This window comes from Streptomyces sp. NPDC058289, from assembly GCF_042880975.1.
Taxonomy (GTDB): domain Bacteria; phylum Actinomycetota; class Actinomycetes; order Streptomycetales; family Streptomycetaceae; genus Streptomyces; species Streptomyces stoeckheimensis.
Genome location: NZ_JBHVYI010000027.1, coordinates 1 through 48,672, shown reverse-complemented (window position 1 = coordinate 48,672; position 48,672 = coordinate 1). Strand labels below are relative to the sequence as shown.

Annotated in this window: 44 protein-coding genes; 24 read left to right on the top strand and 20 right to left on the bottom strand. The window is 71.8% G+C overall.

Annotation, left to right across the window (positions count from 1 at the left end):
- Together ACFVX6_RS16420 and ACFVX6_RS16415 are read left to right on the top strand one after the other, a co-directional pair.
- Positions 1 to 191, top strand: a 191-nt coding sequence (locus ACFVX6_RS16420) for a hypothetical protein (RefSeq protein ID WP_389691939.1), incomplete at its 5' end; no start/stop codon positions are given.
- Complete coding sequence (locus ACFVX6_RS16415; protein ID WP_389691937.1) at positions 188 to 904, top strand: hypothetical protein; 717 nt, start codon at positions 188 to 190, stop codon at positions 902 to 904. The genes ACFVX6_RS16420 and ACFVX6_RS16415, both read left to right, overlap by 4 nt.
- 58 nt (positions 905 to 962) lie before the next feature.
- On the opposite strand, the gene nucS is transcribed toward ACFVX6_RS16415, so the two are convergent.
- Positions 963 to 1,634 (bottom strand): endonuclease NucS, encoded by a 672-nt coding sequence (gene nucS, locus ACFVX6_RS16410; protein WP_389691935.1) that lies wholly within the window; start codon positions 1,632 to 1,634, stop codon positions 963 to 965.
- Between the two features lie 220 nt (positions 1,635 to 1,854).
- On the opposite strand from nucS, the gene ACFVX6_RS16405 reads away from it, so the two are divergent.
- Positions 1,855 to 2,247 carry an SCO5389 family protein gene (locus ACFVX6_RS16405; RefSeq protein ID WP_243336246.1) on the top strand — a complete coding sequence of 131 codons (393 nt, stop codon included), beginning with the start codon at positions 1,855 to 1,857 and terminating at the stop codon, positions 2,245 to 2,247.
- Positions 2,248 to 2,408: 161 nt separating this feature from the next.
- Here the strand turns inward: ACFVX6_RS16405 and ACFVX6_RS16400 are convergent, their stop codons facing one another.
- Positions 2,409 to 3,440 carry an LLM class flavin-dependent oxidoreductase gene (locus tag ACFVX6_RS16400; protein WP_389691933.1) on the bottom strand — a complete coding sequence of 344 codons (1,032 nt, stop codon included), beginning with the start codon at positions 3,438 to 3,440 and terminating at the stop codon, positions 2,409 to 2,411.
- Between the two features lie 241 nt (positions 3,441 to 3,681).
- On the opposite strand from ACFVX6_RS16400, the gene ACFVX6_RS16395 reads away from it, so the two are divergent.
- Positions 3,682 to 4,023 carry an ATP/GTP-binding protein gene (locus ACFVX6_RS16395; RefSeq protein WP_250744750.1) on the top strand — a complete coding sequence of 114 codons (342 nt, stop codon included), beginning with the start codon at positions 3,682 to 3,684 and terminating at the stop codon, positions 4,021 to 4,023.
- 12 nt (positions 4,024 to 4,035) lie between these two features.
- Here the strand turns inward: ACFVX6_RS16395 and ACFVX6_RS16390 are convergent, their stop codons facing one another.
- From ACFVX6_RS16390 to mce, 7 genes are all read right to left on the bottom strand, one after another.
- A complete protein-coding gene (locus ACFVX6_RS16390) occupies positions 4,036 to 4,902 on the bottom strand; it encodes an ABC transporter permease (protein ID WP_389691931.1) in 867 nt (288 codons plus the stop codon).
- Positions 4,899 to 6,077, bottom strand: coding sequence for an ABC transporter ATP-binding protein (locus ACFVX6_RS16385; RefSeq protein WP_389691929.1), 1,179 nt, complete (start codon positions 6,075 to 6,077; stop codon positions 4,899 to 4,901). Before ACFVX6_RS16385 ends, ACFVX6_RS16390 begins: the two co-directional genes overlap by 4 nt.
- Before the next feature lie 155 nt (positions 6,078 to 6,232).
- Positions 6,233 to 7,012, bottom strand: a complete 780-nt coding sequence (locus ACFVX6_RS16380; RefSeq protein ID WP_389691991.1) for an ABC transporter permease subunit — start codon at positions 7,010 to 7,012, stop codon at positions 6,233 to 6,235.
- A 2-nt stretch (positions 7,013 to 7,014) separates the two neighbouring features.
- Complete coding sequence (locus ACFVX6_RS16375) at positions 7,015 to 8,037, bottom strand: ABC transporter ATP-binding protein (protein ID WP_389691927.1); 1,023 nt, start codon at positions 8,035 to 8,037, stop codon at positions 7,015 to 7,017.
- 140 nt (positions 8,038 to 8,177) lie between these two features.
- Positions 8,178 to 9,116 carry a cellulose-binding protein gene (locus ACFVX6_RS16370; RefSeq protein ID WP_243336252.1) on the bottom strand — a complete coding sequence of 313 codons (939 nt, stop codon included), beginning with the start codon at positions 9,114 to 9,116 and terminating at the stop codon, positions 8,178 to 8,180.
- Positions 9,117 to 9,318: 202 nt separating this feature from the next.
- Positions 9,319 to 13,908 carry a polarized growth protein Scy gene (gene scy, locus ACFVX6_RS16365; RefSeq protein ID WP_389691925.1) on the bottom strand — a complete coding sequence of 1,530 codons (4,590 nt, stop codon included), beginning with the start codon at positions 13,906 to 13,908 and terminating at the stop codon, positions 9,319 to 9,321.
- 181 nt (positions 13,909 to 14,089) lie between these two features.
- On the bottom strand, positions 14,090 to 14,518 hold the full coding sequence (gene mce / locus ACFVX6_RS16360) for a methylmalonyl-CoA epimerase (protein ID WP_274549601.1): 429 nt from the start codon (positions 14,516 to 14,518) through the stop codon (positions 14,090 to 14,092).
- 136 nt (positions 14,519 to 14,654) lie between these two features.
- Between mce and ACFVX6_RS16355 the strand changes: the two genes are divergently transcribed.
- The 3 genes from ACFVX6_RS16355 (at position 14,655) to ACFVX6_RS16345 (ending at position 17,077) form a co-directional block, all read left to right on the top strand.
- Complete coding sequence (locus ACFVX6_RS16355; protein WP_389691923.1) at positions 14,655 to 15,851, top strand: acetyl-CoA C-acetyltransferase; 1,197 nt, start codon at positions 14,655 to 14,657, stop codon at positions 15,849 to 15,851.
- Positions 15,852 to 15,957: 106 nt separating this feature from the next.
- A complete protein-coding gene (gene meaB, locus ACFVX6_RS16350; RefSeq protein WP_389691921.1) occupies positions 15,958 to 16,962 on the top strand; it encodes a methylmalonyl Co-A mutase-associated GTPase MeaB in 1,005 nt (334 codons plus the stop codon).
- Positions 16,963 to 17,002: 40 nt separating this feature from the next.
- Entirely contained in the window at positions 17,003 to 17,077 is a 75-nt protein-coding gene (locus ACFVX6_RS16345; protein WP_099895366.1) for a 50S ribosomal protein bL37, read from the top strand.
- A gap of 71 nt (positions 17,078 to 17,148) precedes the next feature.
- On the opposite strand, the gene ACFVX6_RS16340 is transcribed toward ACFVX6_RS16345, so the two are convergent.
- From ACFVX6_RS16340 to ACFVX6_RS16320, 5 genes are all read right to left on the bottom strand, one after another.
- Positions 17,149 to 17,733, bottom strand: coding sequence for a PepSY domain-containing protein (locus ACFVX6_RS16340; RefSeq protein WP_389691919.1), 585 nt, complete (start codon positions 17,731 to 17,733; stop codon positions 17,149 to 17,151).
- A 120-nt stretch (positions 17,734 to 17,853) separates the two neighbouring features.
- Positions 17,854 to 18,330, bottom strand: a complete 477-nt coding sequence (locus ACFVX6_RS16335) for a MarR family winged helix-turn-helix transcriptional regulator (protein ID WP_389691989.1) — start codon at positions 18,328 to 18,330, stop codon at positions 17,854 to 17,856.
- A 69-nt stretch (positions 18,331 to 18,399) separates the two neighbouring features.
- Positions 18,400 to 19,203: an AIM24 family protein gene (locus ACFVX6_RS16330; protein WP_389691987.1), complete on the bottom strand. Its 804-nt coding sequence runs from the start codon at positions 19,201 to 19,203 to the stop codon at positions 18,400 to 18,402.
- Between the two features lie 11 nt (positions 19,204 to 19,214).
- Positions 19,215 to 19,865 carry an AIM24 family protein gene (locus tag ACFVX6_RS16325; protein WP_250744760.1) on the bottom strand — a complete coding sequence of 217 codons (651 nt, stop codon included), beginning with the start codon at positions 19,863 to 19,865 and terminating at the stop codon, positions 19,215 to 19,217.
- Entirely contained in the window at positions 19,865 to 20,503 is a 639-nt protein-coding gene (locus tag ACFVX6_RS16320) for an AIM24 family protein (protein WP_389691917.1), read from the bottom strand. Before ACFVX6_RS16320 ends, ACFVX6_RS16325 begins: the two co-directional genes overlap by 1 nt.
- 172 nt (positions 20,504 to 20,675) lie before the next feature.
- Between ACFVX6_RS16320 and ACFVX6_RS16315 the strand changes: the two genes are divergently transcribed.
- From ACFVX6_RS16315 to ACFVX6_RS16295, 5 genes are all read left to right on the top strand, one after another.
- Entirely contained in the window at positions 20,676 to 21,020 is a 345-nt protein-coding gene (locus tag ACFVX6_RS16315) for a DUF3817 domain-containing protein (RefSeq protein WP_327254988.1), read from the top strand.
- Positions 21,017 to 21,313: an MTH1187 family thiamine-binding protein gene (locus ACFVX6_RS16310; RefSeq protein ID WP_250744763.1), complete on the top strand. Its 297-nt coding sequence runs from the start codon at positions 21,017 to 21,019 to the stop codon at positions 21,311 to 21,313. Before ACFVX6_RS16315 ends, ACFVX6_RS16310 begins: the two co-directional genes overlap by 4 nt.
- Positions 21,314 to 21,321: 8 nt before the next feature.
- Positions 21,322 to 21,936 carry a C39 family peptidase gene (locus ACFVX6_RS16305; protein ID WP_389691914.1) on the top strand — a complete coding sequence of 205 codons (615 nt, stop codon included), beginning with the start codon at positions 21,322 to 21,324 and terminating at the stop codon, positions 21,934 to 21,936.
- A 171-nt stretch (positions 21,937 to 22,107) separates the two neighbouring features.
- A complete protein-coding gene (locus ACFVX6_RS16300; protein ID WP_389691912.1) occupies positions 22,108 to 23,871 on the top strand; it encodes a glycosyltransferase family 2 protein in 1,764 nt (587 codons plus the stop codon).
- Positions 23,872 to 23,874: 3 nt separating this feature from the next.
- On the top strand, positions 23,875 to 25,896 hold the full coding sequence (locus ACFVX6_RS16295; protein ID WP_389691910.1) for a galactose oxidase-like domain-containing protein: 2,022 nt from the start codon (positions 23,875 to 23,877) through the stop codon (positions 25,894 to 25,896).
- Positions 25,897 to 25,952: 56 nt separating this feature from the next.
- Here ACFVX6_RS16295 and ACFVX6_RS16290 read toward each other — a convergent pair whose 3' ends face one another.
- Positions 25,953 to 26,978 carry a glycoside hydrolase family 6 protein gene (locus tag ACFVX6_RS16290; protein ID WP_389691908.1) on the bottom strand — a complete coding sequence of 342 codons (1,026 nt, stop codon included), beginning with the start codon at positions 26,976 to 26,978 and terminating at the stop codon, positions 25,953 to 25,955.
- 183 nt (positions 26,979 to 27,161) lie between these two features.
- Positions 27,162 to 28,181, bottom strand: a complete 1,020-nt coding sequence (locus tag ACFVX6_RS16285) for a DUF5937 family protein (RefSeq protein ID WP_389691906.1) — start codon at positions 28,179 to 28,181, stop codon at positions 27,162 to 27,164.
- Between the two features lie 385 nt (positions 28,182 to 28,566).
- Between ACFVX6_RS16285 and ACFVX6_RS16280 the strand changes: the two genes are divergently transcribed.
- The 6 genes from ACFVX6_RS16280 to ACFVX6_RS16255 all read left to right on the top strand — a co-directional run bounded on the left by ACFVX6_RS16280 (position 28,567) and on the right by ACFVX6_RS16255 (position 34,898).
- A complete protein-coding gene (locus ACFVX6_RS16280; RefSeq protein WP_389691904.1) occupies positions 28,567 to 30,432 on the top strand; it encodes an MFS transporter in 1,866 nt (621 codons plus the stop codon).
- A gap of 21 nt (positions 30,433 to 30,453) precedes the next feature.
- On the top strand, positions 30,454 to 30,963 hold the full coding sequence (locus ACFVX6_RS16275) for a MarR family winged helix-turn-helix transcriptional regulator (RefSeq protein WP_389691902.1): 510 nt from the start codon (positions 30,454 to 30,456) through the stop codon (positions 30,961 to 30,963).
- A gap of 10 nt (positions 30,964 to 30,973) precedes the next feature.
- Entirely contained in the window at positions 30,974 to 32,113 is a 1,140-nt protein-coding gene (locus ACFVX6_RS16270; protein WP_389691900.1) for an MBL fold metallo-hydrolase, read from the top strand.
- 69 nt (positions 32,114 to 32,182) lie between these two features.
- On the top strand, positions 32,183 to 32,512 hold the full coding sequence (locus ACFVX6_RS16265; protein ID WP_389691898.1) for a DUF3817 domain-containing protein: 330 nt from the start codon (positions 32,183 to 32,185) through the stop codon (positions 32,510 to 32,512).
- A 99-nt stretch (positions 32,513 to 32,611) separates the two neighbouring features.
- On the top strand, positions 32,612 to 34,312 hold the full coding sequence (locus ACFVX6_RS16260) for a methylmalonyl-CoA mutase (RefSeq protein WP_389691896.1): 1,701 nt from the start codon (positions 32,612 to 32,614) through the stop codon (positions 34,310 to 34,312).
- Between the two features lie 34 nt (positions 34,313 to 34,346).
- Positions 34,347 to 34,898: a hypothetical protein gene (locus ACFVX6_RS16255; protein WP_389691894.1), complete on the top strand. Its 552-nt coding sequence runs from the start codon at positions 34,347 to 34,349 to the stop codon at positions 34,896 to 34,898.
- On the opposite strand, the gene ACFVX6_RS16250 is transcribed toward ACFVX6_RS16255, so the two are convergent.
- Positions 34,840 to 35,502, bottom strand: coding sequence for a TetR/AcrR family transcriptional regulator (locus ACFVX6_RS16250; RefSeq protein ID WP_389691892.1), 663 nt, complete (start codon positions 35,500 to 35,502; stop codon positions 34,840 to 34,842). The genes ACFVX6_RS16255 and ACFVX6_RS16250 overlap by 59 nt on opposite strands.
- Before the next feature lie 294 nt (positions 35,503 to 35,796).
- Here ACFVX6_RS16250 and ACFVX6_RS16245 point away from each other — a divergent pair, with 294 nt between their 5' ends.
- The 4 genes from ACFVX6_RS16245 (at position 35,797) to ACFVX6_RS16230 (ending at position 39,982) form a co-directional block, all read left to right on the top strand.
- Positions 35,797 to 36,804, top strand: a complete 1,008-nt coding sequence (locus ACFVX6_RS16245) for a tetratricopeptide repeat protein (protein WP_389691890.1) — start codon at positions 35,797 to 35,799, stop codon at positions 36,802 to 36,804.
- A 594-nt stretch (positions 36,805 to 37,398) separates the two neighbouring features.
- Positions 37,399 to 38,028: a DUF6230 family protein gene (locus ACFVX6_RS16240; RefSeq protein WP_250744779.1), complete on the top strand. Its 630-nt coding sequence runs from the start codon at positions 37,399 to 37,401 to the stop codon at positions 38,026 to 38,028.
- 126 nt (positions 38,029 to 38,154) lie between these two features.
- A complete protein-coding gene (locus ACFVX6_RS16235) occupies positions 38,155 to 38,739 on the top strand; it encodes a DUF6114 domain-containing protein (RefSeq protein ID WP_389691888.1) in 585 nt (194 codons plus the stop codon).
- A complete protein-coding gene (locus tag ACFVX6_RS16230; protein WP_389691886.1) occupies positions 38,729 to 39,982 on the top strand; it encodes a hypothetical protein in 1,254 nt (417 codons plus the stop codon). Before ACFVX6_RS16235 ends, ACFVX6_RS16230 begins: the two co-directional genes overlap by 11 nt.
- 125 nt (positions 39,983 to 40,107) lie before the next feature.
- On the opposite strand, the gene pyk is transcribed toward ACFVX6_RS16230, so the two are convergent.
- The 3 genes from pyk to pta all read right to left on the bottom strand — a co-directional run bounded on the left by pyk (position 40,108) and on the right by pta (position 44,975).
- Entirely contained in the window at positions 40,108 to 41,538 is a 1,431-nt protein-coding gene (gene pyk, locus ACFVX6_RS16225) for a pyruvate kinase (RefSeq protein WP_389691884.1), read from the bottom strand.
- 63 nt (positions 41,539 to 41,601) lie between these two features.
- Positions 41,602 to 42,816, bottom strand: coding sequence for an acetate/propionate family kinase (locus ACFVX6_RS16220; protein ID WP_389691882.1), 1,215 nt, complete (start codon positions 42,814 to 42,816; stop codon positions 41,602 to 41,604).
- A gap of 77 nt (positions 42,817 to 42,893) precedes the next feature.
- The gene (gene pta, locus ACFVX6_RS16215) at positions 42,894 to 44,975 is read right to left on the bottom strand and encodes a phosphate acetyltransferase (RefSeq protein WP_389691880.1); all 2,082 of its coding nucleotides are present in this window, start codon (positions 44,973 to 44,975) and stop codon (positions 42,894 to 42,896) included.
- A gap of 311 nt (positions 44,976 to 45,286) precedes the next feature.
- Here pta and ACFVX6_RS16210 point away from each other — a divergent pair, with 311 nt between their 5' ends.
- Both ACFVX6_RS16210 and ACFVX6_RS16205 read left to right on the top strand, forming a co-directional pair.
- Positions 45,287 to 46,312 carry an ATP-dependent 6-phosphofructokinase gene (locus ACFVX6_RS16210; RefSeq protein WP_243336280.1) on the top strand — a complete coding sequence of 342 codons (1,026 nt, stop codon included), beginning with the start codon at positions 45,287 to 45,289 and terminating at the stop codon, positions 46,310 to 46,312.
- Positions 46,313 to 46,614: 302 nt separating this feature from the next.
- Positions 46,615 to 48,672 (top strand): hypothetical protein, encoded by a 2,058-nt coding sequence (locus ACFVX6_RS16205; RefSeq protein WP_389691878.1) that lies wholly within the window; start codon positions 46,615 to 46,617, stop codon positions 48,670 to 48,672.

Below are 48,672 nucleotides of genomic sequence, written 5' to 3'. Positions count from 1 at the left end.
CGCTGCTGGCGCTGCTGGCGCTGCTGGCGCTGCTGGCGCTGCTGGCGCTGCTGGCGCTGCTGGCGCTGCTGGCGCTGCTGGCGCTGCTGGCGCTGCTGGCGCTGCCGGGACGCCGTCGGCTCCCGGTGCTCCCGGTGCTCCCGGTGCGTCGGCCGCTCCCGGGGCTCCGGTGGCACCCGCTGCTCCCGTGACTCCGGCGACGCTGTCGAAGGCCCTCGCCGCCCTGCCGGGGGCGGGTCCCGGGGCCGCTCCCGTACCCGAGCGTGCGGCGACGCGGGCTCCGGACGCCTTCACGACGGTCGTGCCCGCGGTGGCGCCGCCGGGCTCCGTCGCGCCCGCGACCCTGGCCGAGGTGTTCGAGGACGCCTTCCCCCTCAGCCCCGAGCCGGCCCCGGCGCCCAAGGCGACGCCCGCGCCGAAGCCGAAGCCCGGTCGCAAGCCGCTGCTGCTGGCCGCGGCCGGAGCCGTGACCGTCGTGGTGCTGGGCACGGTGGTCGCCCTGGCGATGAGCACCGACGAGGAGCCGCCGGCGCAGGCGCCCGCGGTTTCCACGGCCCCGACCTCCGAGGAGACGCAGCCGCAGCCGAGTACTCCGGGTCCGAGCGGTAGCGATCCCTCGCCGGAGCCGGGAGCTTCGTCCCCTATCGCGCAGGCACCGGGTACGACCCCGTCGCCGAAGAAGACACCCTCGGCCAAGCCGTCGTCGACGCCGACTCCTCCGGCGTCGAGCCCGGCGAACCCGACGTCGCCGCCGGCGTCGAGCTCGCCCCCGCCCGTGAGCACCCCGCCGGCTTCCCCGAGCCCGTCCGTGTCCGTGTCGCCGAGTCCCACGCACACGGAGCCGACCGACGAGCCGAAGCCCCCCGTGGGGGAGACGGGCGAAACGGAGAACACGGCCCCCTGACGGCCCGTCCGCGCCGCCGGGGCGGACGGCAGCCGCCGCCGCCCCGCGCGGACAGGCCCTAGAACAGGCGGAGCTTGTCGTCCTCGATGCCGCGCATCGCGTTGTAGTCGAGGACGACGCAGTCCATGCCGCGGTCGTTCGCCAGGACGCGGGCCTGGGGCTTGATCTCCTGCGCCGCGAAGATGCCCTTGACGGGCGACAGGTGCGGGTCCCGGTTCAGGAGCTCCAGGTAGCGCGTGAGCTGTTCGACGCCGTCGATCTCGCCGCGGCGCTTGATCTCCACCGCCACCGTCGCGCCGGAGGAGTCCCGGCACAGGATGTCGACCGGTCCGATCGCGGTCATGTACTCGCGGCGGATCAGCGTGTAGCCCTCGCCGAGGGTCTCGATCCGGTCGGCCAGGAGCTCCTGCAGGTGGGCCTCGACCCCGTCCTTGATCAGGCCCGGGTCGGTGCCCAGCTCGTGCGAGGAGTCGTGGAGGACTTCCTCCATGGTGATGATGAGCTTCTCGCCCGCCTTGTTGACGACGGTCCAGACGCCGGCGTCGTCGCCGCTCCCCTCCTTGAGGGTGCAGGGCGGGGACATCCAGTTGAGCGGTTTGTACGCTCGGTCGTCCGCGTGGATCGAGACACTGCCGTCGGCCTTCACGAGGATCAGACGGGGTGCCGAGGGCAGATGGGCGGTGAGCCGGCCCGCGTAATCGACGGAGCAGCGGGCAATGACGAGACGCATGGTCGGCAACGCTACTCGACCGACGGGCCTGCACGCGATTCGCCCCCGAAAGCCCCGTTCGAGGATGGCGCGTTGTATGCGCATTCTCCTGGTGCGGTACCCACCGGGCGCCTACCGTGGTGAGCGGGAGGTTGCGACACGTGCACACTGCGTGGCGATCTCCCTCCCTGCCCGTAAGGCTCCGGCAACCCAATCGGCCGGAGTCGCGAGAGGAGAACCCATGTCGCTCGACGTCTCACCGGCCCTACTCGAACAGGCCGAGCGAGGCGAGGTCGACGAAGCCGCTTTCGTCGACTGCGTCCGGACCTCCCTGCCCTACGCATGGGAGATGATCAGCTCGCTGGTGGCCCAGCTCAAGGTGGACGGCGGACAGTTCGCCGACAACCAGACGCCGCCGCCCGACGAGCAGGCGCGTGGCCAGCTGCTGCGTGCCCTTGCGAGTGACGCGATACGGGGTGCGCTGCAACGCCACTTCGGAGTGCGCCTGGCATTCCAGAACTGCCACCGGGTTGCGGTGTTCCCGCTGGACTCCTCGGTGGACGACCGGCTGGCCAAGTTCACTTCGATCCGTGGTCAGCTGCTCAACCAGTCGCCCGAAATGCGCGACTGTTAGCAGGAAGACCGCACGCCGTAACGACCAACACGGCAAGCACAGCCAGTAGGACCGGCACGACCGCACCCGTACGACCGCACTCCGCACCGCCGTACGACCGTATCGCCGCACGACCGGTACCTCGCTGCCGCTCCGGTGCCAACGGAGCGGCAGCTCTGGTCTCAGCCGAGCCGGGGCAGCACCTCGGCGCCGAGGCGCCGGAGGTTCTCCTCGGTCGACGTGAGATCGCCCGATCCTTCCGTCAGCAGGGCGAACCGCGTGATGCCCGTACGCTCCGACGTGGCCGCGAGCCGGTCGGCCGCCAACTCCGGTGTGCCCACGGGGTGCAGATCGCACAGGAGCTCGGTGTACGCGACCGGGTCCCGCATCGCCCGCTGCCGTCCGTCCACCGTGACGTGCGCGTCCAGACCCTGCTTGAGCCAGCCCGGCATCGCCTTCAGCAGTGTTTCGCGGGCGTCCGCCGTCCGGTCCGCCAGCTGGCAGACCCCGGCCGACACGTGGCCCGCCTCGGGCGAGCGCCCCGCGGCGCGCGCCGTACGCCGCCACAGCTCGACCATGGCGGCCTTGTCCTCGTCCCCGCAGTGCATGCCCAACAGCATGGGCAGTCCGCGCTCCGCGGCCAGTCGTACCGAGCCTGGGGAGGTGCAGGCGACGATCAGTTCCGGCCCCGTCCCGTCCCCGTCGAGCGCCTCCGACGCACGGGGTACGACGGCCACTTCGCGGAAGCCGTCCCGGCCGCCTGCCATCGCCGCCGGTGCCCCCACGCGCGGCTCGGCCAGCCAGCGGCGCAGCAGGTCCAGGTCCTCCGGGAAGCGGTTCTCGTACGCGTCGAGCCCACCGCCGAAGACCTCCAGGTCCACCCAGGGACCGCCCCGGCCCACCCCCAGGGTGAACCGCCCCTCCGAGGTCAGGTGCAGCAGGGCCGCCTGCTCGCCCAGGGCCACCGGGTGGGTGTTCGGCAGCACGCTCACCGCGGTGCCCACGCGCAGCCGCCGGGTGCGGCCCAGCATCAGGGCCGCCAGGGTCACCGCGGACGGGCAGACCCCGTACGGGACGAAGTGGTGTTCGGCGAGCCAGACCGAGTCGAGCCCGGCCTCCTCGGCCACCTCGGCGGTCCGCACCGCCCGGTGCAGTGCCTCGCCCTGTCCCTGTCCCGGGAACTGGGCCGCCAGTACAAATGCTCCTACGCGCATCGCCTTTAGCCTCCTCGCGGCTGACGCGGCCTCCCCCAGGCGGACCGGTTGCTTCACCGGCAACAACGTCTGACACGTGCCAAAGGCACGGCCTGAACGGAAGTTATTGGGATTGTCGGGTCAGTCACGCCAACCGGTTGATCAGTACTACGGTCGTCCTTCGGCCACCCTGCGGGTACCCGGCCTCGCTGCGCGTAGTCTGGGAGAAAGTCACTGCCGTCCGCCCATCCGTGAGGTATACGTGTCTCCCCGCCACAACCGCCCCAGGGGCGGCGAGAATCCAGCCGATCGTTCGGACCAGGGCTCGGGCCCGGGCAGTCTGGACCGGTACGGCCTGGAGCGCACGGAGGAGTACCAGGGCGAGGAGTGGAAGGTCCGGCACGTCGCGGGCGCGAGCGCTGCGGGCAAGCGCTACCGCTGCCCCGGCTGCGACCAGGAGATCCCCTCGGGCACCCCGCACCTGGTGGCCTGGCCCGAGTACGGCGGGGTCGACGACCGCCGGCACTGGCACAAGGCCTGCTGGAACGCGAAGGACCGCCGCACCTCCAAGGTGCAGCGGTCCCGCAACGCTCCCAAGTATTAGGAGTCCGGAGTACTAGACGTCCCGGCGGCCGACCACCACGTACGAGGCGGCGACCGCGGCGCCCGTCACCAGCAGGATCAGTGCCATGTGGCTCAGGCTGCCCGGGAGCGCCATGCCGGCGCCCGACGACGGGTCGGAGGCGTTGGTCGGCATGCCGAACAGCTCCATCATCGCCACCGGCACGTTGTACTTGAGCAGGCTCCTCCCGACCGGGGCGACGGCCTCCCAGATGCTGAGCACCGCCCCTATCACCGGCGGCAGCGTGACGACGCCGAGCATCACGGCGATCGCCCCCGCCGAATGCCGCACCAGCGCCCCGACCGCCAGGGCCAGGACGCCGAGCAGGGTGACGTACAGGCTGCCCACCAGCCCGGAGGCCCATTCGGAAGCCGGGTGCGCCCCGGCTTCGGCGCCGTCGCGCAGGATCGACGCGGTCAGCCCCACCAGGCAGACCGAGCCGGCCGTGGTGAGGAACGCGGTGAGGCCGAAGACGAGGTACTTCGCGGTGAGCACCCGGTACCGGTCGGGGGCCGCGGTGAAGGTGGTGCGGACCAGGCCGGTGCCCCACTCGGAGGTGATCGTCAGCACCCCGAGCACCATCACCGCGAGCTGCCCGACCAGCAGTCCGAAGAGGGCGGGGGCGATGAACGGCATCTGCTCGTAGTCCACGTCCCGGGTCTGCACGATGACCGTGCCGCCGATGCCGACGACGAGCAGCACCAGCGAGCCGAGCGTCCACATCGTGGAGCGCACCGAGGTCAGCTTCGTCCACTCCGAGGCCACCGCGTGCCCCAGGTGCGGCCGGGGCGTGGGCAGGGGCGAGGTGTAGACCGCCGGGCCCTGGTCCCCGGCGGTCGTCGCGGTCGGCGGGGCGGTCATCGGGAGTCCTCGGGCTTCTGCGCGGGGGTGCGCACGGGGTCGGGGGAGTGCGTGGCGCCGGGGTCGACCCCGGGCTCGGTCCCGGGGCCGGCGAGCTCGCCGGGGCTGGTGGGCATCAGGAACGGCCGGGCGGCGGTCCCGGGCGGCGGGGGCGCGAAGAAGCCCGCCTGCGGGACCTGGAGGGCCTCGGCGGCTTCTTCTTCCTCCCACTTCGGGACGCTCAGCGGTTCGGGCTCCCAGAGCTCGGCGCGCGGGTCCTCGGTGGAGGTGAACTCGACGGAGGACTGGGTCATCCGCATGTACGCCTCCTCCAGCGAGGCCCGGTGCGGCGACAGCTCCCACAGCCGTACGCCGGCCGCGTGCGCGAGGTCGGAGATCTGCGGCAGCTCCAGCCCGGTCACCCGCAGTGCCCCGTCGGGCTCGCGGAGGACGCGGCCGCCCGCCTTGGTGAGGACGGAGCCGAGGGTGTCCCAGCCGCCCGGGTCGGTGTCGGCCGTGCGGACCCGGGCGAATCCGGCCGAATTGTGGGTGATGAAGTCCTGGGTGCCCATGTCGGCGAGCAGCCGGCCCCGGCCGATCACGATCAGGTGGTCGGCGGTCAGCGCCATCTCGCTCATGAGGTGGGAGGAGACGAAGACGGTGCGGCCCTCGGAGGCGAGCCGGCGCATCAGATTGCGGACCCAGAGGATGCCCTCGGGGTCGAGTCCGTTGACCGGCTCGTCGAAGAGCAGCACCTGGGGGTCGCCGAGCAGGGCGGTCGCGATGCCGAGCCGCTGGCCCATGCCGAGCGAGAAGCCCTTGGCGCGCTGCCGGGCCACGTCCTGCAGGCCCACGACGCCCAGAACCTCGTCCACCCGCTTCTCGGGGATCCCGGAGAGCTGGGCGATCGACAGCAGGTGGGTGCGGGCCCGGCGGCCGCCGTGGACGGCCTTGGCGTCGAGCAGGGCTCCGACGTGCCGCTGGGCGTTCGGCAGCTCGCGGAAGGGCAGGCCGTTGATCGTGACCCGGCCGGCGGTGGGCCGGTCCAGGCCGACGATCATGCGCATCGTGGTGGACTTCCCGGAGCCGTTGGGCCCCAGGAATCCCGTCACGTGACCGGGCTTGACCTGGAAGGAAAGGTCGTCGACAGCGGTCTTCGCGCCGAAGCGCTTGGTCAGGCCGACTGCCTCGATCATCTTGCTGCCCCTTGCCAGGCCGGGACGACTCTCGCCCGCGTAAGGGTTAAGAGGATATCCAGTCCCTTGCGGTTCCATGTCGTCCCCGACCCTGAGCTACCCCTGAGAACCGACCCGGGGATCTCCCGTACGACTCGGGGGATCCCCGTAGTACGTCAGGCGTCCCTCTTCTTGAGGACGAGGTAGCCGCCGAGCACGGCCGCCAGCACCCACAGGGCCATGATCCCGAAACCGCCCCAGGGACCGTAGGGCACCTTCTCGCTGCCCATCGCCCCCGGGATCACCTGCATGATCTTGGAACCGGCCTGGTCGGGGAAGTACTGGGCCACCTTCCGGGTCGCCGGGACCGCCCCGAGGATGGTCGAGATCAGGAGGAAGAACGGCATCAGGATGCCGAGCGAGAGCATCGAGCTGCGCAGCATGGTGGCCACGCCCATGGAGAACAGCGCGAGCATCGCCATGTACAGCCCGGCTCCGAAAACGGCGCGCAGCACGTTCGGCTCGTCGATGCCGATGCTGCGGTCGCCCAGGATCGCCTGTCCGATGAAGAAGGACGCGAAGCTGGTGATCAGGCCCACGATCAGCGCGAGCCCGGTGGCGACGAGGAGCTTGCCGGCGAGGAAGCTGCCGCGCCGGGGTACGGCCGCGAGCGAGGTGCGGATCATGCCCGAGCTGTACTCGGTGCCCACGACCAGCACTCCGAACACGATCATCGCGAGCTGGCCGAGGGACATGCCGGCGAAGCTGGCGAGCGTCGGGTCGAAGGTGGCCTGCTCCTGCGGGGGCATGTCCTTGAAGGAGGAGTTGATGAACGCGCAGAGCAGGGAGCTGATGCCGACGGTGACGATGGCGGCAGAGGCCAGGGTCCAGACGGTCGAGGCGACCGAGCGGATCTTGGTCCACTCGGACTGCAGGACGGCGGGGAAGGCGGACATGGTCACTTACCGCCCTTGCGCTGAGCTTCGAAGCCGGCGCCCCACGCGGGTACGTCGGCAGGCCGGGCCGGGTTGTCCGCGGCCATGCCGGGTCCGGCCGGGAAGCCGGCCGCCCCCGGTGCGTGGGCGTGGTACTCGACGGAGTCCGCCGTCATGCGCATGAACGCTTCCTCCAGTGAAGCCCGCTGCGGGCTGAGTTCGTGCAGCACGATCTGGTGCTGGGCGGCCAGCTCGCCGAGCCGTTCCGCCCCCACGCCGTCGATCTCCAGGGTGCCGGTGGCCGGGACGCTGATCGCGTCGATCCCGGCCTCGTGCAGGACGTCCTTCAGCCGTTCCTGCTGCGGAGATCGCATGCGGACGAAGCTGCGGGAGTTCTGCTGGATGAAATCGGCCATGGACAGGTCGGCGAGCAGCTTTCCCTGTCCGATGACGACCAAATGTTCTGCGGTCAGGGCCATTTCGCTCATCAGGTGGGAAGAAACGAAGATCGTCCTTCCCTCTGCCGCGAGCCCCTTCATCAGATTGCGGATCCAGAGAATTCCCTCCGGGTCCAGACCATTGACGGGTTCGTCGAACATCAGGATCTCCGGGTCGCCGAGCAGCGCGGAGGCGATGCCGAGCCGCTGGCCCATACCCAGCGAGAATCCCTTCGACTTCTTGTTCGCCACGGCCGTCAGGCCGACCAGATCCAGCACCTCGGAAACCCGGCTGCGCGGGATCCGGTTCGACTGGGCGAGGCAGAGCAGGTTGTTGTACGCGCTGCGGCCGCCGTGCATCGCCTTCGCGTCCAACAGTGCCCCGATGTACTTCAGCGGCTCCGGCAGGTCCCGGTAGTGCTTCCCGTCGATCCGGACCGTACCGCTGGTCGGATTGTCGAGGTCGAGCATCATGCGCATGGTCGTGGACTTGCCCGCCCCGTTGGGGCCGAGGAAGCCGGTGACCACCCCCGGTCTGACCTGGAAGCTGAGGTTGTCCACGGCGGTCTTCGCGCCGAATCGTTTCGTAAGGCCCTCAAGCTCGATCATTCCGCCACGCTAGAACGCCCGAGGGCCCTACGCCACCTCTCACAGGTGACGAAGGGCCCTCGGTGTCGAAGCGGATGGCCACCTTCCGTTCGCCGGTGCCGGAAGACTCCCGATACCCGGCGCCGGAAGGCTTCCGACGACTAGCGGCTCTGCTGCGCCGGAACGCCGCGCGTGACCGGCTCGTCGTCGATCGGCGCGGAGGCGGCGGCAACCGCGGCACCCGTCAGCGTCGCCAGCATCTCGCGGACGTTGGTGAGCTGCGCGTTGATCGAGTCGCGGCGGTTGGTGAGCGCCGCCAGCTCGCGCTCGGACTCGCTGCGGATCCGGTCGGCCTTGGCGTTGGCGTCGGCCACGATGTCCTCGGCCTGGCGCTGCGCGGTCTCCACGGTCTGGCGGGCGCGACGCTCGGCGTCCGTACGGAGCTTCTCGGCCTCCAGGCGCAGCTGCTCCGCGCGGTGCTCGATCTCCGCGAGACGCTTCTCGGCCTTGGCCTGACGGCCGGCCAGGTCGCGCTCGGACTGCTCGCGGCGCTTGGCCAGGTTGGTCTCGAAGTCCGCGGCGGCCTGGGCGGCCTTGGCGCGGGTCTCCTCGAAGAGCGCGTCGGCCTCCTCGCGCTTGGAGGCCGCGTCCTTCTGGGCCTCGGTGCGCAGCGAAGCGGCGTCGCCCTTGGCCTTCTCGACGATCCGGACACCCTCGTCCTCGGCGGTCGACTTCCGGTCGGCGGCGAACGACTCGGCGTCGTTGCGCACCTGCTGGGCGGCCGACTCGGCGAGCTCGCGGTGCTGCTCGGCCGCGCGACGGGCCTCCTCACGGAGGTCCTTCGCCTCCTCCTCGGCCAGGCGCAGGATCTTCTCGACCCGGGCGCCGAGACCGGCGTACGACGGCTCGGCGTCGTTCACCTGAGCCTGGGCGTTCTGCGTCTCGAGGTGCAACTCCTCGATCCGCTTTTCCAGAGAGTTGATACGTCCGAGGGCGCTGTCACGGTCGGAGACCAGCTTGGTGATGCGGTCGTCCACCTGACCGCGGTCGTAACCACGCCGCACGAGCTCGAAGCCGAAGGGGGAGGATGTGTCGCTCATGGGGTTCCTGTCGAATGAGACCGATGAGGTGCTACGCGGGGTGTTAGGTGTTAAGGGGAATCCTAGGCGCCAAGACGGCGTGTCATCGAGTCAATCCGCGTTTGATCTGGACAATGACACCCCTTTTGAGTGGCAAGGCGACAGAATGCTTGTCACTCGTTCGCCTGAACCTCCATCAGGAGCACAGAGTCGAGTGCGCTGACTAGCCCTCTGACGTCTTGCCACCCGATCGAGTGGAACCCGCTGTCGCACCGGCCTTCACGCCCCCCGCGCCCTGGCCGCCGACCCCGGGCTTTCCGCCACCCGAAGGCGCCTCGAATGATTCCAACGCCTCAAGAACGTCCTGGACACGGGAGATCTCCGCCTGAATGTCCTCGCGCCTGCGCACGAGGACCTCCAGCTCGCGCCGGCCCTCCTCGACGAGCCGCTCGGCCTCCGCCGTCGCCTCCGCGAGCTTGCCCTCGGCAGCCCGGACCAGCTCGGCCTTCTTCTGCTCGGCCTCCTTGAGCAGCGCCTCCGCCTTGCGCACCGCGGCGATGCGGACCTTGCTCGCCTCGCTGCTCGCGTCCGACACCAGCTCCTTGGCCTTCGCATCGGCCTCGACGCTCTGCTCGGTCGCCGCCCGCACCAGCTTGTCCACGCGCTCGCCGGCCGACTTCATCTGCTCGGCCGACTCACGGCGGGCCCGCTCGTGCAGCTCCTCGACCTCCGCCTCGACGCGGCCGCGCAGCTCCTCCGCCCGCTCCCTTATGGCCGACGCGTCCCTGCGCGCCCCGACCAGCAGCTCGTCGGCGTCCGTACGGGCCTTCTCCACCAGGGAGTTGCCCTCCACGGTCGCCTCCGAGGCGATCCGCGCGGCTTCCTTGCGCGCCGCGTCGACCATCGCGTCCGCCTGCTCCTCGGCCGCCGTCGTGGCGGCCAGGGCCTGCTTCTGCGCGTCCCCGGTGAGCTTCTCGGCCTCCGAGGAAGCCTCCGTGATGAGCCGGTCGACCTGCGTCGCGGCCTCGCTGCGGCGCTTGTTGGCCTCTTCGCGGGCCTCGTCCAGCACCCGCTCCGACTCGGTGCGCGCCTCGCCGCGGATCCGCTCCGCCTCGGTGGCGGCCTCGGCCTTGACCCGCTCGGCCTCGGACCGGGTGCGGGTCGCGTGCTCCTGCGCCGAGGACAGCGCCTCGGAGGCCTCGGCCCGCAGCCGCTCGGCCTCGTTCGCCGCCTCGCCGACCGTGCGCTCGGTGTCCTTGCGGGTCTGCTCGGTGAGCCGGTCCGCCTCCGCGACCGCCTCGCCGACCAGGTGGTCCGCCTGCTCGGCGGCCTCGGTACGGATCCGGCCCGCCTCGGCGCGCGCCTCGTCCAGGGTCCGCTCGGACTCCCGCTCGGCGCCCGCCAGGGTCTCGTTCGCCGCGACCGTGACCCGGTCCGCCTCCGCGGTGGCCTCGCCGATGATCCGGCCGCCCTCCGCGCGGGCGTCGTCCAGGGTGCGCGCCGCCTCGGCGCGCAGCCGGTCGGCCTCCGCCGCGGCCTTGCCGACGGTGGCCTCGTTGGCCGTGCGCGTCTCCTCGACGAGCCGGTCGCCCTCGTTGCGCGCGTCGACGAGGATCCCCGTCGCGTCCCGCTCGGCCCCGGCCAGCGTCTGCGCGGCCTGCGCCGTGAGCTGCTCGGCCTTCGCCTTCGCCGCCTCCAGGGTGGCGGCCGCCTCGGCCCGCAGCGCCTCGGCCGCGGACTCGGCCTCACCGACCGTCAGCGCATTGGCCGCGCGAGTCTCCTCGGTGAGCCGCTCCGCCTCCTTCGTGGCCTCGGAGATCAGGCGGTCCGCCTGCTCGGCCGCCTCCGTGCGCAGCCGGTTCGCCTCGGAGCGGGCCTCGTCCAGCGTGCCCGCAGCCTCGGTGCGGGTCGCCTCTGCGGCGGCCTCGGCCTCGGCCGTGAGCCGCGCCGCCTCCGCCGCGGCCTCACCGACCGTGGCCTCGTTGGCCGCGCGGGTCTCCTCGGTACGGCGCTCGGCCTCGGCCGTGGCCTCCGCGACGATCCGGCCGCCCTCGGCGCGAGCGGCCTCCAGGGACTCCGCGGCCTCGCCGCGGATCCGGTTGGCGTCGTCCCGGGCATCGGCCTTCGTACGGGCCGCGTCGCGCTCGGAGGCGGCCAGCGCGTCGGTGGCCTCCGTGCGGACCCGCTGCGCGTACTCCGCCGTGTCCGTGCGCAACTGCTCGGCCTCGGCGATCGCGTCGCCGACCGTCCGCTCGGCGAGCGCCTTGGCCGCGTCCGTCTCGGTGCGCGCCTCGGTGCGGATCCGGTTGGCGTCCTCGGTGGCCCGCTCCCGCTCCGCGTACGCGTCGGCGCGGACCCGGCCGGCCAGTTCCTCGGCCTCCGTCTTCGTGCGCTCCGCGGAGTGCTCCGCAGCGTTGCGCAGCCCCGCGACCTCTTCCTCGGCCTGCTCGTGCAGCCCGGCCACGGCGTCGCGCACCTGCTGGGCGGTGGCCTCGGCCGCCGCGACCACCTCGGACGCGCGCCGCTCGGCCTCCTCGGTGAGCCAGACGGCCTCGGCCGTGGCGTCCTCGGAACGCTTGCGGGCCTGAGCGAGGAGCTCCTCGCTCTCCTCCCGGGCCTGAGCCCGCTCGCTCTCCGCGTCCGTACGTGCCGAAGTGAGGGTCTCCTCGGACTCCCGGCGGCGCCGCGCGGCCTCCTCCTGGGCGGCGGCCAGCGCCTCGGCGGCCTCCTGCGCGACCCGCTCGGCGGCGGCCTTGGCCTCCGCGCGCAGCCGGTCCGCTGTCTCCTGCGCCTCGGAGCGCAGCCGCTCCGCCTCGGCTTCGGCCTCGCCGGTCAGCCGTACCGCGGACTGCTCGGCCTCCGCGCGAACCCGGCCGGCGTCCTCGGCGGCGTCGGTGCGCAGCTGGTCGGCCTCCGCCTCCGACTGCGCCTGCAGCGTGCGGATCCGCTCCGCGGCCTCCGCGCGGAGCCGGTCGCTCTCCTCGGTGGTCTCCTTGCGGATGTTCTCGGCGGCCGCCCGGGCGTCGCGCAGCGTCTGCTCGGCGGTCGCCAGGCGTCCCTCGGCGTCGGTGTGCAGCCGGACGAGCTCCTCGTCGGCCTCCGCCCGCTTCGCCGACAGGGCCCGCTCGGTCTCTTCGCGCCGCACGGCCGCCGCGGCGTCCGCCTCGGCCCGTACCGACTCCGCCTGCTCCTCGGCCTCCGCGCGCAGCCGCTCGGCCTCGGCGCGGGTCCGTTCCAGGGTCTCCTCGGCCTGCTTGCGCAGGGTGGTGGCCCGCTCGACGGCTTCGCCGCGGACCCGCTCGCTCTCGGTGTTCGCTCCGGTGCGCACCTCGTCGGCGTCGGCCCGGGACTTGCCCAGCAGCTCTTCGGCGGTTCGGGCCGCCTCCTCGATCTGCTGGACCGCCTCGCGGCGGGCCTCGCCGCGGATCCGCTCGCCCTCGGCGACGGCCTCCGCGCGCAGCTGCTCGGCCTCGCCGCGCAGCCGGCGGGCCTCCTCCTGGAGTTCGACCGTACGGGCCCGGTACTCCTCCGTGTCGTCCTTCGCCGCGCCCTTGAGCTCATCGGCCGTGGCCGCGGCCTGGGCGCGCAGCCGCTCCGCCTCCGCCTCGGCCTCGCCACGGATCCGCTCGGCCTCCTCGGACGCCGCCCGGGTGGTGGCGCGGGCGTCCTCCGAGGCCTTGTTCAGGACCTCCTCGGCGGTGCGGGCCGCCTTCGCCAGCTGGGCCGCCGTGTCCTCGGCCGCAGCGGTACGGGCCTGCTCGCCGGCCTCCTTGCGCAGCCGCTCGGTCTGCGCGCGGGCATCTGCGAGCGCCTGCTCGGCCTCGGCCTTGAGGGTCTCGGCCTCCTTGTTGGCCTCGCCCACCAGGCGGGCCACCTGCTCCTTGGCCGTACGGGTGCGCTGCTCGTTGACGGACTCCGCCGAGGCGAGTTGCCGTGCGGCGCTCTCCTTGGCCTCCGCGAGCAGCTTCTCCGCGGCCGCGCGGGCCTCGCGCAGGGCCCCTTCGGCCTCCTGGGTGCGCTGCTCCGCGACCCGGCCCAGGTCCATCGTCTGGCGGCGGGTCTGCTCGGCCTCGGCGGAGGTGGTGGAGCGCAGCCGCTCCGCGTGCTCGGTGGCCTCCTGGGCCTGCGCGGAGGCGGCGGTCAGCAGCCGCTCGGCCTCCTTGCGGGCGCGCAGCAGCGTCGACTCGGCCTCGGCGCGGGCGGATTCGTTCTCGGAGGCGAGCCGGCGGGTGGCCTCGGAGGCGACCCGGGCGGCCTCGGCGCGCGCGGTGTTCAGGGTCTGCTCGGCCTCGACGCGGGACTCGTCCATGAGCCGGCGGGCCTGGGCTTCGGTGCGGGCGCGCAACTGCTCGGCCCAGGCCACGTTCTCGTTGACGTGGGCTTCCACCGTCTGCCGGCGCTCGCTCAGCTCCTGGTCCAGGCGCTGGCGGCGGTTGACGGCCTCGGCGTGCAGTTCGGCCTGGAGCCGCGCCTGGTGCTCGGCGTGCTCCTGGAGGATGCGCTGGGTCTGTGCCCGGACGTCGCGCAGTTCGCGCTCGGCGTCGGAACGCATCTGGTCGGCCTGGATCTGGGCATTGCGGAGCAGCTGCTCCGCCTGGTACCCCATGTCCGCGCCGTCGTAGGCGGGGCGGGACGCCAGGTTGCGGCGTACCTCGTGGAGCTTGGCGCGCAGCACCTCGACCTGGTACCCCAGGTCATCGGCGTGCTGGACGGCCTTCCCGCGTTCCTTCTTCAGCCGCTCCATCTCGGCTTCGAAGCGCGAGAGATGGTCGGCCTCGGCCTGATGGCTCTCCTGGCTTTCGTAGCCCCGCACAGCGCGGTCCCATCCGTCCCCTGGTCGCAAGCTCACTACCGAATGAGCACCGTCCGCCCGCTGAACGACGCCCCCGGGGAATGGTGTCAGATTCCGGGTCGGTCGATACAGGCCCCGACCCCGTCTCCGCACCGAACCCCGGCCGAGCCAGAGCCACTCTACCGGCCGGGGAAACGGGACATCAGTGGTCGGGGTTGCTCGTGACCAGTTCGGTGAGGACGCCGTGGCAGTCCTTGGGGTGCAGGAAGGTGATCGAGGAGCCCATCGAGCCGGTGCGGGGCTGGTCGTAGAGGACGCGGACGCCCTTGCCGCGGATGGCCTCCGAGTCGCCCTGGACGTCCTCGGTGCCGAAGGCGATGTGGTGGACGCCCTCGCCGTTCTTGGCCAGCCACTTGCCGACCGCGGAGTCCTCGCGGGTGGGCTCCAGGAGCTGGAGGTACGAGGCTCCGCCGTCGGAGGTCTCGTTGATCTTCAGCATGGCTTCGCGGACGCCCTGCTCCTCGTTGACCTCGGAGTGGAACACCTCGAAGCCGTACGTGGCACGGTAGAACTCAACCGTCTTGTCCAGGTCGAAGCAGGCGATCCCGATGTGGTCGATTCTTGTCAGCATGGACACAGTGCAGCGCTACCGGGGGCGGTTACGCAACGTGCGCGCGATCACACTGACGTGCCGGTGACGGCACGGGTACCGCTCAGTACATTCGGGTAAACCCTCGTTCACTCCTCATCTCAAGGGGCTGTGCTCCATGTCCGGAACGAACAACACCACGTCAGTGATCGTCGCCGGGGCCCGCACGCCCATGGGGCGACTGCTCGGCTCGCTGAAGTCCTTCTCGGGTGCCGACCTCGGCGGCTTCGCCATCAAGTCCGCGCTGGAACGGGCCGGGATCTCCGGCGACCAGGTCCAGTACGTGATCATGGGCCAGGTGCTCCAGGCCGGCGCGGGCCAGATCCCCGCCCGCCAGGCCGCCGTCAAGGGCGGGATCCCCATGAACGTGCCCGCGCTCACCATCAACAAGGTGTGCCTGTCGGGCCTCGACGCCATCGCCCTGGCCGACCAGCTCATCCGGGCCGGGGAGTTCGACATCGTGGTCGCGGGCGGTCAGGAGTCCATGACCAACGCCCCTCACCTGCTGCCGAAGTCCCGCGAGGGCTTCAAGTACGGCGCCATCGAGATGCTCGACGCGATGGCCTACGACGGCCTCACCGACGCCTTCGAGAACATCGCGATGGGCGAGTCCACCGAGAAGCACAACACCCGCCTCGGCATCGAGCGGGCCCCGCAGGACGCCTTCGCGGCCACCTCCCACCAGCGCGCCGCCGCCGCGCAGAAGAACGGCGTCTTCGAGGCCGAGATCACCCCGGTCGAGATCCCGCAGCGCAAGGGCGAGCCGGTGGTGTTCTCGCAGGACGAGGGCATCCGGGCCGAGACCACCGTCGAGTCCCTCGGCAAGCTGCGTCCGGCCTTCGCCAAGGACGGCACCATCACCGCGGGCACCTCCTCGCAGATCAGCGACGGTGCGGCCGCCGTGGTCGTGATGAGCAAGGCCAAGGCCGAGGAGCTGGGCCTGGAGTGGCTCGCCGAGATCGGCGCCCACGGCAACGTGGCGGGTCCGGACAACTCGCTCCAGTCGCAGCCCTCCAATGCGATCCTGCACGCCCTGAAGAAGGAGGGCCTCGGCGTCGAGGACCTCGACCTCATCGAGATCAACGAGGCCTTCGCGGCGGTCGCCGTGCAGTCGATGAAGGACCTCGGCGTGAGCCCGGAAAAGGTGAACGTCAACGGCGGCGCCATCGCCCTGGGTCACCCGATCGGCATGTCCGGCGCCCGTGTGGTGCTGCACCTGGCGCTGGAGCTCAAGCGCCGCGGCGGCGGGGTCGGTGCGGCCGCCCTGTGCGGTGGCGGCGGCCAGGGCGACGCCCTGATCGTCCGCGTCCCGTAGGGGAGGGGCGGCCGCCCGGCCGCCCGCACCCGTAGCCGTACCCGTACGAGACCCGCGGGGCCCGTGGGGCCCGTGGGACCCGCGAGAACGAAGGAGCGCAGCAAGAATGACGGCGGTGGACGTCCCCCAGCTGGTGGCCCAGGCCCGTGAGGGCAGGCCGCGAGCGGTCGCCCGGCTGATCTCGCTGGTCGAGGGGGCGTCCCCGCAGCTGCGCGAGGTGATGGCGGCGCTGGCGCCGCTCACGGGCAACGCGTACGTGGTGGGCCTCACCGGCTCCCCGGGCGTCGGCAAGTCCACGACCACCTCGGCGCTGGTCTCCGCGTACCGGCAGGCCGGCAAGCGGGTCGGCGTCCTGGCCGTCGACCCGTCCTCGCCGTTCAGTGGGGGCGCGCTGCTCGGCGACCGGGTGCGGATGTCGGACCACGCCTCCGACCCGGGGGTCTACATCCGCTCCATGGCCACCCGCGGCCACCTCGGCGGACTCGCCTGGGCCGCCCCGCAGGCGATCCGGGTGCTGGACGCGGCCGGCTGCGAGGTGATCCTGGTCGAGACCGTCGGGGTCGGGCAGTCGGAGGTGGAGATCGCGGCGCAGGCCGACACCTCGGTGGTGCTGCTGGCCCCCGGGATGGGTGACGGGATCCAGGCCGCGAAGGCGGGCATCCTGGAGATCGGCGACGTCTACGTGGTGAACAAGGCCGACCGGGACGGCGCGGACGCCACCGCCCGGGAGCTGAACCACATGCTGAGCCTGGGGGAGTCCCGGGGCAAGGGCGACTGGCGGCCGCCGATCGTGAAGACCGTCGCGGCGCGCGGTACGGGCATCGACGAGCTGGTCGAGGCGCTGGAGAAGCACCGGGCGTGGATGGACGAGCACGGGGTGCTGGCGCAGCGCCGTACGGCCCGGGCCGCGCGCGAGGTGGAAACCATTGCGATCACCGCCCTGCGGGCCCGGCTGGCCGACGTGCACGGCGACGCCCACCTGGACGCCCTGGCCGGGCGGGTGGCGGCGGGCGAGCTGGATCCGTACGCGGCCTCGGACGCACTGCTGGCGACCCTGACGGAATCGGCGGAACCGACGGAACCGGATGCGAAGCCCGAGGGCCGGTCATAGACTGGCGAACGCCCGGAATGCCCCGACGCAGGGAGGTTTCATGGCGAAGCGCGGCAACAAGAAGCGAGCCCGCAAGAAGAAGAAGGCCAACCACGGAAAGCGTCCCAACGCCTGACCGTGGTGACAGACGAATGACCACACGGAAGCCGCACCCCGTCCACGGGGTGCGGCTTCCGTACGTGGTGGCTAGTTGCCGTCGTCGTTGTCGTCGTTGTCGTTCCCGTTGTCGTTCGAGTCGGACGGGAGCACCTTGGCCGTCGCGGTGTCCACGTGCACGTTCCGGGTCTTGCCGTCGGTCGTCTTGACCTCGACGTCCCAGTAGGCGGCGCGGCCCTTGTCGTCGTCATCGTCGTCCCACTGGACCGACCAGACCTTGCCGGGGTGGGCGGCGAGGGCCGTCTTGATCGCCTGGTCGGCGGTCACCTTCGCGGCGAGCAGGTTGGCGTACTCGTCGGCCTGCTGCTCGTCGTCCTGGTCCTCCCGGGTCACGCCGCCGGTCGCGGCGTCCACCTCCAGCGCGGCGTGGGTGCCGTCCTTGCTGATCACGTCCACGTGCCAGACGGCTCCGTCGCGGTCGAGGGACTCGATGACGCCCGGGTAGGCCTTCAGGGCCGCGGCGGCCGCCGCCTCGGCAGTGATCTCGGCGCGCGCGGCCGTGGCCGCGGGCAGGGCCGTCGGCGTGGCGGCGGATGCCGTCGCCGCGGCCGCCACCGGGCCTCCCAGGGCCAGGACCACGGCCGCGGCCGCTGAAACGTACGTGTTGCGCTGCATGACTGAACCTCCTCAGGCCGACCATGTGCGCCTACGGTCGCTCGGCGTGGGCCGGCTGCGAGTGCGTTCCCCCCATTGTCCGGTGATCCGCCGGGATGGGCGCGCCGAGCGACCCGGGGCTCAGGCCTTGCCGCGGCCCGCGCGCAGGTGCTCGGCGACCGGGCCGAGCGCGGCGCGCAGCGCGGCGAGGGCGTCCGGCGGGAGCAGGTCGATGAAGTGTCGGCGGACGGACGCCACGTGGTGCGGGGCGACCTTGCGCATCGTCTCCATGCCCTCGGGCGTGAGGACGGCGTAGAGCCCGCGGCGGTCGGACTCGCAGTTCACGCGGCGGACGAGGCCCGCCGATTCCATGCGGGTGATCTGGTGGGAGAGCCGGCTCTTGGACTGCAGCGTCGACGTCGCGAGATCGCTCATCCGCATCCGGTGTTCCTCGGATTCGGAGAGGTTCACGAGGATCTCGTAGTCGTTGTTGGTGAGCCCGAACGGCTGGAGGTCCTTTTCCAGCTGGTGCGACAGCAGTCTGCTGACGTCCAGGTGGGTGCGCCAGGCGCACTGCTCGGCGTCGGTCAGCCAGGGCGTGGCCGTCTCGGTCTCGATGGTCTCCATGAAAGAACTCTACCTAAGAAGTTGAATTGCGTACAAAAATACGGCGAGGTGAGAGGTTTCCTACAGCCCGAAGCGCCTCTGGATGTCACCCAGCTGCCCCGGCATCCGCGGTACGCCGAGCTGCCCCAGCGGACCCTGTCCCTGGCCGGGAACGCCCTGAGCCTGACCCGTGGCCGCTCCGGCGCCCACGGCCCCGACCGCCTGCTCCGCCATCAGCATCTCCGAGGACTGGAGGAGAACCGTACCCGCCCCGACGAACTCGAACTGGTGCTCCTCGCCCGAGGAGCCCCCGATACCGGTCAGCGAGCGCAGGCCGCCGATCACGCCCGACATGTACCCGTGGTCGTAGTGGTGGCAGGGGGAGGGGCAGTCCGCCCACCCCACCAGCGCCTGCGGGTCCACCCGCAGCGGCGGCTCCATGAACACCACCGGGCCGCTGGAGGCGGCCACGAACTTCCCGGTTCCGATCAGGGTGAGGAAGCCCGGGACGATCGACTGCTTCAGCGCGAGCGAGGGCTGGTAGGCGAGCAGGTTGCCCGACCGGATGGTCAGGTTGCCGTTGTCCAGGTCGTACGAGTTCACGTCGAAGGCCCGGTCGGCCAGCAGCATCTTGCCCTGGCCCTCGGCCACCACCCAGTCGGCGGCGTGCAGCGGCGAGTGGAAGCTGGTGCGCAGCAGCCGGTCGAACCGGCCGTGGCCGATGCCGTTGAACTCGATGCGCCCGTAGTAGGCGATCATCTTGCCCTTCTGCAGGAACCACTGGCTCCCCTTGAGCTCCACGCAGAAGGTGTAGGCGTTGACGTTGTCGTCGGACGGCAGGGTGTACGGGTCGAAGACGGTCGGACCTCCCGGTCCACCGGTCACGGGACCAAAGTTCACAGCTTCTCCTCCGAGGCCTGTACGTACACCGCGCCCTGACCGGACAGCTCCAGCTGGAACGCCTCGCCCGAGCCGCGCCCGACCATGTCCCGCCAGCCCAGCGCCGTGGACAGCTTGTTGCGGACCTCGCCGTGGTGGGCGACGTAGGCCTGCGGGTCCACGTGGATCGGGCGGTTCGGGTGGATCGGCAGCTCGATGACCCCGCCGTGGGCCATCACCGCCACCGAGCCGTGGCCCTTGAGGGTGGTGGTGAACAGGCCCTGGCCGGTCACCTGGCCGCGCACCATGCCCATGACCCCGCCCTGCGCGCCCATGAACATCGTGCCCTGCTGCAGGGTGCCGTCGAAGGCGAGCAGCCGGTCGGCCTCCACGTAGAGCGTCTCGCCGGTGAGGCTGATGACCTGGATGTGGTGGCCGCCGTGACCGAACATCACCGTGCCGCTGCCCTCGACCTCCATCAGCGGGGTCTGCTCGTTCGCCACGCGGCGCCCGATCATGCCCATCACGCCGCCCTGGCCGCCGGTCAGGCTGGGGGTGAAGGAGACCTCGCCGCGGTAGGCGAGCATCGCGCCCCGCTGGCTGTACATCTTCTGCCCCGGTACGACCTGGGCCTCGACCATCTTCGAGTTGATCTCGCGGAACGGCATCAGACGTCGCCCCCGATGGTGTTGCGCTCGCTGGGCTGCACGTACACCAGGCCATCGCCCTCGAAGCGGATCTGGAACGCCTCGCCGGAGCCCTCGCCGATCAGCGTGCGGAAGTTCACGCCGGACTGGAAGGACTGCTGGAGGTTCCCGGTGTGCGCGATGTACGCCCCCGGGTCGACGGAGAGCGGGTACTGGGCGCTGACGCGGAGCACCACCGCCGGGCCGTCGGACATGATCGCCGCCTGCCCGCTGCCCTCGACGGTCGTGGTGAACAGGCCGTTGCCCGTCGTAGCACCGCGCAGGCCGGTGAAGGTGGTGCCGGTGCGCAGGCCGGCGTCGGTGCACAGCAGGTTGCTGGACTCGACGTACAGCTTCTCGCCGCGCAGATTGACCAGATTGATCTCACTCGCCCGGTCGGCGAAGAAGCAGGTGCCGTGACCCTGCACTTCCATCACGGTCATCTGCTCGCCGGTGAGCCGCCGGGTCACCATTCCGCGGAGGCCTTCGCCGCCGCCGGTCATCTTCTTGAAGGCCATCTGGCCGTCGTACGCGACCATGGAGCCGTTTTTCGCTTTCACGGCGTCCCCGGTCAGGTCGACGGCGAGCACCTTGCTGCCTTGGAGTCGGAACTGAGCCACGGGAAGACGTTATCCGCAGCGGGCGGCACCGAACAGGGCCCGTTGGCCGATATCCGTCCCGACCCGTCCCGGTACACCCCGTTCCGCCCGGGACCCCGGGCCCCGCGCCAAGATCGCCCGGGGCTGCTGAGACACTGGGACGGACCCCCGGCATCCACCCCGAAGGTTCCACGTGGACATCAAGACCGCTTCCGCCCTGCACCGGCTGCGCCTCATCTCCGTACCGGAGGCGCTCTCGTTCCCGGCGCTGCTGATCTTCGGCTCGGTGCTGAGCCGGATCTCGGACATCGACTACCTGATGATGCCGCTCGGCATCATCCACGGGATCCTGTTCGTCATCTACGGTGTCTTCCTGCTGGACGTCTGGTTCAAGGCGAAGTGGCCCCTGAAGAAGGTCGCCCTGTTCTTCCTGCTGGCGCTGATCCCCTTCGGCGGGCTCTACGGCGACCGGCTGCTCAAGCGCGACGAGACGGCCGGCGTGCTCGCCGCCCGCGCCCGCGAGGCGGCCCGCGCATGATGATCGCGTTCTCGGTGACCCCGCTGGGCGTCGGCGAAGAGGTCGGCGAGTACGTGGCCGACGCGGTCCGCGTCGTCCGCGCATCGGGGCTGCCGAACCACACGGACGCCATGTTCACCACCATCGAGGGGGAGTGGGACGAGGTGATGGACGTGGTCAAGCGCGCGGTGGCCGCCGTGGAGGCGCGCGCGCCCCGGGTCTCCTTCGTCCTCAAGGCCGACATCCGCCCCGGCGTCACGGACGGCATGACGTCCAAGATGGAAACGGTGGAACGCCACCTCGCCGGGGGCTGACCGTCTCCATGATCAAGCACGCCGTCCCGTACTACTCCCAGTGGGAGTCCGCCGCGCTGGTGCCCGAGTTCGTCGCGGGGGCCGACGCGGCGCGGGATCCCCTGTGGGCCGGGTCCGGCGCGGACTCCCCGGAGGAGTACGCCTTCTGGGCGCCCCGCATGTGCGGAGTGGCCTGCCTGCGGATGGTGCTGGGCCGCCTGGAGCTCCCGGTACCGCCGTCGGTGGAGCTGGTGAAGGAGCTCTGCGGGGCCGGGGCGTACGTGCGGGACGGGGACTCCGTGCAGGGGCTGATCTACCAGCCGTTCGCCGAGTACGTGAACGCCCGCTGGGGCCTGGACGCCCGCTCGGTGCCCGTACTGGACCACCAGGCCGTCCGGGACGCGCTCGCCGGGGGCGGGCTGGCGATGCTGTCGGTGCATTGGTCGATCCGCACCCAGGCCTCCGCGGTGGAGGCCAGGGGCGGTCACCTGGTGCTCGCCGTCGGGGCCACCGACGATGCCGTCCTGCTGCACAATCCCTCCGGCTTCCCGGACGGCTCCCAGCAGTACGCGCCCGTCGCCTGGTCCGACCTGGACCGCTTCTACGCCGGACGCGGCATCCTGCTCGGCGGCCGGGCCGGCTGACGGGCGCGGACGGCGGCGCACACCGGGGCGGGAACCGTGCGGTGACCCGTTCGGCCCTGGCCGTGAGGGCACGGAACGGAACCGCCCGGTCGGGTGCGTCCAGTTCGACAGGTCGAGGTATCTCCCCTTTCGTTGGGAGACGTACCTCGGTTTCGAGCGCTGGAGGAAACCGTGCGGCACGAAGCCTTCGACTACGAGACCCACAGCCGGCTGGCCGGCCGCTGTGAGGAACCGGATCCCGCCGTCGCCTACCGCGTGAGGTACCGCTCCCTGCTCGCGCGCGAAGACCTCCGGACCCGAATACGCGCCGTCGCGCTCATGACGCTCGCCCCCGTCGCAGCCGTCGGGCTGCTGCTCTACCTCGTCTGGCCCACGCACCGGACGGTCCGGGAGGGCGGCGAGGGCTGGCTCGTCCGGCTCGACGCCGTGATGCTCGGATCCGTCGCCCTGATCATGCTCTTCATGGTGGTCAACGTGGTCTCGATCGCCCACGCCACGATGGTCGCCCGGGACCCCGTCCCGGTCCCCGCCGAGCCCGGCACCCGCGTCGCCTTCCTCACCACCTACGTCCCCGGCAAGGAACCGCTCTCCATGGCGGCCGCCACCCTGCGCGGGGCCGTGGCCGTCCGGCACGACGGGCCCCTCGACGTCTGGCTCCTCGACGAGGGCGACGACCCCGGGGCCCGGGAGCTGTGCACCGCGCTCGGCGTGCACCACTTCACCCGCAAGGGCGTCGCCGACTGGAACGCGGCCGAAGGGGCCCACCGGGCGAGGACCAAGCACGGCAACTACAACTCCTGGCTGGCCCGGCACGGCGGGGACTACGACTACTTCGCCTCCGTGGACACCGACCACGTGCCGCTCCCGCAGTACCTGGAGCGGATGCTCGGCTTCTTCCGCGACCCCGACATCGCCTTCGTCGTCGGCCCGCAGGTCTACGGCAACTACACCGCCTCGGTCACCAAGGCCGCCGAGTCGCAGCAGTACCTCTTCCACGCGCTGATCCAGCGCGCGGGAAACCGCTACGGCGCCCCCATGTTCGTCGGCACCAACAACGCCGTCCGGATCAGCGCGCTGCGCCAGGTCGGCGGCCTCTACGACTCGATCACCGAGGACATGGCCACCGGCTTCGAGCTGCACCGGAGCAGGAATCCCGGCACCGGGCGGTTCTGGCGGTCCGTGTACACCCCCGACGTGCTCGCCGTGGGGGAGGGGCCGAGCACGTGGACCGACTTCTTCACGCAGCAGCTGCGCTGGTCGAGAGGGACGTACGAGACCCTCCTGCGGCAGTACTGGCGCGGCTGCTTCCGGATGCCCCCGGGACGCTGGCTCAACTACACCCTGATGCTCGTCTACTACCCGATGACCGCCGTCAACTGGCTCCTCGGCGTCCTCAGCTGCGTGCTGTTCCTGTGGTTCGGGGCCTCCGGCACCCAGGTCTCCTCCGAGGTCTGGCTGATGCTCTACACCGACGCCGCGGCCCTCCAGGTCGGCCTGTACCTGTGGAACCGCCGCCACAACGTCTCGCCCCACGAGCCGGAGGGCTCCGGCGGGCTCGCCGGCATGGCGATGTCGGCCGTCTGCGCGCCGGTCTACCTGAGGTCGCTCGGTTCGGCGGTGCTGCGCACCCGGGGCCGTTTCGTCGTCACCCCCAAGGGCGGCGTCGCCAGCCCCGACCGGCTCGCGACCTTCCGCATCCACCTCTTCTGGGCCGCCGTCCTCCTCGTCTCCCTCGCGGCCTCCGTGCGCTACGAGCACACCCACGCGGCCATGCGCATCTGGGCGGTCCTCGCGCTGGCCGTCACCCTCGCCCCGCCGGCCGTATGGGCCCTGACGGAGCTGCGCGCCCGGACGGCCCGGGCCGCGCCCGGCGGGGGCCCCGAACCGGGCGAGGAGCCGGAGCAGGCGTTCGCGACGACGGGGGGAGGGAACTGAGCCATGTCGTACCGGCCTTCGCAGCAGTTCAAGAAGACGGCCCTGGGTGCCGGAGCCGTCGCCGTGCTGCTCGCGCTCAACGCGCCCGCCGCGCTCTCCTTCGCCGGGGACCGCTACCACTCGTACAAGATCGGGCAGTCCAGCTACCGCGTCCAGTACGGCTCCTGGGGGCTGATCGGGCTCCCCGAGGAGTACCGGATCAACGCCATGCACGCGGCTCTGCTGCGCACCGGCAAGGTGCTGCTGATCGCGGGCTCCGGCAACGACCAGCGCAACTTCGACAAGGGAACCTTCTCCACCGTCCTGTGGGACCCGAAGGACGACAGCTTCAAGAAGATCCCGACCCCGGAGGACTTCTTCTGCTCGGGCCACAGCCAACTCCCCGACGGACAGCTCCTGGTGGCCGGCGGGACCGCGCGCTACGAGGTGCTCGGCGGGAAGGTCACCCGGGCCGGCGGCGGCATGCGGGTCAAGAACGAGAGCCCCGACAAGGCGGTCAGACTGGCGAAGGGCACCGTCTTCCGGTCCCCCTCCGGAGTCGAGTACGTGTCGAAGTTCGCCGTCACCGTCCCCAAGGCCACCCGGCGGTTCGAGGTCGCCTACGGGCGCGGCGGGCAGATGATGCCGTGGAAGACCAAGGTGGTCGCCGCGGAGGCGCGCGTCTTCGTGGAAGCGGTCCGGGAGGGCGCCGCGGGGCTGACGACCCAGGCCGCCCAGTACACGGTGACCGGGCTCACCGGCAAGGACGCCGCCAACGTCTACGGGCTCGCGGAGCGGCTCAGCGCCGGCAAGCAGGACTTCCAGGGCATCAAGTCCGCCTACGAGTTCGACCCCCTGGCGGAGAAGTACGTACCGGTCGACCCGATGAAGGACGCCCGCTGGTACCCGACCCTGGTGGGCCTCCAGGACGGGCGGGTCCTCGCGGTGTCCGGGCTCAACGACGTGGGCGACGTCGTACCAGGCGACAACGAGTACTACGACCCGAAGACCAAGAAGTGGTCCAAGGGGCCCTTCCGCTACTTCCCTACCTACCCCGCCCTCTTCCTCACCCAGGGCGGCAAACTGCTCTACACCGGCTCCAACGCGGGCTACGGACCCAAGGGCAAGGGACGCGAGCCGGGCGTGTGGGACCTGGCGACGAACCAGTACCGGAAGGTCGGCGGACTGGCCGACGCCGACCAGCTGGAGACCTCCTCGTCCGTACTGCTCCCCCCGGCCCAGGACCAGAAGGTGATGGTGCTCGGCGGCGGCGGAGTCGGCGAGTCCCGGCTGTCCACGGACCGGACGGCGGTCGTGGACCTCAAGGCGGAGGTGCCGGTCTTCCGGTCGACGGCCCGGCTGCCGCAGCGGGTGCGCTACCTCAGCAGCGTGCTGCTGCCCGACGACTCCGTCTTCACCACGGGCGGCTCCGCCGACTACCGGGGCCGGGGCGCCAGCGACATCCGCAAGGCGCAGTTCTACTACCCGCGCACCGACACCTTCGTGGCCGCCGCGGCCCCGACGGTCGGGCGCAACTACCACTCCGAGGCACTGCTGCTGCCCGACGGGCGGGTGGCGACCTTCGGCTCCGACCCGCTCTTCGCGGACAAGGACAACACCAGGCTGGGCAGGTTCGAACACCGGCTGGAGGTGTACAGCCCGCCGTACCTGCACCGGGACCCGGCGCTGCGGCCGGTCCTGGGGGAGGGGCCCGAGGAGGTCGGGCTGGGCGGCAGCGCCACCTTCCGGGCACCGAAGGCGGAGCGGATCCAGCGGGCCCGGCTGATGCGGCCGAGCGCGGTCACGCACACCACCGACGTGGAGCAGCGCTCGATCGAGCTCGGGCTGGAGAAGACGGCCGACACGGTGACGGTCGCCGTGCCGGCGGACCCGACGCTGGTGCCGCCCGGCTGGTACATGCTGTTCGTGACGGACGCGGACGGGACCCCGTCGGTGGCGAAGTGGGTCCGGGTGCGGCCGGCTCCGGCGCCGGCGCCGCCGGAGTCCCCGCCGTCACCGGCGTCGCGGGACGGCTGGCTGAGCTAGGGCCTGCCGTATCGGCGGCCCGGCGGCTAGGCCGTCTCTATCGGATGTTGCCCGGCCTAGTCCGTTGCGCGGCGGGCCAGGCCCAGGGCGTAGTCCGGCCACCACTTCCCGGCCGGGGGGCCGCCGCGGCAGGTGCCGTCCGATTCGCCCGGCCGCTTGACCCAGAGGTACGCGTCCACGAGCGGGTCGCCCGTCCCGTCGGTCGGCGGTGTGCCCAGCGCCCGGCCCGGCGGGTTGCACCAGGCCTGGCTGCGGTCGCCCTGGAGCGGGCCGTCGCCGTTGCGGCTGGTGTCGATGACGAAGTGCTTGCCCTTGGTGGCCTTGGAGAGGGCGGCGCCGTACTCCCGGCCGGCCGCGCTGGGCTGGAAGTTGGAGACGTTGAGGGAGAAGCCGTCGGCGCGGTCGAGTCCCGCCTTGTAGAGGGGATCGACCAGCTTCTTCGGGTCCGGGATCCACGCCGGGTTGCCGGCGTCCAGGTAGACCTTGGTGTTCTTGTTGCGCTTGAGCCGGTCGACGGCCTCGGAGAGCAGCCGCAGCCGTTCGTCGCGGTGGTCGGCCTGGGTGCAGCCGTCCACGAGGTGCGGGACCGCGTCCGGCTCCAGGACGACCAGGGCCTTGGCGTCGGCGATGTTGTCGGCGAAGGCGCCGATCCAGCTCCGGTAGGCGGTGGCGTCCCGGGCGCCGCCCGCCGAGTGCTGCCCGCAGTCCCGGTACGGGATGTTGTACGCGACGAGGACCAGCGTGCGGCCGGCCGCGCGGGCGCTCGCCCCGGCCCGGCGGATCTCCGGGCCGGGGTCGCCGGCCGGGCCCCACAGGGCCATCGGCCGGTCGGCGATGCGGCGCAGCACCTGGGCGTCGCTGTTGCGGCCCTGCGCCTCCCAGGCGGTGACCTGGCGGGCGGCGTCGCTCTGCGGGTCCACCCAGAACGGGGACTCGTCGACGAGGCCGACCCCTGCCGGGTGGTGGGGCGGTGCGGATTCCGGCTGCGCCGTGGGAGTGGGGGTGCAGGCGGCTGCCGCCGTGAGGGCGAGGGCTGCGGTGAGGAGGGTGGCGGGGCGGCTGCGGGGGCGGCGGGCTGGCATCCGGCTTCCTCGGGGCGAAGGGGCGGGCGGCTGCGGGCCGGGTCATCGTGACATGACGGGCAGTCGGGGCGGGGCGCGACACTGCCGAGTGCGGCCGGGTGGGGGGAGGGTGCGGCGCTGCGGCGGTGCCGTCCCCCACCCGCCCTTCCTCCGTTCCCCGGGCTGCGCCCGGACCCCCGCGCCTCAAACGACGGCGGGGCCGGGATCGGTCCCGGCGGGGCCGGGATCGGCGCCGGTCAGGGCGATGGCCAGGGGGGTGCGTTCGTAGAGGATTTGGTGGCCGTGGCGGGAGGGGATGAGGAGGCCGGCTTGTTGGAGGGTCTTCAGGTGGGCGGAGACCGTCGAGGGGGCCAGGGACAGGCGGTGGGCCAGGGCGGTGGTCGAGGCCGGCTCGGTCAGTTCGCACAGGACGTCGGCGCGGGCGCGGCCCAGGAGGCGGGCCAGGGCCCGGGGGGCCGGGCCCGCGGGAGCGGTCCACAGGGCGCCGATGCCCCGGGCCGGGTACACCAGGGTGGGCTGCCAGGGCGGGTCGTAGCCGCCCACCACCTCCGGCCAGACGAAGGCGCTCGGCATGAGGAGGAGCCCCTGGCCGTCGAGGGAGCGGTCGTGATGGCCGCGGCGGGCGATGCTGAGGGTGTTCCCCGACCAGCTCAGATCCGGGTGGAGGCCGTCGAAGAGGGCCTCCAGCCCGCCCGCGGCCAGCCGCCGGGAGTGGAACAGGATGTCCGCCTCCAGCAGTGCGCGCAGCCGGGGCCAGTGCGGGGCGACCAACGCCCGCCAGGCCTGCTCGTAGAGGTCGGCCAGCTCCCGGACCGCCCGCTCCGGGTCCGCCAGCATCCGTTGCCCGGCCGCGCTCTCCAGTGCGCCGGGGGTGCAGACCAGGGAGCGCCGCAGGTCCTCCCGCGCCTCCTGCGGATCGGCGGCCCGGACCCGCGCGAGCTCCTCCTCGAAGGTGACCGACGGGCCCGTCGGCGGCGGGCTGAGAAAGTCCGGATTGTGTCCCGTGCGCGGCATCAGCAGCCACAGCGGCCGCAGGTCCAGCCCGGCGGCCGCCGTGCGGATCCCGCGGAGCCAGGGCAGGTGGTAGGCGTGGCGGCGCTGGTCCAGCAGGACCCGTACGGCCTCCTGGGTCTCCCAGCGGGGCGAGATCGAGAACCGGCACCGCAGGAGGTCGGCGGGGCCGAAGCGGAAGTGGAACGGCACGGGCCCCTCCGGGGGTGGGGCGGGTCGGGCCCGCCGGGCCGGCCGGGTGGGCCGGGCTGGCCGGGCGGACCGGGCGGGCTGGCCGGGCGGACCGGGCTGGTCGGATGGGCCGGTCGGGCGGGTCACGGGCGGACGGGGCTGGTCGGACGGGCTGGTCGGTCGGGACGAGCTAGCCGGTCGGACCGGTCGGACCGGTCGAGTCGGGCGGGACGGGCGTGCTAGCCGGTCGGGGGGTCGGGCGGGAGGAGCGTGCCGGTCAGGCGGGGTGCCGGGCCCGGCTGCCGGGCTGCCGGGCCGGGCTGCGCCGCCGCCCGGGCCCGAGGCCGTGATTCGGGTGGGGACGAATCTCTGTCGGCCCAGCTTAGGCGCCGCCAAAGTGCACCGTATGACCACCGCAGACCCGTCCGCGTCCTCGGCAACCACCGCTTCGGGCAAGCCGGGCCAGGCCCAAGCCCAGTCCGCCGCCACCGCTTCCGGGCAGGCTGCTTCGCCCGGAGACGGGTCCGTCCGGGGGCCGGGCGCGGACGGCGAGGCTCAGTCCGCCGCCACCGCCCCCGGCGCGGGCGCGGGCGCGGCGGGCCGAGCTCAGTCCGCCGCCGACCCTGGCGCGGGCGCGGCGGGCCAAGCCCAAGCCCCGGCCGCCGCCACCGCTTCCGGGCAGATTGCTTCGCCCGGGGACGGGCCCGTCCGGGGGCCGGGGGCGGACGGCCGGGCTCGGTCCGCCATCGCCCCTGGCGCGGGCGCGGCGGGCCGGGCTCAGTCCGCCACCGCCACCGCCACCGCCACCGCCACCGCCACCGCCCCCGGCGCGGGCACGCCGGGCCAAGCCCAAGCCCCGGCCGCCGCCACCGCTTCCGGGCAGGCTGCTTCGCCCGGGGACGGGTCCGCCCCGGGGCCGGGCGTGGACGGCCGGGCCCAGTCCGCCGCCACCGCCCCCGGTGCTGGCGCGGCGGGCCGGGCCCAGTCCGCCGCCACCGCCCCCGGCACGGGTGGGGCGTCCGTTCCGGGCTCCGTGCCGGGGCCCGTCGGGTACCGGGCCGTCTTCCGGGTCGGGGAGTTCCGGCCGGTCTTCGCCGCGCACCTGTTGTCCGTGCTCGGCGTCGTCATCGCCGAGATCTCCCTCACCGTCCTCGTCTACCGCGCCACCGGCTCCCCCCTGATGAGCGCGCTCACCTTCGCCCTCGGCTTCCTCCCCTACGCCCTCGGCGGCACCCTCCTCGCGCCGCTGGCCGACCGGCTCCCCGCCCGCCGCGTGCTCGTCGGCTGCGACCTCGTCTGCGCGGCCTGCGCGGCGGCCATGGCCGCGCCCGGCACCCCGGTCGCGCTGCTCCTCGTACTGCGCTGCGCGATGGCCTTCGTCGCGCCGCTGTTCCAGGGCACCCGTAGCGCCTCCCTCGCCGACGTGCTCGGCGCCGGCGACGCGTACGTCCTGGGCCGCTCGCTGCTGCGCATGGTGGCGCAGAGCGCCCAGCTCATCGGCTTCGGGCTCGGCGGCCTGCTGCTCACCGTGCTGGCCCCGCGCGGGGCCATCCTCCTCACGGCCGCCGGTTTCCTCGGCTCCGCGGCCCTGCTGCGCCTGGGCACCCGGGCCCGGCCCGCCCGGAGTGCGGGCGCCGGCCCGCGGGTCTCCCCGATCGCCGGACTGCGCGCCGTCCTGGGCCACCGCCGGCTGCGGGCCCTCACCCTGCTGTCCTGGCTGCCGCCGCTCTTCGTGGTCGTGCCCGAGGCACTGCTGACCCCGTACGCCACCGGCCTCGGCGCCTCCACCGCGGGGCTCGGGCTGCTGATGTGCGCGATGCCCGTCGGCGCCATCGCCGGGGAGGTGTGGGCGGGTTCCGCGCTCACCGCCCGAACGCGTTCGCGGATCACGGCCCCGCTCGCGGCCGTCTCGCTGCTGCCGCTGCTCGCGTACGCCGTCCGGCCCGGCCTGCCGCTCCTGTTGGGCACGCTCGTCCTGGCCGGGCTGGCCCACGCCTACACCCTCGGGCTCGACCAGTGGTACGTCGAGGCCGTACCCGAGGAGCTGCGCGGCCGGGCGATGACCCTGCTCAGCACCGGGCTGATGACCCTTCAGGGCGTCGGAATGGCGCTCGCCGGAGTCGCGGCGGAGTTCCTGCCCGTCCACGTGGTGGTCGCGTCGGCCGCGGTGCTCGGTACCGGGGTCGTCCTGTTGCTGCTCGCCGAGGTGCGCAGGACGGACGGGCAGAGGCATGGCGGGCCGAGGCGTGAGACGGTTCCCGCCGCCAAATGACCGCCCGGTAGGGTCTGGTGCGTGCCGAAACCGCTCAGCCTTCCCTTCGACCCCATCGCCCGCGCCGACGAACTCTGGCAGCAACGCTGGGGCCCGGTGCCCTCGATGGCCGCGATCACCTCGATCATGAGGGCGCACCAGATCCTGCTCGGCGAGGTCGACGCGGTCGTCAAGCCGTACGGCCTGACCTTCGCGCGCTACGAGGCGCTCGTGCTGCTGACCTTCTCCAAGGCCGGGGAACTGCCGATGTCGAAGATCGGCGAGCGGCTGATGGTGCATCCGACGTCGGTGACGAACACCGTGGACCGACTGGTGAAGTCCGGGCTCGTCGCCCGGCGCCCGAACCCCAACGACGGGCGCGGCACGCTCGCGTCGATCACGGACAAGGGCCGCGAGGTGGTCGAGGCGGCCACGAAGGCGCTGATGGAGATCGACTTCGGGCTGGGTGCCTACGACGCCGAGGAGTGCGGGGAGATCTTCGCGCTCCTGCGCCCGCTCCGGGTGGCCGCGGCCGACTTCGAGGAGAACTGACCGCCGCCTGATGCGGGCCGGGATCGTCTCCGACGGCGCCCTCTCCGACGTCGGCGTACGCTCGGCAGGGGTGCCCGGACTGGACCGCGGAGGGCCGATGACCGCGCTCGGTGACCTGATCGAGATCGACGACCGGACCGTACTGGTCCTCGGGCAGGGGCTGGACCTCGCCCACGGCCAGCCGGACGTCGCCAATGCCCTCGTGCACCGGGCCGGCGACACCCTCGTGGTCGTCGACACCGGTGTCACCACGGCCTTCCGCACGGCACTGCTGGAGGCGACCGGCCGCGTCGGCCCCTGGTCCCGGGCCCTGGTGCTGACCACGCACGGCCACCTCGACCACGTCGGCAACAACGACCTGGCCGACGGCCTGGGCGTACCGGCCGAGCACTGGGTCCCCGCCCCCGACCTGCCGCAGATGCGGGACCCGGCCGAGTACTGGGCCCGGGCCTTCGAGCGGGCCGCGGGGGCCGCGGCGCTGCCCGACCCGGGGCGGACCGCGGCCGGGCTGGTCGCGCTCTTCCGGCCGATGCGGCCCTTGGGCGCGAAGACCCGGACCTACGAGGAACGGCCGCTGGAGCGGATCCGGATCGGCCCGCTGCGGTTCACCGGCTGGACCTTCGCCGACGGCGCGGTCCGGGTGCTGCGCAGCCAGGGCCACTGCGCCGGGCACGTGATCGTGCACCTCCGGGACGCCGGCGTCCTGCACCTGTCCGACGAGGGCAACGGGCCCTGCGGTGCGATGGCCGACGCCGACCAGCTCAAGATCCAGACCGTCCTGGCCTCCGCGGCCCTCCTCTTCGAGCGGGGGGAGGCGGAGCTGCTCACCGACGGGCACACCTTCGCCGTGCGCCGCCGTGCCGAAGCGGCGTCCTACCTGGAAGGCCTGCTGGAGCAGGCCACCGCGCTGCAGGGGGTGGCGCTGGGGCTGACCGGGGAGGGCGCGCGGGTCCGGCCGGACGCGTTCGCGGGGGCCGTCGCGGAGCTGGGCATCGGCGGGGCCAACCCGAACGCGCTGTTCACCGCCATGGTGGCGGTCAACCTGCTCCACGAGCTCGGTCTGCGGCCGGACTCGGGCGCCTTCGACGCGCCCTGGTCGCGGCCACCGCTCCGCAACCCGGAGCCGGCCCCGCCGACCGGCTCCGGATGACCCGGGCGGGCAGGGCGCCAACCCGGCCCCCGTCAAGATCGTGCAAACCGGACGGCTAGGCTCGACGGCATGAAACGAAGCGTGCTGACCCGCTACCGCGTCATGGCCTACGTGACCGCGGTCATGCTCCTCATCCTCTGTGCCTGCATGGTGGCGAAGTACGGCTTCGACACCGGCGCCGACCTGACCTTCGCGGTCTCGCAGGCGCACGGTGTGTTGTTCATGATCTACCTGGTGTTCGCCTTCGACCTGGGCTCCAAGGCCAAGTGGCCGTTCGGCAAGCTCCTCTGGGTCCTGGTCTCCGGCACCATCCCGCTCGCCGCGTTCTTCGTCGAGCGCAAGATCCGCGCCGAGGTCGAGCCCCTCGTCGTCGGCGATCCGGCCGGTGCCCGCGCCTGACCTCAGGTGATCCGCTCGCGGTGATCCATCCACCCCCGGGGCGACTCCCCGGGGGTTGGCCATCGACATTTACTAGGACGTCCTAGTAAATTCATCGGTATGGACGCTGACGCCATTGAGGAAGGCCGCCGTCGCTGGCAGGCCCGGTACGACAAGGCCCGCACGCGCGAGGCCGATTTCACCACGCTCTCCGGCGACCCCGTCGACCCCGTCTACGGACCCCGGCCCGGCGACTCGTACGAGGGCTTCGAGCGCATCGGCTGGCCCGGGGAGTACCCGTACACCCGCGGCCTGCACGCCACCGGCTACCGGGGGCGGACCTGGACCATCCGGCAGTTCGCCGGGTTCGGCAACGCCGAGCAGACCAACGAGCGCTACAAGATGATCCTGGCCGCCGGCGGCGGCGGGCTCTCCGTCGCCTTCGACATGCCCACCCTGATGGGACGCGATTCCGACGACCCCCGCGCGCTCGGCGAGGTCGGCCACTGCGGGGTCGCCATCGACTCCGCCGCCGACATGGAGATCCTGTTCAAGGACATCCCGCTCGGCGACGTGACCACCTCCATGACGATCAGCGGCCCCGCCGTTCCGGCCTTCTGCATGTACCTGGTGGCCGCCGAACGCCAGGGCGTCGATCCGGCCGTCCTCAACGGGACGCTCCAGACCGACATCTTCAAGGAGTACATCGCCCAGAAGGAGTGGCTCTTCGAACCCGAGCCGCACCTGCGCCTCATCGGCGACCTCATGGAGTACTGCGCGAACGGCATCCCCGCCTACAAGCCGCTCTCCGTCTCCGGCTACCACATCCGCGAGGCCGGGGCCACGGCCGCGCAGGAGCTCGCGTACACCCTCGCCGACGGGTTCGGGTACGTGGAGCTCGGCCTCTCGCGCGGGCTGGACGTGGACCACTTCGCGTCCGGGCTCTCCTTCTTCTTCGACGCGCACCTCGACTTCTTCGAGGAGATCGCCAAGTTCCGCGCCGCCCGCCGCATCTGGGCCCGCTGGATGAAGGAGGTGTACGGGGCGAAGTCCGAGAAGACCATGTGGCTGCGCTTCCACACCCAGACGGCCGGGGTCTCCCTCACCGCCCAGCAGCCCTACAACAACGTCGTGCGCACCGCCGTGGAGGCCCTCGCGGCCGTCCTGGGCGGCACGAACTCCCTTCACACCAACGCCCTCGACGAGACCCTCGCGCTGCCGAGCGAGCAGGCCGCCGAGATCGCCCTGCGCACGCAGCAGGTGCTGATGGAGGAGACCGGCGTGGCCAACGTGGCCGACCCACTGGGCGGCTCCTGGTTCGTCGAGCAGCTCACCGACCGCATCGAGGCCGACGCCGAGAAGATCTTCGAGCAGATCAAGGAGCGCGGGCTGCGCGCCCACCCGAACGGGCAGCACCCGATCGGCCCGATCACCTCGGGCATCCTGCGGGGCATCGAGGACGGCTGGTTCACCGGGGAGATCGCCGAGTCGGCCTTCCAGTACCAGCGCTCGGTGGAGAAGGGCGACAAGCGGGTCGTGGGCGTCAACGTCCACCACGGCTCGGTCACCGGGGACCTGGAGATCCTGCGGGTCAGCCACGAGGTGGAGAAGGTGCAGGTCCGCGAGCTCGCCGAGCGCAAGGCCGGCCGGGACGACGCGAAGGTGACCGCGGCGCTGGACGCCATGCTGGCCGCCGCCCGCGACGGGTCGAACATGATCCCGGCGATGCTCGACGCGGTGCGCGCCGAGGCCACGATGGGCGAGATCTGCAACCTGCTGCGGGACGAGTGGGGCACGTACACGGAGCCGCCGGGCTTCTGACGCCCCGTCGCGCGCGACGCCTAAGGTGGCGGCCATGACAGGCCGCCACCTTCCCGTCCCCGTGTACGGGGTGACTGCCCGCGTGCTCATGCAGACCAACTGCGGGCCGTACGCGTACATCGCCGCCGATTTCGAGCCGCCCGGCCGGAGCGGTCTGACGGAGGTCCTGAACGCCGTGCCGGCGGACCGTCGGCTGCCCGAGGTGTTCGCCTCCTGCGTGCGGGCGGGCATCGTGCGCGGCCTCGACGGGGTGGCGGCGTCGGTGCTGCTCACCGACGCCCACGTCCACGAGGTGGACTCCTCGGAGTACGGCTACCGGCTCGCCGGGCTCGAAGCGGGCCGGGCGGCACTGGTGGCCTCCGGGCTGCTGCCGCCCGAGGAGGCCGACAGCCTGCGCTGGGCCGACTGGCCGGGGCGCCCGAGGCCCTGGCCGGGCCACAATCCGCGCTCGGAGGCGCTGATCGCTTCGGCGCCGGCCTGGTGCGAGGACTTCCTGCCCCTGTCGGACGGCGGCCGGCCCGCCGTGGTCACACCGCCGGTGCGGGGCCGGAAGGGCCGGCGGCGGAACCCTGGAGGCCGTACATGAGCAGGGCCGTGAAGGTGGCCACCCACAGCTCGTCCACCGGTTCGGAGCTCACCAGCGCCCGGTGGACCACCGTGCCGGCGATCACGTCGAAGATCAGGTCCGTGGTGTGGGAGGCGAGGGACTCGTCCTCCTCGTAGGGGAGTTCGCCCCGGGCCTGCGCCCGTTCGCGCCCCAGTACGACGAGACGTTTCTGCCGGTCCACGATCGCCGACCGGATCCGGTCCCTCAGGGCCTCGTCCCGGGTGGACTCGGCGACGACCGCCATCAGGGCGGTACGGGCTTCCGGGCGCCGCAGCAGCGCCGCGAACTGGAGCACCACGTACTCGATGTCGGCTTCGAGCGATCCCCGGTCGGGCAGTTCGAGGGAGTCGAAGAGCTCCGCGACGGCGTCCACGACCAGTTCGCTCTTGCCCGCCCAGCGCCGGTAGAGGGTGGTCTTCGCGACCCCGGCCCGCGCCGAGACGTCCCCCATCGTCAGCTTCGACCAGCCCAGCTCCACCAGCGCGTCCCGGGTCGCGGCGAGGATCGCGGCGTCCGCCGCGGCGCTGCGCGGGCGGCCGGTGCGGCCGGGCGGGCAGGAGGTGTCCGAGCTGGGGTTGCGCATGGCCGAGACCATACCCGCCGGTAGCAGGGCCGATCGGCCCCTCGGGCCTGTGGTTCAGATCACGACCCGCGGACGGGCGGAGGGAGTTACGCTACGACTCGTAGCGTAAGAGCGACAACCACGCGAAGAGCTACCGGCGCCAGGTGGGGACCCGGCGCCACAGCACGACAGGTACGGCACAACAGATACAGCAGGACAGATACAGCACGGCAGGTACGGCACGGCAGGTACCGCGATCGGTTCGTTTCGGCCGATCTTTTTCGTCGGCGCGCGCACTCGGGGGAGGATGTACGCATGCAGCCCAGAAACATGTCCATGAGCGGCGTCGTCGACCTCGCCGCGGTGAAGGCGGCCGGTGAGGCCAAGGCCAAGGCCGAGCAGGCCCGCGCCGAGGCGGCCCGGAAGGCCGCTCAGGGCGGTGCGCCCGCGCCCGCCGGGGCCGTTCCGCCGTCCGCGCTCGTCTTCGACACCGACGAGACCCGCTTCGAGAGCCATGTCGTCCCGCTCTCGGGCGAGGTTCCGGTCATCCTCGACTTCCGCGCCGAGGGCTTCGAGCAGGGGCGGGAGCTGAGCCTGCTGCTGGAGCGGCTCACCCTCGAGGCGAACGGCCGGCTGGCGCTGGCCGCGCTCGATGTCGCCGCCAACCAGAACCTGATCCGCGAGTTCCGCATCCAGGCCCTCCCGGCCGTTTTTGCCGTGGTCGCCGGCCAGGCGATGCCGCTGTTCCAGGACTTCGTGTCCGAGGGCGAGGTCCGCGGGGTCCTGGCCCAGCTGGTCCAGATCGCCGAGGAGCGCTTCGGGGTCATCGGCGTCGAGGTGGACCCCGGCGCCGAGGGCGCCGCCGCCCCGGGTCCGGGCGCGGTGGAGGTCGAGGAGCCGGCCGGTCCTTACGACGCGCTGCTCGACGAGGCGATCGAGGCGCTGGACGCCGACGACCTCGACGGGGCGGTGCGCGCCTACAAGAACGTACTGGCGGCCGATCCGTCCAACACCGACGCCAAGCTGGGCCTCGCCCAGACCGAGCTGTTCGTCCGGGTCAAGGAGATGAACCCGCAGGCGGTGCGTGCCGCGGCGGCCGAGAACCCGAAGGACCCGGCGGCGCAGATCGCCGCGGCCGACCTGGATCTGGCCGGGGGTCACGTGGCGGACGCCTTCGGGCGGCTGGTGGACACCGTGAAGGTGACGTTCGGTGACGACCGGGACGCGGTGCGCGTCCGGCTCCTGGAGATGTTCGAAGTGGTCGGTCCGGACAACCCGCTCGTCACCTCGGCGCGTACGGCGCTCGCGCGGGTGCTCTTCTAGCACCGACACAGGACCGACACAGCACCGGCACACCACCGGTGATTTGTTGACACGGAGATAAACAGCGGCCGCGCTTTGCCAAAACTTGGTAATCGCGGCCGCTGTTACTCGCAGTAAATCGAACCCCGTGAACTGTCCGGTGTGTTCACTCTTCCCCCGGTCTGTCGTGGCCCTTGGTGACACCCTGTGTTGCTGCCCGACGGGGTGGGTACTCCCTCAGGTTATCTGGCCGTTACCCGCCAGTAACGAACCCCCTTGTGCCCCGGCCGTGAATGGACCACGATCGGCGACGCTCGGTCCTTCCCGCAGAGCCGCTCATCCCGGAGCCGCGGTGGAGGGTCCCCACCGGGCCGGCCGGTGGCAGTGGCACCGGTCGTGGGACAGGGGGGTCTCCGTCACACGACGGGGCCTGTCCCCCCAGGTTGCGCGAACGCGTGGCCAAGTGGTTGTCGCTCGGGGGTGAACGCCGGTGTACGGACGCGGCATTGCCGCGGCTCGGCCGCTCGCGCTCCTTCCCGAGGACGTAGCACTTCTCCCATCCCAGGACGGGCACCGCCCGGACCGGAGATGTACGTCCGAGAAGGAGGAACGAACATGATTTCCCAGATTCGTGGCGGGACCAGATGGAAGCGCTTCGCGCTCGTCATGGTGCCGAGCATCGCTGCCACGGCGGCGGTCGGTGTGGGTCTGGCGCAGGGTGCCCTCGCGGCGTCCTTCAGCGTCTCGGGCCAGGACTTCAAGGTTTCGGCCGACAAGCTCGACGGTCAGAACCTGATCCAGTACGGCGGCGTCGCCGAGGGTCACAACCTCGACGGCACGGCGGCGCACCACCCGGTCACCATCTCCGGGTTCAGCCACGCCGAGATCACCAACATGTGCCAGTCGCTGGTCACCCCGACGCCGCTCGGCAACATCACGCTGAAGCTGCAGACGGGTACCAAGCCGGGCAAGCCCGCGGTGGCCGACAACATCTACCTGGATGTTGCCGAGCTGGACACCGACGCCGAGTTCACCAACCTGGACATCGGTGTCGCGGTCGGCGATGCGTCTCACAAGACGAAGCCGCAGGCGGGCACGGTCGCCAACAAGTACGCGTTCTCGCAGCGTGCGGACCGCGCGGTGCTGTCGAACGTGCGCCAGAAGGCGTGGGCGACGACGGCGGGCACCTTCAAGCTGCCCGACCTCAAGCTGCGCCTCCTCGGCGGAGACCAGCCCTGCTACTAGGACGCGAAGCCATCGCTCCGAGTGCGTAACCGGACGGGCGGGCGGTGAGGGCAGCCGCCGCCGTCGCCCGCCCGTCCGGGCTCCACATAGTTCTCAGTACCACCCGTTTCCAGGGAGCTGTTGTCCATGAACCCCCAGGCCCCGGTTTACGTGCGCGCCGAAGACGACGCCTGGCTCACGATGGTGTACTACCGCTTCCACGCGTGGTCCGGTCAGCGCCCCTTCTGGGCCGGGCTGATCACGCTCATCGCCGGATTCCCCATCGCCTACTTCCCGTACGCGGACGTCCGGCTCGGCAACGTCACCATCGCGATGGCGACGACGGCCGGTGCCGGCTCGCTGATCATCGGCGTCCTCCTGGCAACGCTGGGGCTGACGCTCTGGTTCCAGCAGAACGTACGGATCTTCGCGGGTGTCGCGGCCATCCTCCTGGGACTGGTGTCCCTGCCGGTCTCCAACCTCGGAGGCTTCGGCGCCGGCCTCATCCTCGCGATGGTCGGCGGCGGTCTCGCACTGTCCTGGGTACCGGGCAAGCCGGTGGCGGAGACGGAAGCGGCGGACACCAGAGACCCGGCGCACACCGTGAACCTGGGCAAGGCCGAGGCGATGGCGGGCCCCCACGGGGTCCCGGGACAGCGCGAAACGGAAACGCCGGCATACGCGAGCGAGACGACTGCCCACGCCGATGGCGGGAGGAACAGTGCGGGGTGACGAAACGCAACGGGGCGAGGCTCCGGGTGCGGAGTCCCGTGAAAGGAAGGGCCCGCGCCACGCGGCGCCCAGGAAGTCGCTGCTGACCAAGATCCAGATACCCGTCGGCAAGACGATGGCGCTGGCCGCCATGCCGACCGCGGTCTTCGTCGGCATGAGCATGGCGCCGAAGCTGGCCGTGGCCGACGAAAAGGACATCCCCTTCGCGCCCGGACCGTGCGTGACGCGGTCCGACGAGCCCGCGGAGTCGGCGTCCCCGTCGGCGAAGACGCCTTCCAAGACTCCTTCGAAGACGCCTGCTGCGACTCCCGCACCGGGCAAGTCGCCCACCGCGGTGCCTTCGCCGAACGTGAGCCCGTCGGCCACCAAGCCCGCGTCGAAGCCCGTCGAGAAGCCCGGCGTCATGCCGGCGGCGGTGCCTCCGGCCAAGGCGGCGAACCCGCTGGACCCGCTCGGCGTCGGCGACGCGATCAAGGGCCTGGTCGACGCGCTCGGCAAGCCCCTCACGGGCACCCCGGCCGCGCCGACTCCGACCCCGACCACGACCGCCACCGCTGCGCCCGCAGCGGACCCGGCCGAGGCCGCGATCCGCGACGCCGCGAAGACGGCGGGCGTCACCGTCTCGGAGCTCTCCGAGGAGGTCAAGGGCACCGCGACCGCCCCGAAGGACGAGACGGGCAAGGCGACCAAGCCGAAGCCCAAGCCGGTGCCGGTAACGGCGACGGAGGGCGCGAAGGGCAAGAACGGGAAGGAACCCTTCCCCTGCCCGACCTACGACGCCAAGGCGCTGGCCGCCGCCGAACTGGAGCAGGGCATCCCGCTGCTCCCGGACGAGCCCTGGTACCTGGACAGCTCGCTGCTGACCCTCTACGGCCTCGACTACGAGGGCATCGTCGAGGTGAAAACGGCGGGCGGCAAGACCAAGACCGTCCTGAAGTTCACCGCGGACTCGCTGGACATCAAGGACCTCTACCAGACGGTCGGCAAGGGCGCGCAGGTCACGCACCTGAAGTCCCGTCCGGGGTCCACCTCGAAGATCCGGGGGGCCAAGGTGACGATGTACACCGAGAGCCTCAAGGGCAACCTCTTCGGTCTGATCCCGATCGAGTTCACCCCGAAGAGCCCGCCGCCCCTGAACGTGCCGTTCGCGTTCTTCACGAACGTCACGGTCGTCCAGGCCGGCCAGTTCGGCGGCACCCTGACCGTCCCGGGCCTCAAGAACTACATCGGCCCGGCGGAGTAGACGCGTACGGCCTCGCGCGGCCGCACGCACCGAGGGCGGCACCCCGGATCCTCATCGGATCGGGGTGCCGCCCTCGGTCTCTGTGCGGCAGAGTCCTACGCGTGGAGCGCTGCGGCGGTGCGAGGTCAGTCGCGGGCGCCGCTGCCCAGGTGGTGGACCCGGACCATGTTGGTGGTGCCCGGGACGCCGGGGGGCGAGCCGGCCGTGATGATCATGGTGTCGCCCTTGTTGTACCGCTTGAGCTTGAGCATCTCCACGTCCACGAGGTCGACCATGGAGTCGGTGTTGTCCACGTGCGGGACGACGTAGGACTCGACGCCCCAGCTCAGGGTGAGCTGATTGCGGGTGCCGGCGTCGGTGGTGAAGGCCAGGATCGGCTGGTTCGCGCGGTAGCGCGACAGGCGGCGGGCGGTGTCACCGGAGTGGGTGAAGGCGACCAGGGCCTTGCCGTCCAGGAAGTCCGCGATCTCGCAGGCCGCGCGGGCGACGGAGCCGCCCTGGGTGCGGGGCTTCTTGCCCGGGACCAGCGGCTGCAGGCCCTTGGACAGGAGCTCCTCCTCGGCCGCCTCGACGATCTTCGACATCGTCTTGACGGTCTCGATCGGGTAGGCACCGACCGAGGACTCGGCGGACAGCATGACCGCGTCCGCGCCGTCGAGGATCGCGTTGGCGACGTCGGAGGCCTCCGCGCGCGTCGGGCGCGAGTTGGTGATCATCGACTCCATCATCTGGGTCGCGACGATCACCGGCTTGGCGTTGCGGCGGCACATCTCCACGAGGCGCTTCTGCACCATCGGGACCTTCTCGAGCGGGTACTCGACGGCGAGGTCGCCACGGGCGACCATGACCGCGTCGAAGGCCGCGACGACGCCCTCCATGTTGGCGACGGCCTGGGGCTTCTCGACCTTGGCGATGACGGGGACCCGGCGGCCCTCCTCGTCCATGACCTTGTGGACGTCCTTGACGTCGTCGGCGTCACGCACGAAGGACAGGGCGACCATGTCGCAGCCCATCCGCAGGGCGAAGCGGAGGTCGTCGACGTCCTTCTCCGACAGGGCGGGGACGTTGACGGCGGCACCCGGCAGGTTGATGCCCTTGTGGTCCGAGATGACACCGCCCTCGATGACGATGGTCTTGACCCGGGGGCCCTCGACCTCGGTCACCCGGAGCTCGACGTTGCCGTCGTTGATCAGGATCTGGTCGCCCTTGGAGACGTCGCCCGGCAGACCCTTGTAGGTCGTGCCGCAGATGGACTTGTCGCCCGGGACGTCCTCGGTGGTGATGATGAACTCGTCACCGCGGACGAGCTCGACGGGACCCTCGGCGAAGGTCTCCAGGCGGATCTTCGGCCCCTGGAGGTCGGCGAGGACGCCGACGGCACGCCCGGTGTCCTCGGAGACCTTCCGGACGCGGTCGTACCGCTCCTGGTGTTCTGCCTGGGAGCCGTGGCTGAAGTTGAATCGGGCCACGTTCATACCGGCCTCTACGAGAGCTTTCAGCTGCTCGTAAGAGTCGACGGCGGGGCCCAGCGTGCAGACGATTTTGGAACGGCGCATGGAGCGGATCCTATCGGTTTGTTTCGTAGCGGAATATTCCGTCTGGCGGAAAGTCCAAAGTGACTACCCGGTAACCAGCGCGTACGTCTGGCTGGCGATCTCCAGTTCCTCGTCCGTCGGGACCACGGCCACGGCCACCCGTGCGTACTCCGCGGACACCAGGCGCGGCTCGGAGGACCGCACCGAGTTCGCCTCCAGGTCGAGCGCCAGGCCCAGTTCGGCCAGACCGGCCAGGGCCATCTCCCGGATCTGGGAGGAGTTCTCGCCCACGCCCGCCGTGAAGGCGACCGCGTCCACCCGGCCGAGGACCGCCGAGTAGGCGCCGATGTACTTCTTCAGACGGTGGATGTACGAGGCCAGGGCCAGGCGTGCGGAGGCGTCGCCCTCCGCCGCCCGCCGCTGGACCTCGCGCATGTCGTTGTCGCCGCACAGACCCAGCAGACCGCTCTTCTTGTTGAGCAGCGAGTCGATCTCGTCGATGGACATGCCCCCCACCCGTGCCAGGTGGAAGACGACCGCAGGGTCCAGATCGCCCGAGCGGGTGCCCATGACCAGGCCCTCCAGCGGGGTCAGCCCCATGGAGGTCTCCACGCACACCCCGCCGTGCACGGCCGAGGCCGAGGCGCCGTTGCCCAGGTGGAGGACGATCACGTTCACGTCCTCCTCGGCCTTGCCGAGGAGCCGGGCCGTGGCCCGGGCGACGTAGGCGTGCGAGGTGCCGTGGAACCCGTACCGCCGGATGGAGTACTTGTCGGCGGTCGCGGCGTCGATCGCGTACCGCGCCACGTGCTCCGGCATGGTCGAGTGGAAGGCCGTGTCGAAGACGGCGACCTGCGGCAGGTCGGGGCGCAGCTCGCGCGCCACCTCGATGCCGGTCACGTTCGCCGGGTTGTGCAGCGGGGCGAGCGGGATCAGGGCGCGGATCTCTGCGAGGACGGCGTCGTCGATCAGCGTCGGGTGGGTGAACTTGGTCCCGCCGTGCACCACCCGGTGGCCCACGGCGGCGAGCTCGGGGGAGTCCAGGCCCAGGCCGTCGGCGGCGAGCTCCGCCGAGACGGCCCGCAGCGCCGCCCCGTGGTCGGCGATCGGACCGGTCGTCACGCGCTTGCCGCCCGCGGCCCCCGGTCCGGTCAGCGGCTCGTGACTGAGCCGGGAGGTCTCCTCGCCGATGCGCTCCACCAGACCGACTGCCAGGCGGGAGGAGTCCGCCATGTCGAGCAGCTGGTACTTCACCGACGAGGAGCCGGAGTTGAGGACGAGTACGCGCGATGCGGTCACGATGAGGGTCTTTCCTTTGCGGTGGGGGCTCGGTGGGGGAGGGGCTCAGCCGGTCAAGGGCCGAGCCGGCCACGGGCTCAGCCGGTCACGGGACGGGACTGCGCCTGGATCGCGGTAATGGCCACGGTGGTGACGATGTCCTGGACCAGGGCGCCGCGCGAGAGGTCGTTGACGGGCTTGCGCAGACCCTGCAGGACCGGGCCGACGGCCACGGCGCCGGCCGAGCGCTGCACGGCCTTGTACGTGTTGTTGCCGGTGTTGAGGTCGGGGAAGATCAGCACCGTCGCGCGGCCGGCCACCTCGGACTCGGGCAGCTTGGTCGCGGCGACCGAGGGCTCCACGGCGGCGTCGTACTGGATCGGCCCCTCGATCAGCAGGTCGGGGCGCTGCTCGCGGACGAGCTCGGTGGCCTTGCGGACCTTGTCCACGTCGGCGCCCGAGCCGGAGGTGCCGGTCGAGTACGAGAGCATCGCGATCCGCGGCTCCAGGCCGAACGCGGCGGCGGTGGTGGCCGACTGGACGGCGATGTCGGCGAGCTGCTCGGCGTTGGGGTCCGGGTTCACGGCGCAGTCGCCGTACGCGAGGACCTTGTCGGCCAGGCACATGAAGAAGACCGAGGAGACGATGGACGCGTCGGGCTTGGTCTTGATGATCTCGAAGGCCGGGCGGATGGTGGCGGCGGTGGAGTGCACCGAGCCGGAGACCATGCCGTCGGCGAGGCCCTCCTGGACCATCAGGGTGCCGAAGTAGTTGACGTCGGTGACCACGTCGTGGGCCAGCTCGACCGTCATGCCCTTGTGGGCGCGGGCCTTGGCGTAGTACTCGGCGAACCGTTCCCGCAGCGGGGAGGTCGCCGGGTCGATGAGCTGGGCGGCCGAGATGTCGATGCCCAGGTCGGCGGCCTTCTTCAGGATCGCCTGCTCCTCGCCCAGCAGGGTGAGGTCGCAGACCCCGCGGCGCAGCACCACGTCCGCGGCGCGCAGCACGCGCTCCTCGGTGCCCTCGGGGAGGACCACGCGGCGGCGCTCGGCGCGGGCCTGCTCCAGCAGCTGGTTCTCGAACATCATCGGCGTGACCCGCTCGGAGCGGGCCACCGAGAGCACCTCGCGCAGCTCTGCGGTGTCCACGTGGCGCTCGAACAGGCCGAGCGCGGTCTCCAGCTTGCGCGGGGTCGCGGAGTTCAGCCGGCTCTGCAGGGAGAAGAGTTCGGCGGCCGTGGGGAAGCTGTTGCCCGCCACCGAGACCACCGGGGTGCCCGGTGCCAGCTTGGAGGCCAGCGTCAGGATGTCCTTGCCCGGGCGCTCGTTCAGCGTCAGCAGCACGCCGGCGATCGGCGGGGTGCCGGAGGTGTGCGCGGCGAGCGCGCCGATGACCAGGTCGGAACGGTCCCCGGGGGTGACGACCAGGCAGCCGGGAGTCAGGGCGTTCAGGAAGTTCGGCAGCATGGCCCCGCCGAAGACGAAGTCCAGGGCGTCGCGGGCCAGTCCGGCCTCGTCGCCGAGGAGCACCTCGCCGCCGAGCGCCCGGGTGATCTGGGCGACCGTCGGGGCGGACAGGTGCTTGTCGTCCGGCAGGACGTAGCAGGGCACGGGGAGCCTGGCGGCCAGGCGCTCGGCTATCACCTCGCGGTCCTCGGCGGCCACCCGGTTGACGACCATCGCGCCCACGTGGCAGCCCAGCGCCTCGTAGGCGCGGTAGGCGTTGCGGGTCTCGGCGCGCACGGCCTCGGCCGGGTGCTTGGTGCCGCCCACGACGGGGATGACCAGCGCGCCCAGCTCGTTGGCGAGGCGGGCGTTGAGCGCCAGCTCGTCCGGGAGGTTGGTGTCGGCGTAGTCGGTGCCGAGGACCAGCATGACCTCGTAGTCGCGCGCCACCTTGTGGTAGCGGCCGACGAGCTGGGAGACCAGTTCGTCGGTGCCCTTCTCCGCCAGGATGGCGGAGGCCTCGTGGTACTCCATGCCGTAGGCCGTGGAGGCGTCCTGGTCGATCCGGTACCGGCCCTTGAGCAGGTCGAAGAGCCGGTCGGGCCCGTCGTGCAACAGGGGGCGGTACACGCCCACCCGGCCTGTCTGGCGGGTCAGGAGCTCCATGATGCCCAGCTCGACGACCTGGCGGCCGTCCCCCCGCTCGATCCCCGTCACGTACACGCTGCGCGTCACGCGTGCTCTCCGTCCCAATTCGAGTCGGTTGTCCCAGTTAATGTGGGCTTGACCTCTTGACAATACCCCTGTGATTCCTTAGGACGCCCGCCGGGAGAAGGGCCTGCACAAGGGGGCCGAAAGGCCCTGCGGGCCCCCCGCGGACGGAGTGCCACGGAGCGCGCACCCCCCGGGGCCCGTGGAACAATCGGACAGGCTTCATCAATATGCCCTTCATGCGGCACCTCATACGGCATCTCATATGTACGTCGGTCGGCTGGACGCCCGCACGCGAACAGCCAGGTACGACCAGGAGCAGGAGACACAGCACGATGCGTATCGGAGTTCTCACCGCAGGCGGCGACTGCCCGGGCCTGAACGCTGTCATCCGGTCGGTCGTACACCGTGCCGTGGTCGGGCACGGGGACGAGGTCATCGGCTTCGAGGACGGCTTCAAGGGCCTCCTCGACGGCAACTTCCGCCCCCTCGACATCAACGCAGTCAGCGGCATCCTCGCCCGCGGCGGCACGATCCTCGGATCGGCCCGCATGGAGCGCGCCCGCCTCCACGAAGCGGCCGAGAACGCCGTCGAACTGGCGAAGCGCTACGGCATCGACGCCCTGATCCCGATCGGCGGCGAGGGCACCCTGACGGCCGCCCGGATGCTGTCGGACGCCGGCATGCCGGTCGTCGGCGTGCCGAAGACCATCGACAACGACATCTCCTCCACCGACCGCACCTTCGGCTTCGACACCGCCGTCATGGTCGCCACGGAGGCCATCGACCGCCTCAAGACCACCGCCGAATCGCACCAGCGCGTCATGGTCGTCGAGGTCATGGGCCGGCACGCGGGCTGGATCGCCCTGGAGTCCGGCATGGCCGGCGGCGCCCACGGAATCTGCCTGCCGGAGCGCCCGTTCGAGGTGGACGCCCTGGTCAAGATGGTGGAGGAACGATTCGCCCGCGGTAAGAAGTTCGCCGTCATCTGCGTGGCCGAAGGCGCGCACCCCGGCGAGGGCTCCATGCCGTACGAGAAGGGCGCGATCGACCAGTACGGCCACGAGCGGTTCGCCGGCATCGGCAACCGCCTCGCCGTCGAGCTGGAGCGGCGCCTGGGCAAGGAAGCCCGCCCGGTCATCCTCGGCCACGTCCAGCGCGGCGGCACCCCCACCGCCTACGACCGCGTCCTCGCGACCCGCTTCGGCTGGCACGCGGTCGAGGGCGTCCACCGCGGTGATTTCGGCAACATGACCGCCCTGCGCGGCACCGACATCGTCATGGCCCCCCTGGCCGACGCCGTCACCGAGCTGAAGACCGTCCCCGAGGACCGCATGTACGAGGCCGAGTCCGTCTTCTGACCGCCCCGGCCGGGACTTCCGTCCCGAATTCCGCCGCCGAACGGCCCGGTCCGCACCGCCCCTCCGGGGCCGCGGAGACCGGCCGTCAGGCCCGGACGGCCCGTCCGCGTCCCCACCGGGACGGGGACGGGCCACACCTCGTTCGGACCCCTCCCCGCGTTATGATCCGAAGACTCCGCCGTTGGGGGATTGATCGGCCGAGCCGCACATGGCCGGATCGGGCCGCGAAGTCCAGGCCCTCATCCGGCTCCCGTGCGCACGATGGAAGGTTCCCGTCTCCCGTGGCGACCCGCCCTGCCCTTTTGACCAGTAGGAACGCCGAGAACCCGCAGGCGGCACAGTCCGGCGGCCCGGCCGCGGCACCGGCCCCGGTACAGCGGCGGTGGTTCGTGCTCGCCGCGGCCGTGGGCCTGTCCTGGGCGCTGCCGCTGCTCCTCGACGCACTGAGCCTGGACGTGGTGCTGATCCCCGTCCTGGTCCTGGCGATCGGCTCCCTGATCCGGGTGGGCGGCGGCCTCCTCGACCGGCTGGTCGTCTCCGCCTTCATCCTGTGCGGCGCCGTCATGGCCTTCGGACTGCTCTTCTCCGTCTGGCCGTGGGGGCTGGCCCCGGTCCCCGGCGCGGGCTTCCTGCTGACCGTCGTGTCCGTCTGCGGCTGGCTGTCCCGCCGGCGCCCGCACATCCCCCTGCGGCTGCGCGGCACGGACGCGCTGGTGCTCGGCACCTTCGCGGTGGTCTGGCACTACATGCACCACCCGCTCGCCGGTAAGTCGATCACCGAGCGGCTGGCCTTCTTCGTCACGTCCGAGGACCGGATGGGGCACTTCTCGTACTTCGACGGCATCCACCACGTGGGCGGCTACAACTTCCTCCACCAGGAGGCCGCCAAGACGTTCATGATGACCCCCTCGGAGGCCGTCTACCCGCAGGGCACCCACTTCCTGCTGGCGTGGATCGACGTCCTCGTCAAGTCCTCGACCGACGGCGGCCCCGCCGCCGAGATGATGAACCGGTACCTCCTGTACGTCATCGGCGCCTACGCGCTGCTCTGCGCCGTCCTGGTCTGGGCCGCCCGCTGGATCGGCGGCCCGCGCCTGCGCGGCTGGCGCGCCGCGGTGGTCTGCGCCAGCGTGATGGCGGTCATGCTGTCGGGCTCCATGGCGAACCTCGTCGAGAAGGGCTTCGACTCCGAGACCGTCGGCCTGCTGTTCCTCGCCGTCGGACTGGCGCTGCTCGTGCGGCCCGCGATGGGCCGGGCCGAGTTCGCCCTCGTCGGGGTGGCCGGCCTGGTGACCGTCACCTTCGTCTACAACCTCTACGGGGCCCTGCTCGGCCTCGCCCTGGCCGCGGTCCTCGTCGTCCACCGGCGGCGCTTCGCCCCCCGGCGGGGGCTCCTCCTCGGGGTGCTCGCCGGCGGCACGCTGATCGCGGGACTGCCCAGCATCTTCTCCGTCCTGACCAAGCTGGACGTCTCCAAGACCTCGAACCTCGCCGGCCCGATGGTCGTCCCCGACCGCCCGGTGCTCATCGGGTGCGCCCTGGCGGCCCTGCTGGCCGCCTCCCTGCGGATGAACCGGCGCACCGGCACCGGGCAGATGGTGCTCGTCCTGGTCCTCGGCGCGATCACGATGCTCACCCTCTTCGGCGTCTACCAGACGAAGACCATCGGCTACCTCTCGTACTACTTCGAGAAGCTGGCCGCCGCCGGTCTGGTGATCAGCGTGATCTCGCTGGGCCTGGTCGGGCTCCTGCTGACGCCCGCGGAACGGTCGAAGGGCTCGGTCCGCCGCCGCCGGGCGGAGCGGCTGCTGCAGTCCGGCCTCGCCGTGGTCGCCGCACTCGCACTGTTCGGAGGCGTGCAGTTCGGCGTCCCCTCGGGGTGGATCAGCTTCGCCAAGCGGCTGAACACGACCTCGGCCTTCAACGAGAGCCCGATGCTCAAGTGGGCCAGGGGCGAGGCCCGCAGCGACATGGGCCCGCCGGCCCGGGCGCTCGTCGGGCGCGACCTCAAGGACCGGCCGGGCCCGGTGATCGCCCTCTACTCCAACGACTCGTACCTGAACCTGAAGTCCACCTTCCTCGCCCAGCTCCTGAACCACCGGGCGGGCGACATGGTGGAGCTGTACGAGATCTTCTACGTCAAGATGGGCGGCCCGCCCACCGAGAAGGGCGCCAAGAAGCAGGAGTTCGCGAAGGAGTACGACACCTCGCTGGTCCACCTGAAGAAGGCGCTCGCCGAGGGCCCGGCCGCGCCGACCCAGCGGGGCGGCGGCCCGCCGGGGGGGGGGCGGGTGTCGAAGGGCCAGTCCCCGGCGGGCAACACGGCGACCGGGGTGGGCGCGCCGCAGCCGCCCCCCTAG

Bases quoted from the DNA above. Each gene is read 5' to 3' on its own strand.
- nucS (WP_389691935.1), bottom strand. From the start codon at position 1,634: ATGCGTCTCGTCATTGCCCGCTGCTCCGTCGATTACGCGGGCCGGCTC.
- ACFVX6_RS16405 (WP_243336246.1), top strand. From the start codon at position 1,855: ATGTCGCTCGACGTCTCACCGGCCCTACTCGAACAGGCCGAGCGAGGC.
- ACFVX6_RS16400 (WP_389691933.1), bottom strand. From the start codon at position 3,440: ATGCGCGTAGGAGCATTTGTACTGGCGGCCCAGTTCCCGGGACAGGGA.
- ACFVX6_RS16390 (WP_389691931.1), bottom strand. From the start codon at position 4,902: ATGACCGCCCCGCCGACCGCGACGACCGCCGGGGACCAGGGCCCGGCG.
- ACFVX6_RS16385 (WP_389691929.1), bottom strand. From the start codon at position 6,077: ATGATCGAGGCAGTCGGCCTGACCAAGCGCTTCGGCGCGAAGACCGCT.
- ACFVX6_RS16380 (WP_389691991.1), bottom strand. From the start codon at position 7,012: ATGTCCGCCTTCCCCGCCGTCCTGCAGTCCGAGTGGACCAAGATCCGC.
- ACFVX6_RS16375 (WP_389691927.1), bottom strand. From the start codon at position 8,037: ATGATCGAGCTTGAGGGCCTTACGAAACGATTCGGCGCGAAGACCGCC.
- ACFVX6_RS16370 (WP_243336252.1), bottom strand. From the start codon at position 9,116: ATGAGCGACACATCCTCCCCCTTCGGCTTCGAGCTCGTGCGGCGTGGT.
- mce (WP_274549601.1), bottom strand. From the start codon at position 14,518: ATGCTGACAAGAATCGACCACATCGGGATCGCCTGCTTCGACCTGGAC.
- ACFVX6_RS16355 (WP_389691923.1), top strand. From the start codon at position 14,655: ATGTCCGGAACGAACAACACCACGTCAGTGATCGTCGCCGGGGCCCGC.
- meaB (WP_389691921.1), top strand. From the start codon at position 15,958: ATGACGGCGGTGGACGTCCCCCAGCTGGTGGCCCAGGCCCGTGAGGGC.
- ACFVX6_RS16340 (WP_389691919.1), bottom strand. From the start codon at position 17,733: ATGCAGCGCAACACGTACGTTTCAGCGGCCGCGGCCGTGGTCCTGGCC.
- ACFVX6_RS16325 (WP_250744760.1), bottom strand. From the start codon at position 19,865: ATGCCGTTCCGCGAGATCAACTCGAAGATGGTCGAGGCCCAGGTCGTA.
- ACFVX6_RS16310 (WP_250744763.1), top strand. From the start codon at position 21,017: ATGATGATCGCGTTCTCGGTGACCCCGCTGGGCGTCGGCGAAGAGGTC.
- ACFVX6_RS16305 (WP_389691914.1), top strand. From the start codon at position 21,322: ATGATCAAGCACGCCGTCCCGTACTACTCCCAGTGGGAGTCCGCCGCG.
- ACFVX6_RS16295 (WP_389691910.1), top strand. From the start codon at position 23,875: ATGTCGTACCGGCCTTCGCAGCAGTTCAAGAAGACGGCCCTGGGTGCC.
- ACFVX6_RS16290 (WP_389691908.1), bottom strand. From the start codon at position 26,978: ATGCCAGCCCGCCGCCCCCGCAGCCGCCCCGCCACCCTCCTCACCGCA.
- ACFVX6_RS16280 (WP_389691904.1), top strand. From the start codon at position 28,567: ATGACCACCGCAGACCCGTCCGCGTCCTCGGCAACCACCGCTTCGGGC.
- ACFVX6_RS16270 (WP_389691900.1), top strand. From the start codon at position 30,974: ATGCGGGCCGGGATCGTCTCCGACGGCGCCCTCTCCGACGTCGGCGTA.
- ACFVX6_RS16265 (WP_389691898.1), top strand. From the start codon at position 32,183: ATGAAACGAAGCGTGCTGACCCGCTACCGCGTCATGGCCTACGTGACC.
- ACFVX6_RS16260 (WP_389691896.1), top strand. From the start codon at position 32,612: ATGGACGCTGACGCCATTGAGGAAGGCCGCCGTCGCTGGCAGGCCCGG.
- ACFVX6_RS16255 (WP_389691894.1), top strand. From the start codon at position 34,347: ATGACAGGCCGCCACCTTCCCGTCCCCGTGTACGGGGTGACTGCCCGC.
- ACFVX6_RS16250 (WP_389691892.1), bottom strand. From the start codon at position 35,502: ATGCGCAACCCCAGCTCGGACACCTCCTGCCCGCCCGGCCGCACCGGC.
- ACFVX6_RS16245 (WP_389691890.1), top strand. From the start codon at position 35,797: ATGCAGCCCAGAAACATGTCCATGAGCGGCGTCGTCGACCTCGCCGCG.
- ACFVX6_RS16240 (WP_250744779.1), top strand. From the start codon at position 37,399: ATGATTTCCCAGATTCGTGGCGGGACCAGATGGAAGCGCTTCGCGCTC.
- ACFVX6_RS16235 (WP_389691888.1), top strand. From the start codon at position 38,155: ATGAACCCCCAGGCCCCGGTTTACGTGCGCGCCGAAGACGACGCCTGG.
- pyk (WP_389691884.1), bottom strand. From the start codon at position 41,538: ATGCGCCGTTCCAAAATCGTCTGCACGCTGGGCCCCGCCGTCGACTCT.
- ACFVX6_RS16210 (WP_243336280.1), top strand. From the start codon at position 45,287: ATGCGTATCGGAGTTCTCACCGCAGGCGGCGACTGCCCGGGCCTGAAC.